The sequence below is a fragment of the Allomuricauda sp. R78024 genome (assembly GCF_044596045.1).
Lineage (GTDB): Bacteria > Bacteroidota > Bacteroidia > Flavobacteriales > Flavobacteriaceae > Flagellimonas.
In genome coordinates, this window is the sequence record NZ_CP138995.1 from 57,672 (window position 1) to 115,342 (window position 57,671).

The window sequence follows — 57,671 nt, forward strand, 5'->3', positions numbered from 1 at the left end:
AAGGAAGGTCAATTAATAAGTGTGATATCCCCTTATCAACCAAATAACTAGCCGCCGCCTCTAACAGGTAAGGTGGGTTTTCATTGGAATACTTCATCGACTTCTTGTTTTCAAGGTTCGGAATGGTTCTAATGATCAATGCCTCCCGTTTTTTATTCCCTAAAGCATATTTTAATTGCTTTTCCGATATCACAAAATCTTCTCCAGATTTTTCTGGGGCAACAGTTATCACTTCAGCTAAAAAAAAGAATTGTTTTAGTTCTTGATTTACGGAGTAAAACGCCTCAGTAATATGACCCAAACATTCTGTATGCGTCACATGAGAATGCGGATTGAACCAAATGTCGTTAAAGTTGGTAGATGCCCCTTCAGAAACTTTCCCTACGAAATCGCCCTCCTTATGCGGTTCAATTTTAGGTGGGTCCAAGTACCACGCATTTACATTTCCACTACCATCTTGAAGCGAAATGGAGATATCCAGTGGATTGGATAAATCTATTTTATAATTCTTGGAATTGTATTTAATGCTAGCAATCATGATTCCAAATTAATCATAAAAAGGTCCGATGCAATTCCATCAACAAGAAACTTTCCTTTTTTGGTTGCCAACAATTTTCCATCATCCACAAAAAGTAGATGCTTCTCCAAGTATTTTTTGGCCTGCTTGTTTAAATAATCAAGATAAGCCTGTCCATAGTTAAGTTCTATTTTTTCCAAGGAAACGCCCCAAATAGTTCTCAACCCGGTCATCACGTACTCATTATATCTATCTGTTTTGGACAAGGTTTCTGTCTCCTTGGGCAGTACCTCTCCTTCTAAAGCTTTTATATATTTTGGGTTGTTCCTAATGTTCCAACTCCTATTTTGCCCATCAAAAGAGTGAGCTGAGGGACCAATACCAATATATTTTTTCCCTTGCCAATACGAAGTATTGTTTTTTGAAAAACACCCTTGTTTTCCAAAGTTGGAAATCTCATAATTCACAAAGTCATTTTTCTCCAAAACATCCACCAATATGTTAAACTGTTCCTGCGCCTGTTCGTCATCCACATTGTCCACGATTCCTTTTTCTATGAACTTTTTAAGTGCCGTTTTTGGCTCAACTGTTAATGCGTAGCTAGAAATATGAGGAAGTTCAAAAGAAAGTGCTCTTTCAATATTAGCTTTCCACCTATTGTTATCCATACCTGGAATTCCGTAAATTAAATCGATTGAAATATTATCAAAGTACTGAGTTGCCATTGACAATGAATTAACTGCTTCATCAGATGAATGCGCACGGTTCATCAACTTTAAATCTTCATCAAAAAAAGATTGGATGCCTATACTAAGACGATTAATAGGGCTATTGGATAGCTCAATGATTTTATCATCCGTTAAATCATCAGGGTTGGCTTCTAAAGTAACTTCTGGGTTTTCAACAACCTTGTAATTTTCTTGGACAGTTTTTACCAAAATTTCTATTTCAGCGGTAGTCAAAACAGATGGTGTTCCACCTCCAAAATATATGGTTTCTACCTTATGATTTTCAAACTCATCTTTTCGGAGTTCAATTTCCTTTTTGATTGCTAGCAACATGACTTCTTTCTTTCCCATTTGAGTAGAAAAATGAAAATCACAATAATGGCAAGCTTGTTTACAAAATGGAATATGGATATAGATTCCGCTCATTTAGATTTCAACTTGCTCGGGTTTTGTTTTACAAAAGCATCCCATCCGGTGTAGTGTTTTCCAACCTCAACTCGACCTTCATTATAAAAATGGCATACTGCGGCAGCGAGCCCATCTGTGCTATCCAAGTTTTTGGGCAGAGTTTTCAGCTTCAACATACTTTGAAGCATTTTTGCCACTTGCTCTTTACTAGCATTTCCATTACCCGTTATGGCCATTTTAATTTTTTTGGGCATGTATTCTGTTATGGGAACTTGCCTAGAGAGTCCAGCAGCCATGGCAACACCTTGGGCCCGACCGAGTTTGAGCATGGATTGAACATTCTTGCCATAAAAAGGAGCTTCAATGGCAATCTCATCTGGGTGAAAGGTATCTATCAACTCAAGGGTACGTTCAAAAATCAATTTAAGCTTGGTATAGGGGTCATCGTATTTTTTTAGCATCAACTCGTTCATTTGAACAAAATGCATCTGCTTATTAATCACCTTGATGATTCCGAAACCCATGACCGATGTGCCTGGGTCAATCCCTAAAATGATTTTTTCTGTTGCCAAGTTTTTAATTGGTGTTTAATACTATGGGAAGTCTAAACTTTAAACCTACTGGAATACCTCTTTTTAAAGCAGGGGCCACCGTTGTTAAATCGTTCAATCGGTCAGATATTTTGGCATTAAAATCTGATATCTCATTTAAGATAGCAGTATTCTCCTCAACATTTAAAACCGATATAAATCCATGCTCATCAATTGAAAAATCTATGTACATAGTATCGTTCAAATCCTTATCCACTTGAAATTGCAATCCTTCCAATGCTTTGGAAAAATGATTAAGCATTACACTCTGAAAACATTCCCGTTGTGCTTGCTTGGTTGCCGTTTCATCACAATCTTCAAAAAGTGGATATTGGTCAACATCGTTCCAATCAATGGACAACAACTCTTCATTGACCATTTTTTGAGTCTTATCTTCCTTGGACATAAAGAGTTCGCAAGAGGCAAGTAAACCTAAACAGGATATCAATAAAAACTTACGCATACAGCCCCTAATATTTGGCTGAAATTACGACTTTTTGACCATATTTCACTAACTACATTTTGTCATAGTACTAGTCCCCCTTGTAACAAATAGCAGCTATATTTGTCTTATAGTCAAAACCAAAAAATGGACATTGCTTTACTTGTTTTAGGGTTTATATTAATGCTAGTAGGTATTTTGGGTAGTTTTCTACCAGTGTTACCCGGTCCACCGGTAAGTTGGCTAGGATTATTGCTGTTGTATTTGACCAAAGCTGTTCCAGGTGATTGGTGGATGCTGGGTATAACGCTCTTTTTTGCGCTACTGATTACGGTAATGGATTATGTGATTCCAGCCATGGGGACTAAAAAATTTGGCGGCAGTAAAGCAGGTATGTTAGGGACCGTAATCGGATTGTTGGTCGCTATATTTTTCCCCATATTAGGCCCGTTCGGAATTATCATTTGGCCTTTTGTAGGTGCTTTGGTTGGCGAACTTATTAATAAAGCAGATCAAAAAACCGCATTGAAAGCTGCTTTTGGTTCCTTCTTAGGCTTTTTGACTGGAACATTTATGAAGTTCTTAATAGGGGTAATCTATTTTGGGATCTTTATTTGGAAAGCCATTGAATACGGCTCGGAACTGTTCACCTTTAGTTAATCAAACCACTCTACTTTTTCTTCAATAGGAGTTCTTGTTGATGGTTCTACCGGATTATCATAATACCCCATATATAGGAATCCAAGACATTTCTCACCTTCATTAAAATTGAAAAACTCATCCATGTATTTTATCAAACCAGGAGAACTCCAATAACATCCAATTCCCATTTCCGTGCTGCAAAGCCACATATTTTGCACTGCCATCGCCGTAGCTGCCAATTCTTCCCACTCGGGTATACATTCATTAGAATCACGTTGCATACAAATGGCAATTACCACTCCTGAACGAACTGGATTATCTTGCAGTTTTTTGATTTTTAATTGTTTGGGTTTGGGGTCCACTTCTTGGTATTTATCCGACAGAAAATTTCCCAAAGCTTCTTTTTTTGCGCCCATCAACACTTTAAATCGCCAAGGTTCGGTCTTTTTATGGGTAGGTGCCCAGTTGGCTGCTTCCAACAACTCCTCAATGGTTTCTTTTGAGATGGGCTTATCATTATATTGAGCGGGAAAAACACTTCGTCTTTTCTTAATTATATCAAATGCCATAGTCTATATTTTAAGCTTTTCAAAGTTACACTTTGGAAAATTTTTATGCTATAGTTTTAAAAGTAAATCAATACAATTTTGTAGTACTGGATTTCGGTTGTCCTCTTTCCAGACCATAGATAAAATAGCCCGTTGTTTAATCTTTTTGAGTTCGATGAATTTTACTTTCATTTGAAAACCGTATTGCAACGCAGTGGGCACTATTGCAATGCCTAATTTATTTTCCACCAATTTAAAAACAGTTTGAGCATGTACCGATTTATGGGAAACATTGGGTGAAAAACCAGCATCTTCGCAAATGCTTAGAACGGTATCATAATATTGAGGGCTATAATCCTGTGAGAATAGGATAAAATCATCCGTAGCGACTTGATTAATGCTTTTAAAATCTTTCTCATTCAATATATGGTCCGCTGGCAAAACCAACGAAAAGGTATCTTCAAAAACAGGTTTCAATTTCAGCCCTTTTGGCACTCTTGATAACCGCACAAACCCTAAATCCAATTTATCCCTTAGAATAGCACTTATCTGAGCTCTGTTTGAAAGTTCTTCAAGGCTGGTATGTATGAAAGGGAACTTTTCCTTTAAATCCAGCAATAAATTTGGTATTACATTCTGCATTGCAGAACCTAAAAACCCAATTCTAATTTCACCTAAATGCCCCTCACCAATAAGTTTTAATTGTTTTTTGGTCTGCTCCAAATGGTTCAGTATAAACTCTACTTCCCCTTTTAAAAATGCTCCAGCTGGTGTTAACCTAACTTTTTTCTTATCTCTAATAAAAAGTTGGGTTTGGAGAATTCCTTCCATCTGCTTGATTTGCGTACTCAGTCCGGGTTGGGATATAAACAGCTTTTCTGCTGCCTTTCTATAGTGCAATTCTTCGGCCACAGCCAAAAAATAAATGAAATGTCGTAATTCTATCTGATAATTCATAGTTATTAAATACTACAAAAATAAGTATTGGCAATTATTAATCATACAGGGTATCTTTATAAATCTCAAATTATACATATGCAACTACCCAAAACATTTCATTTTGGCGAACATCATCTAACTGCAAGTATCGCCATAGGCATCGCAAAGGGTTCGGTCAAAGGAATTATATCAGCAGATTATATCAAGAAAATTGAGGTAAGCAACCTTCGCGTTCAAAACATTGTTGCCAAAGGTGACACTGTTTATGGTATAAATACGGGCTTCGGACCTTTGTGCAATACCAAGATTTCCAAGGAGGATACTAAAATTCTTCAATCCAATATTTTACAAAGTCATAGTGTTGGAGTGGGAAAACCCATATCCAAAGAACTTGCCAAGCTAATGCTTATCTTAAAAATCCATGCCCTTGCCAAAGGATATTCGGGTATCGCAATTGCCACAATTAATCGAATGCTCTGGCATTTGGAGCATGATGCTATTCCTGTGGTTCCGTCACAAGGTTCAGTAGGAGCTTCTGGTGATTTGGCTCCCCTCTCCCATTTATTTCTTCCCTTAATCGGGCTAGGCAAAGTAAATTATAAAGGAGAAACCATTACTACCGATCAGCTATTTAAGAAAACTGGACTTCAGTCTTTGGGACTTGGTCCAAAGGAAGGTTTGGCGCTCATCAACGGCACACAATTCATTGCTACACACGGCATATTGGTCCTACAAAAACTGCAATATTGCCTAAGACATGCCGATATTATTGGAGCTATGATGCTGGAAGGACTTCAAGGCTCTATGAAACCTTTTCATGAAGAACTGCATACACTTCGCCCTTTTAAAGGAAACCAACATGTGGCCGGAAGAATACGAACACTGCTCCAAGGTTCCGAAATTTTGGAAGACCATATCGACTGTGAACGAGTCCAAGATCCGTACTCGCTTCGTTGCATGCCTCAAGTACACGGTGCATCTAGGAATACATGGCTGCACTTAAAAGAACTGTTGGAGGTGGAACTTAATTCTGTTACTGACAATCCGGTAATCATCAATGATGAGTTGACCATAAGTGGAGGTAATTTTCACGGACAGCCCTTGGCCATGGCTTTGGACTACGCCGCACTGGCAGCTTCAGAATTAGGGAGCATTTCGGACCGAAGAATTTATTTGGCACTTGAAGGGAATAGTCCAGGAGTGCCTAAATTGTTGATGGGAGATACTGGAATCAATTCTGGATACATGATTTTACAGTATACAACAGCAGCATTGGCCAGTGAAAATAAAAGTCTTTGTTTTCCGGCGAGCGCGGATAGTATCCCAACCTCTTTAGGACAAGAAGATCATGTAAGTATGGGATCCATAAGTGGGAGAAAAGCGCTCCAAATTATTGAAAATGTTGAAAAGATATTGGCCATTGAGCTATTAACCGCCGCTCAAGCCTTTGAATTCAGAAAACCTTTAAAATCAGGGGTGGTATTGGATGAAATTCATAAATTCATAAGAACCAAAGTTCCCTTTGCAGATAGCGATCGTGTTTTTGCCGATGATATTGAAAAAGGAATAGAGGTCATCCAAAAAGGTGAAATTATTGCACTGGTAGAACAAACCATGGCAGCAAAAAACCTTCAATGGAACGCTCCTTATCTGGAAGAATTTGAAACATACTAACACATGAGCAAACTACTATTAATAGGACCCTTTACGCAATTGCTTCCCATGTCGGGTTTGCCTTTGAAAGGAGCACTGTCCGATGAGCAATTGGTAATCATTGAGCAAGGGGGTATTCTTATTTCCGAAGGAAAAATCAAAGCTGTTGGCAATTTTGAGGATTTAAAGTCCGATGCGGTCGACATCCACCATATTGAAGGACAGCATGTTTGCCTTCCCGGGTTTGTAGATGCCCATACCCATATCTGTTTTGGTGGTTCACGAGCTAGGGATTATGCTTATAGAAATTCTGGAAAGACATATCTGGAAGTTGCCAAAGCCGGAGGCGGTATATGGGACACTGTGACTCAGACTCGCAAAGCTTCGCAGGAGGATTTGATTGAAGGCATTATTTCAAGGAGCAAAACCCATCTGGAAAATGGTACGACAACCATAGAAGTAAAAAGCGGTTATGGGCTTTCCGTTGATGAGGAACTTAAAATGCTCAGAGCCATAAAACAGGCCAATGAAAAAACCAATGCCGACCTTGTAGCAACCTGTTTGGCTGCACATATGAAACCAAAAGATTGGAGTAGTGACAAAAATTATCTGGAGGAAATTGCCTCACAACTATTTCCAATATTAAAATCTGAAGGACTTAGCAATCGGATTGATGCTTTTATTGAAGAAAGTGCATTTTCAGCATTGGAGATAGCTCCCTATTTCAAAAAGGCAAAAGCAAAGGGATTTGATATAACAGTGCATGCCGATCAATTTACTACTGGCGGAAGTGAAGTGGCCATCCATTTTGAGGCTATAAGCGCAGACCACTTGGAAGCCAGTACCGAGAATGAAATTCAATTATTGGCCAACAGCAACGTCATTTCCACGGCATTACCAGGAGCTTCGCTTGGTTTAGGATGCGACTTTACCCCTGCCCGAAAGCTATTAGATGCAGGAGGAGCATTAGCAATTGCCAGTGATCATAATCCTGGTTCGGCACCCATGGGCCATTTGCTCACCCAAGCAAGTATCCTAGGGACCTTTGAAAAACTCTCAAATGCAGAAATATTGGCTGGGATTACATTCAGGGCAAGTGCCGCTTTGAATTTGGCAGACCGGGGCACTTTGGAAGCAAACAAAATTGCAGATTTTGTTGTTTTCCAAACAGAAAACTATCAAGAAATCACCTATCATCAAGGACAGTTAAAGCCCAATATGGTGTGGAAAAAAGGTAGAATAGTCCATCAAACCAAATGAAAACCGGAGCATAAATAATAAAAAATGAACGACTCTTTGATTAGTGATATCGTCAGTATTTTGAAAAACTCATTTGAGAGAGGTGAATCAATTTCCTTACATAAGCTTCTTGGAACGATTGATGCTAAACATCACTTGATTCTCAATTTAGATGAGCTAAACTCAGCAATTAAGTTAGTAGGTGGTTGCCAAGTAATTACAAATGAGGAGAATACTATTTTGAGCTCTGTTGAACTCATCGAAAGAACCGACTACGTTACCAAAGGTGATATAAATAAGGCATTCAAAATTTATGAAAACCTCATTAAACGATCAAAATGAGCACCCCAATGAACAGATTCCAAAAACAAATCCTCCAAGGGATTCCCGAAAATCTTCCTTCAAAAAGAGAGTATCCAAAAATGGGAAATCCAGCTCCCAAGCGAAAAGATATTTTATCAAAAGAAGAGAAAAAACTGGCCGTTCAAAATGCATTACGATACTTTCCAAAGGCTTGGCATGTAGAATTGGCCAAAGAGTTTGCCAACGAACTCAACAGCTATGGTAGAATCTATATGCATCGGTTTAAACCAGAGTATCAGATGTATGCCCGACCCATCTCTGAATACGCGGCCAAAACGAAGCAGGCTGCTGCAATTATGCTGATGATTCAGAACAACCTTGATCCCGCTGTGGCACAACATCCTGAAGAACTTATTACCTATGGTGGTAATGGTGCAGTCTTTCAAAACTGGGCGCAGTATCTGTTGACCATGAAATATCTTGCTGAGATGACCGAGGAACAAACATTGCATATGTACTCCGGACATCCCATGGGATTATTTCCTTCCTCAAAAGAAGCCCCCAGAGTAATCGTCACCAATGGTATGATGATTCCCAATTACTCACAACCAGATGATTGGGAAAAATTCAATGCACTTGGCGTTACTCAATACGGTCAAATGACAGCAGGCTCCTTTATGTACATTGGCCCTCAAGGCATCGTACATGGAACGGCAATTACTGTGATGAACGCTTTCAGAAAAGTATTGGATAAAGACGAATCACCTAATGGAAAGGTGTTTCTAACCGCTGGTTTAGGTGGTATGAGTGGTGCCCAGCCCAAAGCAGGAAACATTGCCGAATGTATTACCGTTTGTGCGGAAGTAAATCCCGAAGCAGCTAAAAAAAGACATCAACAAGGTTGGGTAGATGAATTATTGACGGATATACATGAACTTGTTCAAAGAACAAAAACCGCCATTGCTCAAAATGAAGTGGTCTCTTTAGCTTATATCGGAAACGTGGTAGAAGTTTGGGAACAATTCTACGAGGAAGACGTTTTTGTCCACTTGGGTTCTGATCAAACCTCCTTGCACAATCCATGGGCAGGCGGATATTACCCTATAGGGTTATCCTTTGAAGAATCTAATACCATGATGGCCGAAAATCCCACCGAGTTCAAGAAAAAAGTACAGGAATCGTTACGAAGACAAATTACCGCTATCAACAAGCACACAGCAAAGGGCACCTATTTTTTCGACTATGGCAATGCTTTTTTGCTTGAAGTTTCAAGAGCAAGTGGTGAGGTCATGGCCACAAACGGTATCGATTTTAAATATCCTTCCTATGTACAAGATATTTTGGGTCCCATGTGTTTTGATTATGGCTTTGGGCCATTTAGATGGGTCTGTACTTCTGGAAATCCAGAAGATCTACAAAAAACAGATGCTATCGCTTTGGAAATCATGAAGCAAATCAAGGCTGAAGCCCCTGAAGAAATCCAGCAACAAATGCAGGACAATATTAAATGGATTGAAGAAGCGGAACAGAACAAATTGGTAGTCGGTTCGCAAGCTCGAATTTTATACGCCGATGCCGAAGGCCGAGCCAAGATTGCAGACGCTTTTAATACCGCTATTTCCAAAGGTGATATTTCCGCTCCAGTGGTCTTGGGACGTGATCATCATGATGTAAGTGGTACAGATTCTCCCTTTAGGGAGACCAGTAATATTTACGACGGCAGCAAGTTTACGGCTGATATGGCCATTCACAATGTAATTGGCGATAGCTTTAGAGGCGCTACTTGGGTCTCCATCCATAATGGTGGTGGTGTTGGCTGGGGCGAAGTCATGAACGGAGGTTTTGGGATGGTCTTGGATGGTTCGAAAGAGGCTTCACGTAAATTGAAAAGCATGTTGTTTTATGATGTAAACAATGGTATTTCAAGAAGAAGCTGGGCCAGGAACAAGGAAGCTTTATTTGCCATAAAACGTGAAATGGAACGAACTCCCAATTTAAAAGTAACTTTACCCAATCTGGTGGAATCGGATATATTGGACCATCTTTTTGATGCATAATGAAACACTACACAAACCCAAATACAGCTATTTGGCATGGAAGAGTCAGCAATAAGTACCTGTACCTCCATGAAAAAGTGCGATGCACTCCTTTAAATGAAATTTCTGAACCCGCTAAAAAATCCATAGCATTATTAGGATATGCCTGTGACGAAGGAGTAAAACGAAATCAAGGTAGAATTGGAGCTGCAAAAGGTCCTGAAGTTATTAAAACCAGCCTAGGGAAATTTCCAAATCATCTTGCCAGTACTGTAGTATTGCAAGATACCGGCACTATAACCTGTAAAGATGAAAATATGGAAGCTGCTCAAGAAGCGCTTTCAAAAGCAGTTTCCACACTTCTGAAAAAAAAGCAGTTTCCCATAATTTTGGGTGGCGGTCACGACATGGCCTATGGACATTACCATGGGATTCAAAACTACTTGGATTCAAAAAAAGAAGGGCAGACAATCGGAATAATTAATTTTGATGCGCATTTTGATCTTCGGAAACCTTCGGATAATAACAATTCCGGAACCCCTTTCTATCAAATAGCAACACAATCCAAAAAAGAAAATTGCTCCTTTAATTATTTATGCCTTGGTATTCGGAAAGATGCCAATGACCGGACACTTTTTGAGACTGCCAAAGAATTAGATGTTAAATACGTACTATCCGATACCTTTCAGATGCAATTTCTGGATGAGATCAATACTTGGATCAATGCTTTTATTAAAACTGTGGACAAGGTTTATGTAACCATAGATTTAGACGGTTTTTCTTCCGCTTATGCACCTGGAGTAAGTGCCCCCTCTCCTATGGGATTCACACCACAAATTGTTGTGGAATGCCTTAAAACCATCATTGGTTCGGGAAAATTGATTAGTATGGATGTTGCTGAGATGAATCCTAAATTTGATATTGATGGGCAAACGGCAAAGTTGGCCGCATCATTACTTCATCACATTATACACACCATCTACTAGAACCTTTTCCAACAAAAAAAGCCTTCCATATGGAAAGCCTTTCATTGGTGAGCATCGTTTGATGCTTCAACCTGATTCCAATCTAATCATAGATAGGAATCCAACACAACAAGGCAAAGATATAAATGATTTTTCGATAAATAGCAGATACAAATCAATGTATCTCTTTTAATGGAAAATATCCATTTATTAGGAATATTTCCATAATTTAGCTTCCCCTCTCAACTACAAAATGAAAAAGACTATTCTACATTTAGACTTGGATACTTTTTATGTATCTGTAGAACGTATCATCAATACGGAACTAAAAAATCGCCCTTTATTGGTAGGTGGCACCAGTGACCGTGGTGTAGTGGCAGCATGTAGTTATGAGACCCGTGGATTTGGCGTACATTCAGGTATGCCCATGAAAATGGCAAAGGAATTATGTCCTGAGGCTGTGGTCATTAGAGGTAATGCTGGGACTTACAGCAAATATTCTGATATAGTTACAGAAATCATTAAAGAACATGTTCCTCTTTTTGAAAAATCAAGTATAGATGAATTTTATGCAGATCTTTCTGGCATGGACCGTTTTTTTGGTTCGTATAAGTATGCTTCAGAAATGCGGCAAAAAATCATCAAAGAAACAGGATTACCTATTTCATTTGGGCTTTCAGTAAATAAAGTAGTTTCCAAGGTGGCCACTAATGAGGCAAAACCCAATAACCAACTTAAAATAGACCTTGGTCTTGAGAAACCGTTTCTAGCTCCATTATCTATAAAAAAAATTCCTATGGTAGGTGATAAAACATACCAGACGCTGAGGAATTTGGGTATACGGAAAGTGAAAACCGTACAAGAAATGCCCATGGATATTATGCAAAGAGTCTTGGGGGTTAACGGAAGAGTTATTTGGAAACGAGCCAATGGCATGGACAATACCCCGGTGATTCCTTTTTGCGACCGAAAGTCCATCTCCACGGAACGTACTTTTGATCGTGATACTATCGATGTAATCAAACTAAAAGGTATTTTGATTGCAATGACAGAAAATCTGGCATACCAATTACGCCGAGGAGATAAATTGACTGCATGTATCACTGTAAAAATCAGGTACTCAGATTTTAATACGTATTCCAAGCAATTGCGCATTCCTTATACTAGTGCAGACCATATTCTTATTCCAAAGATTCTGGAATTGTTCAATACACTTTATAGCAAACGAATGTTGGTTCGCCTGGTAGGGATTCGCTTTAGTCATTTGGTATCGGGTAATTACCAAATCAACCTGTTTGAAGATACCGAAGAAGTATTAAATCTATATCAAGCCATGGACTATGTTAGAAAAAAGTTTGGAGACCGAACCGTTTGCAGGGCATCAGCTATGGGAGCAAAGACAATAGGAAGAATGCACAATCCATTTAACGGCCAGCCTCCCGTGGTTTTGGCCCATAGAAAACAATAAAACATGTACCTCAACTGCCATACCTATTTTAGCATGCGCTATGGAACATTTTCCGAGCTGGAGTTATTAGAACTCGCTCAACAAAACCAGATAACTCAATTGGTGTTAACAGATATCAACAACACCTCTGCTTGTCTCAATTTTGTGAGAAAAGCTACAGAATATGGGGTTAGACCCATTTTAGGAATTGATTTTAGAAATGACGTTCGGCCTTGCTTTATAGGAATTGCAAAGAACAATGAAGGCTACTTAGAACTAAACAATTTTTTATCCCAGCATATTCATGAAGAACTTAAAATTCCTCAACGAGCCCCAAGATTCAAGGATGCATTTGTTATCTATCCATTTGAGCAGGCATTATTAAATGACATGCAAGATTTTTTAGAACACGAATTTATAGGAATCTCCATCCATGACTTGAGAAGATTGCCATTCTCTGGATTGATAAAACTTAAAAACAAATTAGTAGTACAACAAGCTGTTACTTTCCGAAATAAAAGTGATTTTAATGCACACCGATTGTTACGTGCCATTGACAACAATGTGCTTCTGAGCAAACTCCCAAAAGAGCAAGAAGCAAATGAGGATGAGAAAATGTTTCCCATACAAAACCTGGCAACTGCTTTTTCAGAATACAGTTTTATTCTGGAGAACACTGAAAAACTTCTCCAGAAATGCAGTATTCATTTCGACTTTTCAAAAGGACGAAAACCCCAAAACCTCCAAAGCTATACAGGTAGTGTGGAAGAAGATGAAAACCTCATTGAAAAACTATGCCATGAAGGACTTCCGTATCGATATAAGGTAATTGAGAATTCTATCAAAAACCGATTGAACAAAGAATTAAAGCTCATTAAGAAAATGGGGTTCGTTTCTTATTTCTTAATCAATTGGGACATTGTTTCCGAGGCGAACCGAAGGGGTTTTTATTATGTGGGACGAGGAAGTGGTGCCAATAGTATTGTAGCCTACCTACTTAGAATCACTGATGTAGACCCTATGGAACTTGACCTTTATTTTGAACGATTTATTAATCTATACAGAGCCAACCCTCCCGATTTTGATATAGATTTTTCTTGGAGAGACAGACCGGCCATGACCCAGTACATTTTTGAGCGTTTTGATCATGTAGCGCTTTTAGGAACTTATGTCACCTTTAAAGAACGAGGGGTAATTAGGGAATTGGGTAAAGTTTTTGGGCTTCCCGCACAAGAAATCGATTTCCTATCCACCGGCAGGTATACTCTTTCACAATTGGATGATATTTCCAGGCTTGTTCTTAAATATGGTGCCTTGTTAAAGGGAAAGCCCAACTATCTAAGCATTCATGCTGGAGGAATATTGATCAGCGAAAAACCATTGCATTGGTTTTCTGCCACTAATTTGCCTCCAAAAGGATTTCCTACTACGCAATATGATATGGTCATCGCAGAAGATGTGGGTCTTTATAAGTTTGATATTTTGGGACAACGCGGATTGGGAAAGATAAAAGAAGCTTTGGAAATTATTTCTTACAATCAGCCAGAAAAGCATAAGGAAATAGACATCCATGACATTAAAGGTTTTAAGACAGATGTTACTATAAATAACCTTATTAAGACAGCGCAATGTATGGGATGTTTTTATGTGGAATCTCCCGCTATGCGAATGCTTTTAAGAAAACTGGAGGTTGATAACTATTTGGGGCTCGTGGCAGCAAGTTCAATCATTAGACCAGGAGTGGCCAAGAGTGGCATGATGCGAGAATATATATTACGCCATCGAAACAAAGGAAGAGCCGAGGAAAAAGCACATCCTGTAATGTTGGACATTATGCCTGACACCTATGGTGTAATGGTCTACCAAGAAGATGTGATTAAAGTAGCCCATCATTTTGCTGATTTGGATTTAGGAGAAGCAGACGTACTCCGTAGAGGAATGAGCGGTAAATTCCGTTCGCGTGAAGAATTTCAAAAAGTCAAGGACAAGTTCATATCAAATTGCAGAAAAAAAGGTTATGATGACACTCTCATTTTTGAAATTTGGAATCAAGTAGCCAGTTTTGCAGGCTATGCCTTTGCCAAGGGGCATTCCGCCTCTTATGCTGTAGAGAGTTACCAAAGCTTGTTCTTAAGAGCATACTTTCCTTTGGAATATATGGTTGCCGTACTCAATAATGGAGGCGGCTTCTACCGCTCCGAATTTTATATTCATGATGCCCGTATGATGGGCGCAACAATCCACTCGCCTTGTATAAATAACAGCGATGTATCCAATCGAATCTATAAGAAACATATTTATCTCGGAATGATGTATCTACGAGATTTAGAAAGTAGGGTAGTAGAACGAATTTTAAAAGAGAGAATTCTACATGGCAACTTTGTTTCTTTAGAAGACTTTCTGGATAGAGTGACTATTTCTGTAGAGCAATTGTCAATCCTTATCCGCATTGACGCCTTTAGGTTTACCAAAATCAACAAACATGAACTGCTTTGGAAAGCACATTTAATGTTATCCAAAAATGATCGTTTGGAGCACCCCAAGCTTTTTCCACCTCGCCATCAAAAATTCCAAATTCCTAAACTGCATACCACAAATCTTGAAACCGCCTTTGAACAACTGGAACTGTTAGGGTTTAGTCTATGCAGTCCTTTTGAGTTATTGGCAGAACCTCTAAAAAATTCCAACGGACAACAGAATTTAAAACGCTACCTAAACAAACATATCGACATCTATGGTTATCTGATAACAGTGAAGAATACCAGCACCCATAATGGCAAGCACATGCATTTCGCGACCATGGTAGACCAACATGGCGAAGTGTTTGACACAGTACTTTTCCCTCCAGTTGCTGCTAAATATCATTTTAGAGGTAAAGGTATCTATAGGTTTTATGGCAAAGTGGTAGAAGAATTTGGTTTTTTGAGCATTGAAGTCATTAAAATGCAAAAGCAAGACTATATATCTGATCCTCGTTATGCGGATATGAAAACAAGTAAGAAATTACTAAAGAGTAAATCTTAAGACTATGCCGTCGCAAGTTCTTGTAACGCATTCACCAAATAATCAATGTCCTTTTTGGTAATATAAATAGCAAAGGAAAGACGTAGCGCATTTAAGCCATGACTTGTCATGGGCCTGCAATCAATACCATAATTCTCCCAAAGCTTTTCTTTGATATCCTTAACGTCCTTTCCATTTACCTCTACCACCTGAATAGCACTAGAAAGGTCATCTAGCGCTGGACTTTTTATGGTAAAATGATCATTCCCCTCAATCTTAGACCGAAAATAGGTCTTAAGTTCATAGCTCCGTCTATGTATTACTTCAGCACCTATCGTATTATGAAAATCAACAGAGGCACCTAGCCCTAAAACTTCTGGCAGATTGCGGGTATTGTAATTCTCCAATCGACGAATACTTTCATCTGTATGTCCACGGGCGACCATTAAAGGTTTTAAATGATGTTGGCTTTCTTTTTTGGCATAAAACACTCCTACACCTTTAGGAGAAAACAACCATTTATGGGAGCTGGCCGAATAAAAATCACAGCCCAATTCATGCAAATCTATTTTAAACATCCCAGCTGATTGCGCACCATCCACAGCTACTAAAATCCCTTTTTCATGAGCTATTTTGGAAATTTCTTGAACTGGTAACAACATACCATTGGTATTCACCATATGGCACATGGAGATTATTTTGGTCTTTGGTGATATTGCCTTTTTATAAACTTCTGTCAATTCTGAAACACTTTTAGGGAGAACCGGCAATTCTGGACGAACCAATCGTATGCCTTTGGTTTCCTGCCAGACTTCCCAAGGAATTGACCCACTTGGATGTTCATGGTCGGCCAAAATAATCTCATCCCCTGGCTGCAGGTCAAAACTCCGTGCTATAAGATTCATTCCTTCAGTGGTATTATGAATCAATGCAATTTCCTCTGCATCCACCGAAAAAAGGTTGGCAATGCTTTCTCGAACTTTTTCTTTTTCCTTTTGCCATCCGCCCCACATATATTTGGAAGGAAACCCATCCAATAAATCCCTAAACCCTAATGTGGCTTGGCGTATAGAAGTTGAAGAAGCACCTAAGGAAGCATTGTTGAAGTAGCGAAGTCCATCCGCCATATTAAATTGGGATTTAACCAACTCCCAATACGCTTCTGATGTATAATCGCCTTCAAAAAGTCCTTCTGCTTTCCAATGATTAGTCAAAGAATTACCAAATACTGGCAACGCAAAGGAACCTATTGCTCCTTGACCAAGACGTTTTAAAAAAGTTCTTCGGGTTTTATAATCCATTCCACTTTGTTTTACAGCAATAAAGTTACCATTGGCATAATCGCACCAATCTAATATAAGGATTTCACCTTGTCCTTTATTCCTAAAATGAAATGAACCTACCTAATCTATTTGAAAGCAGGAAGTCCTGTAATATCCGCACCCGTAATCAATAAGTGGATATCATGTGTTCCCTCATAAGTGATTACACTCTCCAGGTTCATCATATGACGCATGATGCTATACTCACCGGTAATACCCATTCCACCTAAAACTTGTCTTGCTTCTCGTGCAATCTTGATTGCCATATCCACATTGTTACGCTTGGCCATAGATATTTGCGCAGTAGTTGCTCGACCTTCGTTTTTAAGCTGTCCCAATCTGAACGCTAATAATTGAGCCTTGGTGATTTCCGTAATCATCTCGGCCAATTTCTTTTGTTGCAACTGTGTAGCAGCAATGGGTTTTCCAAACTGAATACGCTCTTTGGCATACCTAAGTGCAGTATCATAACAATCCATGGCAGCACCGATTGCTCCCCAAGCAATACCATAACGAGCAGAATCCAAGCAGCCCAATGGAGCGCCCAATCCACTTTTACCTGTCAAAAGATTCTCTTTAGGCACTTTCACATTATCAAAAATGAGCTCACCAGTGGCCGAAGCTCTTAAAGACCATTTATTATGCGTTTCTGGAGTAGAGAAACCTTCCATGCCACGCTCCACAATAAGTCCATGTATTCTTCCTTCTTCATTTTTAGCCCAAACCACGGCAATGTCCGCAAATGGTGAATTGGAAATCCAAAGCTTAGCACCATTTAATAGAAAATGGTCACCCATATCTTTATACTTGGTTTCCATACCACTAGGATTGGAACCATGATTGGGTTCTGTTAGTCCAAAACAACCCATCCATTCCCCTGTTGCTAATTTTGGTAAATATTTTTTTCGTTGTTCTTCTGATCCGTATGCAAAAATTGGGTACATCACCAAAGAAGACTGGACAGAAGCCGTTGAACGAACTCCACTATCCCCCCTTTCAATTTCTTGCATGATCAACCCGTAGCTTATTTGATCCAAGCCTGCCCCACCATATTCTTCAGGAATGTATGGTCCGAAGGCTCCAATCTCTGCCAATCCTCCAATAATTTCTTTGGGAAATTCAGCTTTTTGGGCATATTCTTCTATAATTGGTGAAACATCACGCTTCACCCATTGACGGGCGGCATCACGTACCAATTTATGTTCTTCAGAAAGTAAATCGTCAAGATTGTAGTAATCAGGGGCTTCAAATAAATCTGGCTTCATTCAAGAAAATTTTAATCAAAGGTAATAATGAAATATAACAATTCACATCCAAATTGTTACATTTTTAAATAGAATGCTTTCGTTAAACTAATATAATCCTTTGTGTATTGTTGACGTTCCAATTCAATGGTCAATTCATCTATTTCAGGCTTAGTTTCTAAAAAACAAAATTCCAGCATGCTCCTTATAAAATCTGTATTGGGATTTCCTTTTACTCTGGTTATTCTTTGCAAATGAAGTCCAAACTCTTTCGCTAAACCAACAAATTGGATTTCTTCTTTAAAAGGAATGATTACTGAGAAAAGCCCATTTTCAGAAAGTAGTTTTGATACTCCTTCCAAAAGTTCATTGAAAGGCAAGGAAATATTCTGGCGCGCTTTGTCTCTAGAAGCATCCCCGCTTGTAACTTCTTCTGAATAAAATGGTGGGTTTGAAACTATTAAATCATAACTATCTTCTATCTCATCCATGAATTCATCCAGTCCTGCATGATAGCAAAATAGTCTATCTGCCCAAGGCGATGCTTCAAAATTTTCCACGCACTGTTCATAAGCACTTTCATCCAACTCAATAGCATCAATGGTTTCTGCAGTGGACCGCTGAGCCATTTGCAACGCAATTAAGCCAGTTCCCGCTCCAATATCCAAAATAGAATCAGGTTGGGATTCCAAAGATGCCCAAGCCCCCAGTAATACTCCGTCAGTGCCAATTTTCATCGCACAGCGATCTTGGTGAACCTCAAACTGCTTAAACTTAAATGGGCTACTCATCTATTCTACCAGGCTCTCTAGTTTCGGACCCTTCCAACTCATATAAAGAATCTCCAAGTCTTGATCTCATATTATTGGCCAAATACTTGATTTTAGAAACTACTTCAGGGTTTTCAGATGCAACATTTTTAGTTTCACTAATATCATTTACCACATCGTATAGCTCAATTTCTTCCATGTCAATCATCCTATATTCACCCGGCAATCCATCCTTTCCCGGTTCTTGACCGTCCATAGTACGATAACGATGCGGAAAGTACAGTTTCCATTTTCCATAGCGTACTCCAAACATTTCGTTCACTCGATAATAAAAGAAATAGGCTTCCTGGACAGGTTCTTCACTTTCTCCAGACAAAACACTCCAGGCGTTCTTACCATCTATTATTTTCTGAGGTAATTTAGCCCCAACAAGCTCAGCAATAGTGGGTAGAATATCGATGGCCATTACAGGCACATCAACAACTTTTGCTGGCTTTAATTTTTTTGGATATTTTATAATGAATGGTTCGCGCTGACCACCTTCCCATGCTGTTCCTTTTCCTTCACGAAATGGCTCAGCACTTCCAGCATGATTTCCGTAGGATAACCAGGGACCATTATCCGAAGTAAAAATAACAATAGTGTTTTCTTCAAGGCCATTATCCTTAAGGGTTTTCAAAATCTGCCCTACAGACCAATCAATTTCCATAATCACATCCCCGTACAATCCTCTTTTTGACTTCCCTTTAAACTTATCAGAAACAAACAAGGGAACATGGGGTTGTGGATGCGGCACATATAAGAAGAAAGGATTATCCTTATTTCTTTTGATAAAATCCACACTACGCTCCGTTATTTGAGTGGTCAATTGTGACTGCTCCGTTAAAGTGTCAATTACAGTTTCATTTTCATACAACGGCAGGTCCGGAAAGTTAAAAATTGGCCCTTGTTGTGGGTGATAGGGCCACATATCATTGGAATAGGGAATGCCAAACCATTCATCAAACCCGTGTCTGGTGGGCAAAAACTTTTGATGATGTCCTAGGTGCCACTTTCCATAGATAGCGGTAGCATATCCCTTTTCTTTTAGCATCTCCGCAAGAGTGGTCTCTGTCGCGTTTATTCCATGAGTATTGTCTGGTCCTAAAGCATTATGAATACCTATACGATTTGGGTAACAACCTGTTAATATACCAGCCCTTGAAGCGGAACATACTGCTTGCGCGGAATAGTAACTGGTCAATTTGACGCCTTCAGCAGCCATTTGATCCAAATGGGGAGTTTCTATATCAGGTGAACCAAAAACACCTACATCCTGATATCCTTGATCATCGGTGAAAATTAGCACAACGTTTGGTGGACCTTCAGGTTTTTTGGTTTCCTCCTGTTTATTTCCACAAGAAACAAGACAAAAAACAAAGACAATAAAACAATAGCGAAACATAATTTGAAGATGAAAGATGGGCTTAAATATAGTGTTAAATCACTACATTTTAGTTTTAAGATAGATAGAGATCCACCAGCCCTTCTGGTGTCTTTACATGAATCTGTTTGTTCTGGCGATCCACCTTGGTGATAATATCATCAGTAATGGGAATGAGTAATTCTTTGCCATCTTTCTCCGCTTCAAAAAGCTCTTGTGAAGCACTATCATTTACTGCTTTGATGATTCCAATATTTCCATGGACTTCATCCATCAAGGTAAATCCAATTACTTCGTGAAAATAAAACTTGTCTCCGGATAAAGGTGGAAGCATGTCTAAAGGAAGATACAATTCTGCCCCAATCATTTTATCGGCTGTGGGCTCATCTTTCACCTCTTCAAAATCAATACGGAGCAAAGCTGATTTATGTAACCGACAGCGGTCAATAAAAAATGGAATCAGATTGTTCCCAATTGAAACAAATACTGATTCCATGTTTTCGTAGATATCGGGCTCATCGGTATCTAATTTTACCAATAATTCACCCTTAAAACTATATTTTGAAACGACTTTGCCCAGGTAGAAACAATCTTCCTTACGCATAGTCTGAATGTTTACTCTTCTTCCTTGCTTGCTTCAGCTTCTTCTGCAGGAGCAGCTTCCTCAGCTTTAGCTTCTGGTTCTGCAGCAACTTCTTTAGCCGGTTCTGCTTCTTCCACTTTAGCTTCAGGCTCAGCAGCAACTTCTTCTTGTGCTGGAGCTTCTTCTGCAACTGCCTCAGCTACCTCAACAACAGGAGCACTTTCTTCAACAACTTCTTCTTCTACTTCTGGTAATGCTGCAGCAGCTCTTTTATCACTAACTTCTTTTTCAGCTTCCAATGCTTTGGCCTTAGCGTCAGCTTTTGCTTTATCCAAACCACCAACTTTAGCAGCTACAGCTTTTTCTTTTTCTTCAACCCAAGCTTTGAATTTCTCTTCTGCTTGCTCTTCGGTAAATGCTCCTTTACGCACACCACCTAATAAGTGATGCTTCATCATAACACCTTTATAAGACAGAATTGCTCTAGCCGTATCTGTAGGCTGTGCTCCATTGCTCAACCATTTTACAGATCCATCAACATCTAAATTGATGGTAGCAGGGTTCGTATTAGGATTATAAGTTCCCAATTTTTCCAAATATTTACCGTCTCTTTTTGATCTAGAATCTGCTGCAACCACCCAATAGAATGGTTTACCTTTTTTACCGTGTCTTTGTAGTCTAATCTTTACTGGCATATCACATTAATTTGTAGGGTGCCCGACCCTGATTATTAATTCTTTTTAATCGCTTTCTAGTTAAGCGGGTGCAAATATAATCCAAATCCTTTAACAGTCAATATGTTTTGTGTTTTTTATTGGTTGATAAATCTTCACAACTCTTTTTCCTGTAATCTGTCTTCTTCCTTATTTTTATTCATTGCTTTTAATTTAGTTTTCGACTGCTTCTTCGACAGGCTCAGGATAGCTGGCAAAACGAATAGAATCTTATACTATGTATTTAATCTTTGATACTGAAACCACAGGCTTACCCAAGCGATGGAACGCACCAATTACAGATACTGATAATTGGCCCCGTTGTATCCAGATTGCATGGCAATTGCATGATGAATGGGGTAATTTGGTAGAGCATCAAGATATGTTGATTCAGCCAGATGGATTCAACATCCCCTATGAAGCAGAACAAATTCATGGTATTTCTACAGCTTTGGCTGAACAAGACGGAGTGCCTTTAAGTGAAGCTTTGGGGCTTTTCAATGAAGCACTTTCCAAAACAAAATTTGTAGTTGGTCAAAATGTGGATTTCGATATTAATATCATGGGCTGTGAATTCCATCGTATGGGTGTTGAAAACTCTCTGACCACACTTCCTGTTTTAGATACTTGTACCGAAGCTACAGCGGAGCTCTGCAGAATTCCAGGTGGGCGTGGCGGTAAATTCAAATTACCTACACTTACAGAACTTCATGAATACCTTTTTGGCGAACCTTTTGCAGAAGCGCATAATGCAACTGCAGATGTGGAGGCTACTACAAGGTGTTTTTTAGAACTGGTCCGTAAAAAGCATTTTTCTATACAAGAACTAGATGTACAGCCTGACTATTTTGAACATTTCTCCGAAACCAATCCACAAGTCGTTCCTCTTATTGGACTAAAGCACATCAACCTTAAAAAAGCATCTAAGGCTATAGCGGATGAACTATGGGCCGAAGACACTGGAGAAATTTCAGAAGCTGAGATCAACGAGAATGTTGAAAGTCTAGCGAATGCATCTTTTGCACATCTGCACAATCATTCCCAGTTTTCGGTACTTCAATCCACCATAAATATTAAAGACTTAGTCAAGTCAACAGCACAAAACGGAATGTCAGCAGTTGCCTTGACCGATCATGCAAATATGATGGGCGCCTTTCATTTTGTAAAAGAGGTAAAAGCCCATAACAAGGCTGCAAAAGAAAAGAATGCCGAATTAGTCGAAAACGGTGAAACTCCAATAGAAAAGGAAATCACCCCCATTCTTGGCTGCGAATTTTATGTTTGCGAGGACCACACCAATAAAAACGTAAAAGATTATGGCTATCAAATAGTATTACTGGCCAAAAACAAAAATGGCTACCATAACTTGGCCAAAATGTCTTCCATTGCTTATACAGATGGGTTTTATTACGTGCCAAGAATCGACAAAAAAATAGTTGAACAGTACAAAGAGGATATAATTGTGCTTACTGGCAACCTTTACGGAGAAGTGCCCAACAAAATATTAAATGTTGGCGAAAAGCAAGCCGAAGAAGCATTACTCTGGTGGAAAGAACAGTTTGGAGACGACCTGTATGTGGAAATCATGCGTCACGGTCAAGAAGATGAAGATCGTGTAAACCAAGTTCTGATTCCATTGGCTAAAAAATATCAAGTAAAATTGGTGGCTACCAATAATACTTATTACTGCGACAAAAAAGACGCCGATGCACATGATATTTTACTTTGTGTAAAAGATGGCGAAAAACAGGCTACGCCCATAGGCAGAGGTCGTGGGTATCGTTATGGAATGGCCAATCAGGAATATTATTTTAAGTCTTCAGATGAAATGAAGACCTTATTTAAAGATGTTCCAGAAGCCATCTTGAATGTGCAAGAGATTGTGGATAAAATTGAACCATTTGATTTGGCCCGAGATGTTTTGCTTCCAAAATTTGATATTCCGAACGAATTCAAAGTAGCGACAGACGAAACTGATGGAGGGAAACGAGGAGAAAATGCTTATCTAAAACATATTACCTACCTAGGTGCCGAAAAACGATACGATAAAATCACCGATGAAATCAAAGAGCGAATTGATTTCGAACTAAAAACCATAGAAAATTCTGGATATCCTGGATATTTTTTGATAGTTGAAGATTTTATTAGGGAAGCACGAAATATGGACGTGTCCGTTGGGCCTGGTCGGGGCTCTGCAGCAGGTTCCGTGGTTGCCTATTGTTTATGGATCACCAACATTGACCCATTAAAGTATGATCTTCTTTTTGAGCGTTTCCTAAATCCAGACAGGGTATCCATGCCCGATATTGATATTGATTTTGATGATGAAGGTCGAGGCAGAGTCATGGACTATGTTATCAATAAATACGGTGCCAATCAGGTTGCACAAATTATTACTTACGGCACCATGGCCGCTAAGTCTTCTATTAGAGATACAGCACGGGTTCTGGATTTACCCCTAAACGATGCAGATCGTATTGCAAAGCTTATCCCCAACATGTCCAAATTGAACAAAATTTTTGGGGTTGAAGAATCTGAACTAAAGAAAAAGTTCCGTTCTGACGACTTGGAAAAAGTGCATGAGCTATTAAATATTTCAGAAGGTGATGATTTAGAAGGGCAAACGGTTAAAATGGCTCGCGTCCTGGAGGGTTCACTTCGTAATACTGGCATCCATGCTTGTGGCGTTATTATTACCCCAGATGATATTACCAATTTTGTTCCTGTAGCAACAGCAAAGGATTCAGACTTATATGTAACCCAATTTGATAACTCCGTAGTAGAGAGTGCCGGTCTTCTAAAAATGGATTTTTTGGGATTGAAGACCTTGACACTTATCAAGGATACGGTAAAGATTGTAAAAGCCAGGACTGGAGTAGAATTGGTTCCTGATGATTTCCCTTTGGATGATGAAAAAACATATGAATTGTTCCAACGTGGGGATACGGTGGGGATTTTCCAATATGAATCCCCTGGAATGCAAAAGCACATGAAAAACCTAAAACCTTCGGTTTTTGATGACCTTATTGCCATGAATGCCTTGTACCGACCTGGACCAATGGAATACATTCCTAGTTTTATTGCTCGTAAGCATAGGGATGAAGAGATTACCTATGACCTTCCAGACATGGAGGAATACCTTAAAGAAACTTACGGAATTACGGTTTACCAAGAGCAGGTGATGCTTCTTTCTCAAAAACTTGCCAGCTTCTCCAAAGGTGATGCGGATGTTTTACGAAAAGCAATGGGTAAAAAGATATTTGCCCTACTTCAAAAATTGAAGCCACAGTTTCTGGATGGTGGTGAAAAGAATGGTCACCCAAGGGATGTGCTGGAAAAGATCTGGAAAGACTGGGAAGCCTTCGCATCTTATGCTTTTAATAAAAGTCACTCCACATGCTATGCTTTTATCGCATACCAAACGGCTTACCTAAAAGCTCACTACCCAGCTGAATACATGGCAGCGGTATTATCCAATAACATGAACGATATTAAGCAGGTTACTTTCTTTATGGAAGAATGTAAACGCATGGGATTGGAAGTGCTTGGTCCTGATGTAAACGAATCCTACTACAAATTTGCGGTAAACCAGAGCAATGCGGTTCGTTTTGGAATGGGAGCTATTAAAGGAGTTGGACGTTCAGCTGTAGAGACCATTGTGAAAAACAGGAAAGAAGATGGACCTTACAAATCAGTTTTTGATTTGGCCAAACGTGTCGAGCTTCGTGCCGCCAATAAAAAATCTTTTGAAAATCTTGCTCTAGCTGGGGGATTCGATTCTTTTGGGGATACTCATAGGTCGCAATACTTTCATGATGAAGGAGATGGAATATCTTTTCTAGAAAAAGTAATAAAATCGGCATCAAAATATCAGGAAAATAAAAACTCTTCGCAAATGGATATGTTCGGAGGAATGAGCGAAGCGCAAATTGCAGAACCTATTGTTCCTCCATGTGAAGATTGGGGTACTATGGAAAAACTACGTCGAGAAAAGGAAGTAGTAGGCATTTATATTTCTGGACATCCTTTGGATGATTTCAAAAAAGAGATTACCGCATTTTGCAATAGTAGTGTTTCAGCGTTTTCCAATTTAGACCACTATGTCAATCATGAATTGACAGTAGCAGGAGTAATTACTGATGTGCAGCATCGTATTTCCAAAAACGGAAAGGGCTGGGGCCTTTTCACCCTCGAAGATTATACAGATACCCATGAATTCCGAATTTTTGGGGAAGAATACCTAAAGTTCAGGCATTTTTTAATGATCAATTCCTTTGTTCATGTAAAAACGTATGTCCGTGAAGGGTGGGTAAATAGGGAAACCGGTAAAAAAGGAGACCCTAGATTACAGTTCAATGATTTTAAACAGCTACAGGATGTCATGGACTCCTATGCCAAAAAACTTACCATTAAACTGGATATAGACCGCCTTCAGGAAAACCGAATACAAATCTTAAAGGATACCTTAACATCACATAAAGGAGATCATATCCTCAATTTTGTAGTTTATGAAATGCAAGATGAAATAAAGCTTAATCTTTCTAGTAGAAAACAAAAGGTAAAAATCAACAGTGAACTCCTTTCTGCATTGGAAGAGAATGAGATACATTACAAATTGAACTGATTGCACAATAATTAATGTTGATAGCACGATAATTAAAACGAATATAAAGCCAGTAAGGAAAGTGGTCAATATTTGACTAAATTTGCGAATATTAAAATAAATAAAATGGCACTAGAAATAACAGATGCAACTTTTGATGAAGTAGTACTTAAAAGCGACAAGCCCGTCGTTGTAGATTTTTGGGCAGCATGGTGCGGTCCTTGTAGAATGGTAGGACCTATCATAGATGAGGTAAGTTCTGAATATGAAGGCAAGGCAGTTGTTGGAAAAGTGGATGTAGATGCCAATCAACAGTTTGCAGCTAAATATGGTGTTCGTAACATTCCCACGGTTCTTGTTTTTAAGGATGGAGAGATTGTTAATCGTCAAGTTGGGGTATCTCCCAAGAAAGTATATACAGACGCAATAGAAGCTGCACTGTAAGCTTTATAAATAATTACAAGTTTTAAAAAAGGTTTGGCACATGCCAAACCTTTTTTGTTTTATATTGAGCCATCAATCTTTGTATGGATATTAGGTCAGAACTTCATAAAGCCCAACTCTTTCAAAATCTTGAACTCTTGGCTAACCAAATTGTTGAAGGTTTTATCAGTGGAATCCATAAAAGCCCGTTCCATGGGTTTTCTGCTGAATTTGCTGAACATAAGATTTACAATGCAGGAGAAAGCACCAAACATATTGATTGGAAACTGTTTGCCAAAACTGACAGGTTATATACCAAAAGATATGAGGACGAGACCAATTTAAGGTGCCATATGATTCTGGATAATTCGGCCTCTATGTATTATCCTGAAATAAAACAACCTGATCTTGCCAATCTGAATAAAGTAGGCTTTGGAGTTTTGGCCATAGCTGCACTCATGCAAATTTTGAAAAAACAACGCGATGCCGTTGGGTTGAGTATTTACTCAGATTCATACCATTTTTATGCCTCTGAAAAAAGTAGCGAACGACACTTTCAAATGTTGTACTCCAAGTTAAATGAGATTTCAAACACCACAAGTACCTCTGAAACTACCAAAACGTATACGTATTTACATCAAATTGCAGAGAAGATACATCGTCGCAGTCTTATTTTTCTGTTTTCAGATATGTTCCAAACAGAAACCGAAGAGGCACAACTTTTTGAAGCACTTCGCCATTTAAAATACAATAAACATGCGGTGGTGCTTTTCCATTTATTAGATCACAAGCATGAACTTAATTTTGATTTTGAAAACACTCCCAAACGTTTTGTTGATGTAGAAACAGGAACACATATAGATTTATATGCCGACAACATTAAAAAAGCTTATAACGAAAAAGCAAAGCAATATCAAGAAGACTTAAAATTGAAGTGTGCGCAATACAGAATAAAATATGTGGGCGTAGATATAGGCTCCAATTTTTCACAAGTACTAAATACCTTTATGATAGAGCGACAAACGTTTGTGTAGTTCTTCATTTTATTTTTGAAAATTCTTTTGTTGAATCGAAAACAGGGATGTATATTTGCACTCGCTTCACAAAAAGCAATAGTAACAAGGTTTGAATCTGACTGTCGTCAGAGTCTATTTTAGATAAAATCATTGGTCTGGTAGTTCAGTTGGTTAGAATACCTGCCTGTCACGCAGGGGGTCGCGGGTTCGAGTCCCGTCCAGACCGCAAAAAGCCTTCAACAAATGTTGAAGGCTTTTTTGTTTTCAGAATTCTCATCACAAATCTAATCCCATATTCTCTCAAGGAATTTTATGAAATTGAGGTGCATTATATTTTTGACATCACCATCTGAATAACCTCTTTTGGATAGTAAAACAGGAATTTTCTGCAAATCAGCTATAGTATTAAGGTCATCTGGAGTTTGTTCTTTGCCAAATGCTCCATCAAGATCGGTTCCGATGCCTACATGCAACGAATTCCCGGCCAATTGGCATATGTGATCAATATTATCTACCATTTGGTTCAAAGTAACCCCCATATCTTTTGGGGTAGATTTTCCCCTTATCCAATTTGGAACCATCATCCATGCATCAAGAGCAATGCCTATGACCGCTTTTCTACGAATAAGTTCATTGATTTGCTCATCTGAAAACTGCCTATTGTGGTTCACAAATTTTCGACAATTATTATGGCTTGCCCAAACCGGCCCATTGTAAATCTTCATTGTTTCCCAAAAACTCATATCACATAGGTGGGTAGCATCTAAAATAAGATTGAGTTCTTCAATTTTTTTGAGAAGTTCTTTCCCTTTAGTGCCAATTCCTCCGATGGAGTCAGTGCCATGTGCATATGTCCCTGGCCCATAATGCGCAGGACCAATAGCCCTTAACCCCATTTCATGGGATTTTTCTAGATGGTCTATGGTAACAATTGAATCTGCGCCTTCCAAGCTAAGTATGTATCCAATTGGTTTTTTGGAGTCACTAGCACCACGTTCCCAAAGTGCCATATGCGTTTTTAACTCTTTTATATTGGTAATTTGCACCATCTCACCAATTTCTTCCATAGCCTTGTACCAGGCAAATTGACCCTGGGTTTGTGCCCAAGCTTGGTGCGGTGAGTTCCAACCTGGTAATGGACTTCCTCTTTTTACGTAACGAGCAATTTGTGTTGCTACGCAGAGGCCAACATTACCTTTTCGCATTGCCGGCAAGGAGACCGTGTTTTTTCCTCTATCGGGTTTATCGATCATTCCTGCTTCGCTCTTTCTAATGTCTTCAACAGTCCAGGTCAAATCCCTGTTCCACTCCAAAGCGTTCATGGCCAAATCTAAATGAGCATCGAATACGAACATAGTTGGGTATTTATAGTAAAAATATTAAACAGCCCTTCTTTTGTTGCTTTAATGCAACTGGAACATAGCCTCTACTTCAACGGGAATATTGTCTGGCAACATCATGCCAACTGCACTTCTGACTCCAATGCCGTTTTCTTTTCCGAACACATCAGCCATAAGTTCACTGAACCCATTTACAACATAGGGTTGCCTTCCAAAATTTGGAGTAGAATTAACCATTCCTAAAACTTTGACCACCCGTTTTATTTTATCCAAACTACCAAAATGTGTTTGAATGGTAGATAACATGGTTAGTCCAACTTGGCGAGCTGCCAATTTAGCTTCATCTTCGTTTAGGTCATCTCCAGCGCGACCCACCATTAAAGTACCATCTAGATTAATGGGGCCTTGTCCAGAAATGTATAGAAAGTTGTCCACTACCAACAGTGGCTTATAAACTCCAAGGGGTTTAGGAGCAGGCGGAAATTGAAGTCCTAATTCTTTTATTCTTTCTGAAGGTAAATTATCCATTATTTTAAAAATTAAATAAACATATTCAGTGTTAATACTCCCAATAGCCCAATTACACCAACCAAAGTTTCCATTACCGTCCACGTAGATAGTGTTTCTTTGACCGTTAGGTTGAAATATTCTTTGAACAACCAAAAACCAGTATCGTTCACATGGGATAACATTAGACTTCCCGAGCCAATGGCCAATACCATAAGTTCTGTATTTACACCTGTTCCTGATGCCAATGGAAGTACAATGCCGGCCGCTGTCAATCCAGCAACTGTTGCAGAACCAACACAAACCCGTATGGCTGTTGCAATCAGCCAAGCTAAAATCAAAGGAGATACACTAGATCCTTTTAATAAATCCGCAATGTAATCGCTCACGCCACTATCTACCAGTACTTCTTTAAGAGCACCTGCCCCTGCAATAATCAACAGAATCATAGTGATACTGGATACTGAGCTGGATAGAGAATCCATCACCGCTATCATCTTTTTACCTCTTGCCAAGCCCAATGTATAAATCGCTACCAACACGGAGATTAACATCGCAATGACCGGGTTCCCCAAGAAGACAAGAATAGTCTTAATGATACTTTCTTGCATAAATTGATCTACCGCGATGGAGAGACCAATTAATATTATAGGTAATAAAGCAGTCATTATACTAACCGCTACACTTGGTAAATACTCATCTTTTATGATAACAGGATTGTAAAATTCTTTCAAAGGTTTAGCCTCTATTTTTTTTATTGTTCGAGCAAAAAGAGGGCCTGCTATTACAATTGCGGGAATTGCTATAATAATACCATAAATCATGGTTTTCCCGATACTGGCATTAAACATTGCAGCAATAGCCGATGGAGCTGGATGCGGTGGCAGATATCCATGGGTTACAGACAAAGATGTGAGCATAGGTAACCCAACATATAATAATGGAAGACCTGTTGACATTGCAATGGTAAATACCAAAGGAATCAATATTACAAAGCCAACAGAATAAAACATGGGAATACCAACAATAAATCCAGTTAAGACTACTGCCCATTGTACATATTTAACCCCGAAAGCTTCTACTAATTTTGTGGTAATTTGCTGGGCTGCGCCACTATCCGCCACCAGTTTCCCTAACATAGCCCCTAGACCTAAAATCAACACCAAAAAACCAAGCGTATTCCCAATGCCCGTCTGGATGGATTTAACAAGACCTTCCAAGTCCATATTTTGGGATATTCCTACAAATAAGGATACAATTATAAAGGAAAGAAAAGCGTTGAGTTTAAATTTTGCAATGAGTAGAAATAATAGAAGTATTCCTAATACAACAAAAACAATGGGCATAAATTTTGGTTATTGGTCGATTATAAATGTAATGATTCAGGAGCAAAAAACCACCAATAATCTAACGCGGATTACTATCAAAAAAGGCGAATATTGTGATGTTACCATAAAATATCAGTTTTCAGCGTTTACAAAACATCAACCGATTAATAAAATTAGCTAAAAGTCTATATCATAAGCTTTAAAAAATAAGACCTTATTCCGCCCAAACCGAAAAAAGCGTCTTTAATGGTTTTATCACTTAACCGCGACATACTCCGAAGGAGAACAACCAAAGTACTGCTTAAAACAGGTAGAAAAATAAGCTGGTTGATTAAACCCAACGGTGTATCCTATCTCTGATATGTTTACGCCACCATCCTTTAAAAGTTGAGCTGCAAGTTTAAGACGTTGGGCTCTAATAAATTCTGTGGTGGAAAACCCCGTAAGGGCTTTTAATTTCCTATGTAAATGCATTCGACTTAACCCAATCTGATCCGAAAACACTTTTGCACTAAAATCTGGATCTGTTAATTGGTCATCAAGTATAATTTGAATTCTTTTAAGCAATTGAGCATCTATAGATGTCAGTTCAATTTCGTGGGGCTTAAGAAACACTTGTTGACTGAATTTTTCCTGAATGGCGGTTCTGGAAGCAATCAATTTTTCAATAACTACTCTTAATTTTTCCTCCTTAAAAGGTTTTATCATATAAGCATCAGCCCCAGTTTTAAGTCCAGCTAGTTCATCTTCTTCAGCAGATTTGGCTGTCAGTAGAACAATTGGGATATGAGAGGTTCGCTCATCCGCTTTTAGGCTGTTACTTAAATAAATTCCATCTTCTACAGGCATCATAATATCAGAAACTATTAAATCTGGTATTGTCTCAAATGCCACATCCACTCCTTCTTTTCCATTTTCTGCCTGCAGTACACGATAATCGTTTTTCAATAATGATTGTATAAAAAGTCTGATCTCTTCATTATCATCAACTATTAGTAGCAACGGCAGGGATTCATCATTAGATTGTACTTCTTCCTGCGGTTGGGGAATGATTTCTGTATTGATTTCGGTTCTAGACTTTTCTAAAAGATCACTTGCCGAGGCTAATTCTTCTTTAGTAAATGCATTCTTGGATATGGGTAAAGTCACACTAAACCTTAAAGTTCCCGGACTAGGTTTATCTGCCTTAACTTCTCCATGAGATAAATGGGACAACTCCTTTACCAAAGATAACCCTATGCCGAAACCTTGATTGATCGAGCTATTCTGATAGAAACGATCAAACAACTTAGGTAATTCTTTTTCGGTCAAGTTTTCATTTTCGTTGATAACATTAATCCGCACCTCATCGTTAACAACCTCTGTTTTAAAATCAATGTTACCATTTTTACCGCTGTATTTAAGTGCGTTTGACAGGAGGTTTCCCACGATTTTTTCTACCAAATCTCGATCAAACCAAGCTTCGTCAGGAAGATTAATGTCAGTATTAAAGGTTAGGTTTTTACGAGCAGATTGGTAACTGAAAGGCTCAACAAGATGTTTAAGAAATAAATCCAGATTTCCTTTTGATAATTTTAGTTTTCTACGTCCAGCCTCAATCTTGGACAAATCCAAAAGCTGATCGACCAAACTCAACAATCTATTTGCATTTCGTTGAATTAAACCCAAGTCTGTTTTATCATCAGATGATAATCGTTCTTTTGACAATTGATGTGCTACCGGCCCAGAGATAAGGGTAAGAGGGGTACGAAATTCATGGGAAATATTTGCAAAAAACCTAGATTTGGCAGCCTCCAACTGCCTAAGCTTATCATTTGTACGCTTCTTGTTCCGAAAAAGAATAAATAAAGCAATAACCGCGAGCCCCAATATTAATATGCCCGCAATAAAAAGACTTTTCTCATTTTTAGATTTTTGATTTTCCAATTCCGCTTGTGAAGTAAGCAACTCTATTTCCTGTTCCTTTTTTTCTGTTTGGTATTTCTTCTCTAGTTCTTCAACCACCAAATGATTTTGATACCTTCTGATACTATCCTCTAAAACGGCTCTTTTTTCATAGGCTTCAACGGCTGCCTCAAAATCCTTCATTTTCGTATAAGTAGCTATCAAACCTTTATATGCCGCCAAAACATTAAGTCCCTCTGATTTGTTATTCTCTAAACCACTTCCTATTTCAATTGTTTTATTATAGTGCGATATTGCTTTACGATATTCTTTTCTGGCACTATAAAGGTCGCCCAATGCCGTATTATTGGTAGCCAAAAATGTAATCCGTTGCGCGTCTTCTGAAAGCACATTACTTTTTAAAAGATATTCTTCAGCTTTCTCTATATCTTCCTCCAAATAACAGCTGCCCAGTCTCATGTATATTTCTGCAAGCATGTTGGCATCCTCATATTCCTCATAAAAGTCTTTTGCCCTTAACAAATGTTGTATTGATGTTTTACAATTACCCTGAAGTTCATAATGAATGCCCAAAGCCGCTTCTCCATAATGTACTCCTTCTTCATGTCCTAATTTTTGGTACACCTCAATACTCTTTTTCATGTACCTTACTGCACGTGAGTCTTTAAGTTCTGAATAAATGAGACCAATATTAGAGTATGCCGCAGCCAAGGATTTATCTAAGCTATTTTGGGCAGTGTAGATAGAATCCAATTTTAGGTAATAGGATAGTGCTTCAGGGTATTGTGTGAATTGAAAACTTCTATTTCCAAGTGCTACGTATATAGAGGATAGCAGACGCCAATCGTCTGTCTCCTTAGCACTTGCCAAAGCTTTATTGATGAATTTTAGAGAAAGGGAATCATTTCGCCAAACATCATAAATAATAGATATTTTTTTATAATTATCAGCCATGTAGGCTTTATTTCCCAATTTTTCTGCTATGCTAGCAGCTGCTTTGATGTAAAAAAAAGCACTATCTAAATCTGACTTTGCAAAATAGAACCTTCCGCTTTGGGAATTATAAAAATAGCTCCCCTCTTGATAAGAATTTTTTATGGAAACCTCTCCAATACGCTTGCGATAAAAGTCGGCAGAATCCAAAGAAGTATACAAATACAACTCAAAGAGTTCATTTGTAATCTCAACGGTTTCTGCCGGCCCTATCTTTTGTTTTAGAAGTCTCTTTAACGAATCTATTTGCAGAGTTTCCTGGCTCCAACTCAAGGAATACAACAAGAAGGTAATTAAAAAGCAAAGGTTGGTTTTCATACTGCTTAGTGAGGTTACTCCAAAAAGATACAAAATTTGATTTTTCATCACGTAAATAGAAACATCTTAAAAATCCAATTTGTTTTTATATCCCTCTAAACAGGTATACTGCAAATTTTAACGTTGCCAATATATCAACCTTGTGTTTTATCAAGTATAATGATATCTCCACTTGAGTCTGTTAGTGATAACTCACTTGCAGTAATACTATTAATAGTTGCTGAAATAACATCAGAACCAAACGTAATTTCCAAAGACGAACCACTTAAGGTATAAGTAGCCGTGGCAGTTTCTTCTAACTCACAAGTCCCCAAATTTTCTTCAAAGTTTTCCTGTACTATTGAACCATCATCATTAAATTTAAGGGAGCCATTTTTTTCACAGGCTGAAAAATCATCAGGTGTTTTTGATTCTAGATACCATTTGCCCGAAGTCAGTAAATTTTCTGTTTTCTGCGTTTCCGATAAATCGTCATCATCATTATTATCGCTGCAGGCGAACGACAAAAATAAAAGGCCTAGAATACTAATTGTTTTTATTGTTTTCATAATATATTTCTTAATGGTTATGTTTTGAATTATCTCCTTGCGGTAAAGGTTCTTTTCTTGTCTGTAAACCTGTGCAATGTGGTCTTATCATTCCCTCTTTTATAGTAATTTCCTATGGCTTCTCCTCCTTTACGTGCTTCTATTCGTATGGCGTTGAGATTCCAATTATCCCCTCCAGAACCTCCCCTAAATGTAGTTTGCAGCACTACTTGCGAGATTTCCGATAAATTGAAGATGTTATTATTAAGGGTAACATCTACCGAGTTTAAACTTTTGTCTGGCCATCGCGTTCCTTTATTTACATTGTTCACAACTTGCTTTCTTCCATTCCTATAATGAACCACAATATTCAGATTGTCATTACCCCCTCTTAAATCGTCATCACCTGTTCGTAGCCACAATCTTAGTTTATCGATTTTTTTTCTACTAATAGAGGGACGTTTACCTCCAGTCCCACCAGTTCTAGGGTTCGATGTAGTATGGGCAATTGTTGGAGGATTGGGATTGATAAGTGCTCTAAAAACTTTGTCTTTCCCCGTAAAGCGTTTTAGCGGAGCACCCAATTTTTCATAAATGCGTTTGTTCACATTATGTCCCCTAGCATTGATTTTCAATCCATTTAAATTGAAATTATCATTCCTAGATATGGTATTCAATTGTACTGATTTTATCTTATTTGAAGCAACAGGGGTCTTAAGAGGAATTGTGATATACTGGGAATAATTATCTATCCATTTGTTTCCTTTGTTAACATTATATACTCTTTGGGGAGCTATACCATGATAATTGATAGTAAGGTTCAGGTTGTCATTGCCCCCTCGCAAATCGTCTCTTCCCACGGCAAATTCAAACACAAGCTCATGTATTTTTCTGTCATTTGGATAATCTGTAAGTGAGATTCTTGCTGGAGATTTAGCACGATAGTTTCTATCAACAAAATAAGTTCGCCACCTCTTTTTGGGATTTTCTAGGTAATAAAATGTTTCCTCTTCAAAGTTGGGAACCATGGTTTTTATGCTCCCTTTAAAGTTTGGATCATAAACATAAATTTTCATTTTACGTTTATAACTGCCATTGGCAATATCTTGTGCTGAGCCAAAATCGTAACCAATGGCCAATATCTGATGGTTGCCCGGGTCTGACTCCTTCTCTCCCACACTTTGCATTCCTAAAGGCACAGGAATACCGCGGTCTATATAAGAGCGTAATTCATTAATTCTACTGCCTCTTTTATTCTCAATGCCCCAATTGAAAAACTCACTGTTGCGAGCGCCGTCAGGATTAAAACCAAGTTCGCCCCATTTATCTAGGTTAGAAGTAAGCGATGTCACTTGGCGATCATACAAGTAGCGTTGCAAGGGACTTCCTTCTGTAGGCCTATAAGCAGTTTTAGGGATTGATCTACCCCGAGTATTGTAATAATCCAAAGCTGAGTATACCATACCTCCACATAACCCTCCCGTTCTCCAATCCAGAGCGTCTACAAAAATGTTCTTAAAGGTATTATTGAATTTGAATCCATGTTGTTCAGGTTTAAACGAGGTCATCTTTTTAGTTTGACCTATGCCTTGAAACCCAAACACAATTGATGTAAATATTATAATGAGATTTTTCATCCGATCTATTTTTTTGGTTTTGGTTATTAATCTGGAAGGTTGTAAAATGCTTTTACAGCTTCATAATCGTTGTAGTCCAATGCTGATTTTCCACTTACATTTATATTGCCCGGGATTATGACATAGCGGAGTCGATTATAGATAATGCCCTCAAACTGCCCAAACGTATCCCTGGTTTCAAAATCTCGATCATATCTTCTAATGGTTATCCATACATCGCCGGATGTACCTCTAACATTCATTGATCTTGAAATATTTAAAGCCCCAGTAATTGTACTATATGAATTCCAAGGAACAAGAAATGTAGATCCGTTATTGGTAATCCAATAAAAGAGAATTACACCATCATCATAATTCTGCCCAAATTCAGGATCCGTAACTATCATTCGCTTAGCTCTTGGAGCATCAAATTCATTCCAATCAGGAAAGAACCAATCGGAATAGATTACATTGGCATTGCCATCCTCTCCATCTGCACCTTGTATTCCTTGCTCTCCTTGAACCCCTTGTTCTCCCTGAATTCCTTGAGACCCATTTTCACCTGAAGCACCTTGGGGTCCTTGTGGCCCAACAGCGCCATCCTCTGCGGAGCATCCTCCCAACCCAATCAATAAAGCGAGTAATAACAATTTTGAAATTCCATTCAATTTTTTCATAATTAGTGTTTTAACATTAACAATTATAGATTAATGGGGGAGTTTCCTACTATTTATTGTTCTACTCGGAAATAGAACAATCACAGAACAGGGTAAAAGTAGTCTGAGGTGTTTTGGGTCTTTATTTGATATGTAACATAAGCTTTCGTATATGTAACATGCGTCAATTTTACAGGCGTTGGAAACCAGAATAATTTTGTAAAACGTTTGGCCTACTTAGATTATGGAAGAGTTCTCAAAAGTATTGAGTGCCTTTTTATTTACCGTTGTTATTATTATTTACTATGCATGATTAGCATATTTTTAATAAAAAACTTAGTTTTAGTGCAATTAAAACATAATCCCATGGGTAAATTTGAAATAAAGAAAGACAAATCTGGACAGTTCAGATTTAATTTAAAAGCTAACAACGGCCAAGTTATTTTAAGTAGCGAGGCATATACTACCAAGCCTGCTTGCGAAAACGGTATTGCGTCTGTAAGAACCAATTCTCAAGATGACAACAGGTTCGACAAAAAAACTGCAAAAGACGGTAGTCCTTACTTTAACTTAAAAGCTTCTAACGGACAAGTTATTGGAGCAAGTGAAATGTACTCCAGCGTATCTGCCATGGAGAATGGGGTTGCTTCTGTAAAAAGTAACGCTCCCGATGCTTCGGTTGAGGACAATTCATAAATGTTTTATAACATCTGTTATACCATATCTGATATAAAAAACAAAACGGCCCAATAGGGCCGTTTTCTATTTATAAAATTTACATGTAACCAAGCTAATTAAAGACTAATTCATCCAAGAAAATAAAACTATTGCCTCCAGGTTCAATATGCCAATCAGGATTCTTCAATGGACTTTCAACAAAAAGCTTCACCTTTTTTAGTGAAATAGGATCAAAGGCAATATTGTAAGCCATGCGTTCAATATCAATGCTAGGTTCTGGCTTTGGCAGTTTTATGGTCTTTATTTTTCTAAAATTATTCCCATCTGTTGAACCCCAAACGGTATAGCCTACAGGAAAGAAAATCCAACTAGTTGGTATCGAAAGACTCCCTACGGAGATATTCGATACTGTGGTCTGTTCTTTAAATTCTATGGTTGCAGTCATATGCTGACTTTCATATCCCACCCAATTACCGTCAACAAAATTAGTTGTTCCTCGTTTTAGATCCATAAGTGTTTTACCACCTTGAGCTTTATATTTTGGATGTGGGGTTCCAGCTAATGTGATATTACTGACTTCCACCTGGTTTTTTAAGAAATGTGCCGTACTTACCAAACTAGGCTCCCAATTGTCAGAAGTGGCATATGTTTTTAAAGTAGAAGTTTCTGTAAGATAAAATGGCTCTGAATATTCCTTTGGTATAGTGTCGTTTTTTGAATTTTCTGTTATGTAATACACCTTGGCTCCTTCAAAATATTGCTCAATGGATACTTTTACAGAGTCCTTAAAAATTTCTTGGTCCGCAAGGATGGTGGGCGGAGTCAAGGTACTTGATGCAAAAACACTATCTGCTACCTGACTTTGTACCAAAATTGCTTCATTCTGTTTCTGAAACTCAGAAAGCCCATCTTTGGTCATTTTGGTTTGCCATACATAAAGGCTTTTTAAATTGGGCAAAGCTGTAAATGCGCTAAGAGCTGAATCATCTAGCTCCGAACCATAAAGATTTAGCGATTCTAGAAATTCGAAACCACTGAGCATGGGCACAATTGCATTGGTTATTTCCGTATTCTGCAACTGAAGCTTGGTAAGGTGTTTAAACTGTTTTAGTTGCTTGGCCAATTCATCGGTTAAATTGGTATGCCCTAAATTGATTTCGACAATATTATCCCTATATGGTTTAAGCAGATCAAAGTCCTCCTCGCTAAGATCTTTACGCTTTAAAAAATTAACGGATAATAGGGGAACTTCTTCTGAAGCCAATTGTGCAGAAATATTATTTTGAGATAAGGTGCTGATGAACTCCAAAGGTACAATATCCACTTTTTCGGCAATCAACGCTTTTACAGAAGTATCCTTTTCCAATGAGGCCAATACCGCGTCCAATTTTTCATCAGAATGTAAATTCTTTACCACACAATCAAAACAATTCTCGTTCTTCATCCACCAATTCAATAAAAGCACTTCTTCAGCAGTAAGTTGTACTTTCCCTTTTGGTGGCATATGTTCTTTATCAGCAATAGGAAGATGAAGACGATGCATTAGCAAAGACATCTTTTCTTGTTCTAACGAATCGAGAAGTGATCCTGAATCTCCACCTGCCAATAGTTCCTTTTTTGAGGTAAGCAACAATCCGCCTTTGGCCTTCCCGCTATTATGGCAACTAACGCATTTTTGTTGAAAAATAGGTTGAATAACATCGGAGAAAACAGCTGCTTGTTCTATATCTTCTATTACAGGTTCCTCATAAGCTTCCTCAAATAAAAAGTCTTCGCCATGAGTAAGACTTCCGCCAAAATGCCCTGTCAACGTCAAAAGAATCAACACTAAAACAAAAACTGGAAAATATGATTTTTTAGCTAAGCTACTAACAGATTTTTTGAGGAAAAACAGTAACAAAGCTCCTACAGAAAAAGCTACAGCAATCCACCTGTGTCTAGAAAGTAGCTCTTCATCATATCCTCCATTATCACCCAACAGCCAGCCAGACCCTATAGAAAATAATGCGCTCAAAGCACCAATGCCCAAAGCAAATAGAATGGTCCCATTATCTTTTGGAGCCGGTTTTTTATAGTAATAGAGCTCCATTAAGAATGCCAAGACCAAAATCCCTATGGGCAAATGGACAAATAAGGGATGTAAATTTCCTAACTGCATTATTAGCTTTTATTTATTCAACAATAATCTCATCTACAAATACCCAGGGCAGCGTTCCTTTACCTTGATGCCAATCAGGGATTTCCTTTAAAGATGAAATGGTTATGGTCAATTCGTTATATTTCTCTTTTTGAACAGGAATCTCAATAAAATCCATTGTTTTGCTTTTCGCTTCAGCACTACTCTCCAATTCAATAGCTCCAATGTCTCCCTTTGCAGATTTAATACTGATGGATGCAGGTGAAAAAATCCATGACCCTTGATCTTGTAGCACACTTACAATTACATTTTCCACGAACGTGGGTTCTGGGAAATTAAGGTCAACAACAATTTCATTTTCCTGAAAACCTAACCATTTTCCTCCATTTCTGAAGTTGACGGTTCCTTTAAGGCCATCAATCAAGGAATTTGCCCCGCTTCCCTTATAATTTTCATTCGGTTCTGGGCTAATATTTACTTTAGCCTTTGAAATATCTTTGCTCATTTTTCGGACAACCAACTCTTGTTCATCGCTTGGTTTAAAATCCTCATGAAAAGCCTTTACCTTTAAATGGGTTGTAGCCTTTAATTTTAAAGGCGATTTGTAACGGGGAGAATTTTCTGTGACACCGCTTCTATCCGTTGTATATCGAAGAATTGTATTGTCATAAGCCAAATCTATGTTCATCAATGCTGAGTTTCTAAAAAGTAAAGAATCCACATGCACCATTGGAGGTGCCAACTGAATAGCAGATTCATTTAAAAAAACAGGCTTTTTAGATTGGCAAGATGCTATTGTGCAACTGAAAACGAACATCAAAGTTGTTCCTTTCACAATCTTACTAAAAGTACCAATTGCTCTCGTTAAGTTGAAAACGAAAACCGTCATACTCGATATAGTTTTATAGGATAGGTAGCTGAGGAATTCCATTGGGCAACATAAATGTTTTCATCTTCATCAATACAGACATCATGAGGGTGTCTAAAAATCTTTAAAGCTTGATGCATGGGATTTAGACTATCATTTTCATATTCGGGAATACTTCCTCCAGGAGCAGAAATCAATTTATTGTTTTCATCCAATATTGAAATAAAGCCAGTGTTCTCAGACCCATCTCCAGACCATATGGTAGCCAGATAAATATGCTTATTGTGTATTACCGGCCTGCATATATATGCTCCGGGCAAATCGATTGAATTGAGATAGGTTCCATCCAATGAGAAACGCTTTAATTTGTTCTGTTGGCGTGCGGTGATCAACAAGGTTGGGTTTTTTGCGTCACGATCGTCAATACAAATACCATGTGCATTATTGAAAAGGTGGTCTTCATCACCTCTACCACCGAATATGTTTTTTATGTTTCCTTTGGCATCATAGTGCGTTATGAATTGAGCACCATACCCATCCGTAACATAGATATCCCCATTTTCCGCAATGACAGTTTCAGTTGGAATATATGCTTCCTTTTTTTGATACTTTCCACTTTCTTTTGGGAATGGAAAAACCTGAATTACTTTCCCATCCAATGTCGTTTTAATAACCTCGTGCCTATCATTATCAGAGATGTATAGAAACTCTGTTCCATTTTCATCATGAATGGTTAATCCATGTGCACCAGGATATTCATTTCCCCAGGTATCCAATAATTTTCCAGACTTATCATAGATGAGAACATTATTTTTGGTGTGATTGGTCAACAAGATAATTCTTCCCTTAGCATCTTGCACCATCTCATGACAGTCCTTCACTGGAAAGTTCTTACTATTAAGTTTTCCCCAGTTTAGGTCTATCTTATATTGGTGACTTCCATGACCAATAATTGCTTCTTTTAAAGTGTTTTCCGAAAATGACATAGTCCCTATGGATGCTAAACCTAAAGAGGCCAAGCCTCCTTTTTCAATAAACCCTCTCCTATTCATCATGCTAATATATCCTTTACCAAGTGTCCTTCAACATCAGTAAGTCTAAATCTTCGCCCTTGATATTTATAGGTAAGTCTTTCATGGTCAATCCCTAACAAATGGAGTAATGTTGCCTGAAAATCATGAACATGAACAGGATTATTAACTATATTATAACCAAACTCATCTGTTTCACCATATACAAATCCTGGCTTAATGCCGCCGCCTGCCATCCACATGGTAAAACATCTTGGATGATGATCTCTTCCATAATTGGTATCGGTCAATAGCCCTTGCGAGTAATTGGTCCTTCCAAATTCACCTCCCCATACGACCAATGTGTCTTCTAGCATTCCCCTTTGTTTAAGGTCAGCCACAAGTGCCGCGGAAGCTTGATCTACATCTTTTGCTTGTTTTTCAATAGCAGAAGGCAAATTATCATGCTGATCCCAGCCCATATGGTATAATTGAATAAAACGAACATCTTGCTCCGCTAACCTTCTTGCCAGCAAACAATTGGCGGCATAAGTACCCGGTATTTTAGCATCAGCTCCATACATTTTATAAATGTAATCTGGTTCGTTCTCCGTATTCATTACTTCTGGAACAGACGTTTGCATTCTATAGGCCATTTCATATTGGGCTATCCTACTCTGTATTTCATCATCCCCAAATTCCTGATACTGTTTTTCATTGAGGGCTGCTAAATTATCCAATATAGAGCGTTTGGTTTCTTTGGATATGCCTTTAGGGTCGTTTAAATAAAGAACAGGGTCTTTTGCAGCCCTGAACTGCACCCCTTGATGTAATGAATGAAGAAAACCATTGCCCCACAATCTGGTGTACAATGGCTGCCCATTTGGTCTTCCCGTACCCCTTGATAATAATACTGTGAATGAAGGTAGGTTTTCATTTTCACTTCCTAGTCCGTAGCTTAACCAAGAACCTATACTGGGCCTACCAGGTTGCTGTGAACCAGTTTGAAAAAAAGTAACAGCTGGATCATGGTTAATTGCTTCGGTATACATCGATTTTACAATGCATAGCTCATCAACCATTTTCGCAGTGTAGGGTAATAAATCACTAATCCATGTTCCATTTTTACCATACTGCTGAAAGCCAAAATTTGAACCTACCAAAGGAAACTTGTCTTGCCCTGATGTCATTCCCGTCAAACGTTGTCCATTACGAATCGATTCTGGCAAATCCTCACCTCGTCTTTGGTTAAGCAGTGGTTTGTAATCAAAAAGTTCTAATTGTGAAGGTCCTCCACTTTGAAATAGATATATGACACGTTTTATTTTTGCGGGATGATGAGGGGAATTAAGAATCCCTTTTATTCCCATTGGATTATCCGCTTTTGTAATCAGGCTACCTTCTTTTTGATAAAAATTACAATCAAGAAGAGAACCTAATGCCATTCCACCAACTCCCAAGGCAGACTTTCCAAGGAAAGACCTCCTGTTCATATTGATGGCATTATCCCCTATTATTTTCTTTTCACTCATATTATCCTCTTGAGATGGTTTCGTCTAAATTTAATATTGTATGCGCTGTTAAGGCCAATGCTGCAAGATGGTTTGAAGCGGTGTCCGTATCCATAGAAAATTCCCCTATAGATAAATATTCATCTGTAATAACTTCGCCAGTCTCTATCTTTTCAAGTGCATCCAAATAAAGTTCATACAAGATTTTCAATTCTTCCTCATTTGGTTTTCTAGAAGTAGCATTTTGAAAAACATATTGTATTTGATTCATTGGTTCCTTGCCACTTGTGTCTATGGCTTTATGAGCCAATGCTCTGGCTGCCTCAATAAGCTGTGGGTCATTTAAAAGTACAAGGGCCTGTAAAGGAGTGTTCGTTTCTTGGCGCTGAACGGCACAAAGATCTCTTGAAGAGGCATCAAACGTCATCATACTGGGCGGCGGAACTGTTCGTTTCCAAAAAGTATATAAACTTTTTCTGTACAAATCTTTGCCTTCACTCTGAACATAAGTTGAAGTACTTCCCCCTCCCCCTCCAGTGGTCTCTTCCCAAATACCATCTGGCTGATAAGGTTTTACGCTTGGTCCACCAACCTCCTCATTCAGTAATCCACTAATTTTTAATGCTTGGTCCCTAATCATCTCAGCACTCAATCTTAATCTAGAAGCTCTTGCCAAATAGGTGTTTTCGGGATCTAACTCCTGCATTTCTTCTATAATATGACTGCTCTGCTGATAGGTAGAAGAGAGTACCATATATTTAATAATTTGCTTAACATCCCAACCTTCTTTCATGAACTTAACAGCCAAAAAATCCAATAATTCTGGATGAGATGGCAATGCTCCTTGGTTTCCGAAATCGTACGAACTTTCCACTAAACCTTTTCCAAACATTCTTTGCCAAATACGATTTACAGCAACGCGGGCTGTTAATGGATTTTCTTCATGAAACAACCATTTGGAAAGTCCCAATCTGTTCTTTGGAAATTCTTCGGGAAATGGTAAAATCGCTTCTGGTGTTGAAGGAAAGACTTGTTCTGAAGGTTGATCGTAGACCCCTCTGTTCAAAACAAAAGTTTCTCTCTGACCGGGCATATCTTTCATAACCATTACTTCCACCTTTGCCTCTGGGCTTTTAGTCATGTTCACAAAATTCAATACCCCTTCCATATCCTCTTTTGAAACCGTTATATATGGTTTTGGTATTTCTTGGGCATTTGCCATAAGCCCCTTCTCATCTATGTTATTAAAAAACCCGAAAAGTTGGAAATGTTCTTTTTGGCTCAAAGGATCATATTTATGATCATGGCAGCGAGCACATTCCATCGTCATACCTAAAAAGGCAGTACTAAACGTGTTGGTTCTGTCTTCTACATATTCTATGCGATATTCCTCCGGGATGACCCCACCTTCCGCTGTTATTTTATGGTTTCTGTTAAAGCCCGTAGCCAAAATGGATTCTTTAGTGGCATTGGAAAGCATATCTCCCGCCAACTGATAGGTCACGAATTCGTCATAAGGCATATTCTTTTCAAAAGCATGGATTACCCAATCTCGCCAAGGCCACATAGTACGTTCAAAATCATCTTGATAGCCATGAGTATCTGCATATCTTGCGACATCCATCCAGTCTGCTGCCATATATTCTGCATAAGCTGCAGTATTTAGCAAGGAGTCCACAACTTTCTCATAAGCGTTTTGAGCGTTATCTTTTAAGAAAGCATTGACCTGATCCACACTTGGAGGTAATCCAGCAATACTAAAAAATGCGCGACGGATAAGCTGCTCTTTGGTTGCTTTTTTTGAAGGCATAAATCCTTTGAGATTCAATTTTTCTTGAACAAACTTATCTATCTCGTTTTGACTCCATTCATCATTCTCAATTACTGGTACTGCTGGGCTAACTGGTGGCACAAATGCCCAATGTTTCTTGTATTCTGCACCTTGTTCTACCCATTTTTTAAGTAACTCCTTTTCATAATCAGATAATGAAAGGTTTGACTCCGGTGGAGGCATTTTAAGAGCTGGATCTTCTTGAAAAATCCGTTTTATCAACTCGCTTTTTTCTAAATCTCCAGGAACAATTGCATATCTATCCTTATCCTCACCAATTGCAGCATAAGCATCTTCAGGCTTATTTAAGGAAAGACCTCCCTCAACAGCATTTTTATCTGGCCCATGACATGCAAAGCATCTATCAGAAAGAATTGGTTTTATATGAAATGAGAAATCAATACTATCTGGAATTTGCCCTACGGACTGCTCTTGGGATATGGTTGCATACTCTCCTTTTTTACTCTGACAACTTATTACAAAAAAAGATAGGATAACGAAATATGCAGCTAGGAGCATCTTCTTTCTTAATGTCCTGATGGAAGGCATATAATTATGATTTTGATTGTTGCTTTTGAAGCTAATTAGATAACTGGAAATGCACTTAAAAAATTCGACCAATGGCAAAGCAGAAAGGACTAATGAAGTTGTATTAATATATTCAAATTAGAATTCATTGGATAATTGAAAAACTGCAAAAAACCCAAGTTTATTAGATTAAGAGATTCAATTGAAAAACAAGTTTGACAAAAAACATAAAAAAAGAAAAGCCCGAACCACTCTTACATTAACCTTACCCCTATGTAATTGAATCGTTTAAAATACGACTTTTAGCATCGTTTAAGTAGCTTCTCCCAATGGTATATCTGATACCATCAACTTCGAGACTATTGCCTTCAATAGCCTCAACTTTGTCTATGGCAATAGTGTAAGATCTGTGGATTCTTAAAAATTTATCAGAGGGTAACTCATCCGTAAAACTACCTAAGGTCTTGTGGATGATATATTTTGCCGATGTGGTTTTAATCCGAATGTAGTCTTTAAGACTTTCCACAACAACAATTTCATCCAGAAAAATCTTTTGTAATTTCTTTTTGTCTACTTTGACGAAAATACTTGGCTTTTCGTTTGTTGACTGGCTACCAGTATTGGATGCTCCTTGTTTTAAACTTATAATACGGTTTACAGTTTTCAGAAATCTTGGGAAAGGAATAGGTTTTACGAGATAATCTATAACTTCAAGTTCAAAGCTCTTTAATGCATATTCCTCATGTGCAGTTGTAATAACAATCATTGGAGATACGTGTAACGATTCCAAAAAATTGAGTCCATCTAAAATGGGCATGTTGATATCCAAGAAAATAATGTCAACCTCATTTTCTTGTAGAAACGATGTAGCGTCTATAGCGTTTGAAAAAGTATTGACAAGTTGCAGTTGTTTTATCTGTTCAGCATAATTCTTCAATACATTAATTGCCAATGGCTCATCATCAATAATAATAACTCTTAAGGCCGTCATACTTTTAGTTTTAAGTCTACATGAAACATATTCTCCTTCTCAAAAATAGAAAGGTCATAATCCTTTGGATCATAACCTAATTCCAAACGTTTCTTTACATTGGACAATCCTATGCCCCCACCTCTGGTTGCCACTTTGCTATCCATGTCATTTTTAGGAATTGTGTTGGATACATTAAAATACAAAAAATCATCTGCAACATTAATATCTATGGTAATATGCATGTCGCCAATATTTTTACTTGCCCCATGTTTAAAGCAGTTTTCAATTAGCGGAACAAGTAGCATTGGTGCAATCATCTTATTTTCCAGATCTCCCGAAATTCCAATGTCAATCTGCAATGAGTCATTAAAACGTATTCGTTCTAAGTCTATATAATTTTGAATACAGTCTATTTCACTTTTTAAATCTTGCTTTCTTTTTCTTGTAGCGTAGAGTAAATAACGCATCAGTCCAGAAAGTTTTAAAATGACTTCTGGTGCTTTATCCGACTTTTCAAGCGTAAGCGAATAAATATTGTTTAAGGTATTAAAGAAGAAATGCGGAGAAACTTGTGACCTTAAAAATTTAAGCTCGGTTGTCAACTGTCTTTTTTCAAGATCATGAAACTTACTGTTTTCTCGCAACCAATCCACTGTAATTTTTATGGCAGTAGCAAAAGATACCACGTATAGTTCCCCAAGCATGGTCTGAATGGCATAATTTAAGGTTAAGCCTTCTCCTGCTATTTCGGCCGGTCCTTCTGGCCATACATTTGTGCTCACCAAATAATAAGTAAGGTTGTATTTTACAAGCAACATTATAAATAGAGACAGTAATACAATGGTAGTATAGGTAATGTACTTTCTTCTGTAAACATACTTGGGCATTAAAAAATAAACATTGAAATAAGAAAGCGCTATATGAATTGGGAAACCTATCAAGTTAGTTTTAATGGAATATTCAAAATCATCATGCATACTTCCCCAACGCAATGTATTGAGCCCAAAATAAATTGCCCAAAAAATGATATGGTGCATATAAGTAATGCGATACGGTTGTGGAGATTCAGCTTTTAATAGCTCATCCAATTTATCATTTATGTACATGGATTTCGATGTATTTTGTTTGTACGGTATTTCTGCTGTTTAGCTTTTGGCGCAGGTTGTTGGTCTAATTTTATTCTTCCTCAAAATAAAATTGCAAATATTTAGGAATACAATTGCACAACCAAATACGACCATTGACTTTATCTACACTACTCCCTTATTACCATAAGAAAACCAAATATATTTTGAGGAAAAGTATAAAAAATATCAATATTAATATAATTAGCAGATGAGCAAATTCTCTTTTCCTTTCTTTTTGATAGCACTCCTTATAGGCTCATCATGCAAAGAAGAAAGACAAAATGACACTGCTGAAAATTTTACTGAATTTGTAAATCCTTTTATCGGCACCGGTGCCCATGGCCATACTTTTCCTGGTGCCACCGCCCCTTTTGGAATGGTGCAACCCAGTCCAGATAATGGCACTACAGGTTGGGATTGGTGTTCAGGCTACCATATTACAGACTCTATTATTTCTGGCTTTGGACAATTACACCTTAGTGGTACAGGAATAGGTGATTTGGCAGATTTGTTGTTAATGCCAACAAACAAAACTCTGGACGTATCCTTATTTGGTACCAGAAGAGATAGTTTGCCATATACCTCTCGCTTTTCCCATTCCAGTGAAATTGCTTCTCCAGGATATTATAAGGTTGATTTGGAAAACAATAATATTCAAGTAGAACTTACCGCCAATGAATACGTGTCTTTCCATAAGTATACCTATCAAAACGATAACGTTCCTTCTTTTGTTCTTGACCTAGGCTATGCGGTAAATTGGGATACTCCAACGGAAAGCTCCATTGCATTGGAAAGTGAAACCCAAATTGTGGGATACAGGCACAGCACAGGTTGGGCAAAAAACCAAAAAGTATTCTTTGTAGTAGAAACCTCTGAGCCAATTATAAACGCTCATTTTATGTCCAATAGTGAAACTCCGGATAGTAGAAGTGAAGCAAAAGGAACAAAAACAGGAGGGCAATTCTTTTTTAACAAAGATTCAACAAAGATTGTTGAGATAAAAGTCGCGGTTTCTTCTGTAAGTATTGCAAATGCGAAGGAAAATCTGACCCGTCATGGTAGTACTATTTCTTTTGATGAAGTAAAAAGTCAAACAAATAACAAATGGGAAGAATTATTATCCAAAATTAAGATAGAGACGCCTCAAGATTCTTTAAAGACCATTTTTTATACTGCCTTATATCACACTCAGATAGCTCCGGTACTCTTTAGTGATGTTAATGGTGAATTCCGATTGCAAAATGACAGTATTGATCATACCCAAAATTGGAATGCCTATTCAACCCTCTCATTATGGGACACATTTAGGGCAGAAAATCCATTGCTGAATATTTTGCAACCAGAAAAGGCGAATGATATAGTACAGTCTATGCTTGCCTATTATGATGAGCAGGGTAGATTACCTGTATGGACTTTATATGGAAACGAAACGAACACTATGACTGGAAACCATGGAGTATCAGTTATAGTAGATACGTATCTGAAAGGAATACGAGGGTACGATGTTGATAAAGCATACGAGGCTGTTCGTAACACAATGATGGGAGAGATTCGAGGGCTAGCCCCTTATAAAGAATACGGATATATTCCTTATACAGAGCTGGATGAGTCAGTTACAATAAGTCTTGAATTTGCCTATAATGATTGGTGTGTCGCCCAAATGGCCAAGGATTTAGGAAAAGAGGAGGATTATCAATATTTCAGCAATCGTTCTAATGCATATAAATATCTTTTTGATACAGACACTGGATTTATGAGAGGTAAATCCGTAGATGGGAAAAGTTGGAACGAGCCATTTGATCCTAAATTTTCAAGTCATAGGGAACATACGGATTATACAGAAGGTAATGCTTGGCAGCACAGTTGGTTTGTTTTGCATGATGTTCCCGGTTTTATAGAATTGCATGGGGGGAATCAAGCTTTCACTAAAAAACTGGAACAACTTTTCACAGAGAGTTCAGAGATTTCAGGAGAAAATGTTTCCGCAGATATTTCGGGGTTAATTGGTCAGTATGCGCATGGTAATGAACCAAGCCACCATATTGCCTACATGTTCAATAGTGCAAAAGAGCCTTGGAAAACTCAATATTGGGTAAGACAAATATTAGATACGCAATACACCGCACAACCTGAGGGATTAAGTGGAAATGAAGATTGTGGACAAATGTCGGCATGGTATGTTTTCAGCTCATTAGGGCTTTATCCCATGAATCCGGCCTCTGCACAATACGAGTTTGGCAGCCCTCTTTTTGAAAAGGCTACCATCTCAATATCCGACACAAAGAATTTTATCATTTTAGCAGAGAATACCTCTCCAGTCAACAAATACATTCAAGCGGTTAAACTAAATGGAGAATCGTTGCAACGCACCTACATCACACATACGGAATTAATGGCAGGTGGCACTTTGAAATTTGAAATGGGTCCTGATCCCAATAAAAATTGGGGTATTTAAATATGACCAGTACAATTATATGGATGTAATAGACATTTCGATCATAGTTATCTATGTATTGTTAACCCTTTTTATTGGAATTTGGGTTTCCAAAAAAGCTTCTAATGGCCTTGAATCCTATTTTCTGGGCGGAAACAATATTAAATGGTACTATTTAGGCCTTAGTAACGGATCTGGTATGTTTGATGTCTCCGGAACTGCATGGATGGTTGGCATATTGTTTCTATATGGTGCCAAGAGCTTTATGTTCATGTGGTTGTGGCCCGTATGGAACCAGGTTTTTCTTATGATGTTTTTAGCCGTTTGGATAAGACGCTCCAACATAATGACTGGGTCTGAGTGGATTTTAACACGATTTGGAGATGGAAGATCCGGAAGGGCATCCCATAGTATTGTAGCCATATTTGCGGTTGTTTCGGCTGTTGGATTCATAGCATATTTCTTTGAAGGTACGGGCAAGTTTTTGACCATTATTTTACCATGGGACATTCCTTTGGAATTAGGGGATGTTCTTTTATTGACCTCAGAACAATCCTATGCCTTAATTATTATTTTCCTAACGACCATTTATACGGTTAAAGGAGGTATGTTTTCCGTTGTGGCAACTGAAGTTTTGCAATACATCATTATGGTTATAGCAGGTATACTTGTTGCAGGGTATACATTTTTTGCCATTAGCGATGTAGAAATTAGCATGGTAATTTCTGATGAATGGCGAAGCATTTTCTTTGGTGGCGAATTAGAAACACATTGGAGCAACAAATTCCAGGCATTTAATGATTTAATAGATACTGAAGGATATAAAATGTTTGGAGCTTTTATTGGAATGTCACTTTTCAAAGGCTTCTTTGCAAGTATTGCAGGGCCAGTACCAAGTTATGATTTTCAACGTATCCTATCCACTAGAACAGTTAAAGAAGCTGCTTATATGAGTGGGTTCACCAATTTAGTTTTGTATATCCCCAGATATTTACTGGTTACAGGAATTGTGGTTATTGCCTTAGTAGTTTTGGCTCCAGAAATGAGTGCTAATCCTGGGTTAGTTGGTAGTGATTTAGAAGTTATTTTACCAAAAGTCATCAACCATCACATTCCAGTTGGTGTGAAAGGATTGCTGCTGGCAGGACTTTTGGCTGCTTTTATGTCTACGTTTTCGGCCTTCGTAAATTCTAGTCCAGCTTACATTGTTAATGATATCTACAAAAAGTATTTTAAGCCAAAAGCATCCAATAGACATTACATAAAGGCTAGTTATATTGCTTCATTCTTTGTGGTTGGTTTGGGTGTATGTATGGGCTTTTTCGCAGATTCCATCAATTCACTTACCTTATGGATTAGCAGTGCATTATATGGAGGATACGTCGCATCCAACTTTTTAAAATGGATATGGTGGCGCTTTAATGGCTGGGGTTATTTTTGGGGCATGGTTGCAGGATTGCTAATCGCCAGCATTCAGTTTATCCTTGATCAGAATAAAGAAAATTTTATAGAAGGTACTTTTTGGTATGATTTATCGCACATTCATGTCATCTATCTTTTTCCGTTGATTTTTGGGTTTTCTCTATTAGGATCCTTTTTAGGAACTTACCTATCCAAACCTACAGAAACTGAAGTCTTAAAATCTTTCTACAAAGAAGTAAAGCCGTGGGGTTGGTGGAAACCTATCCATACCCTGTTAAAAAATGAAGACTCCTCTTTTGGGAAGAATAATGATTTTTGGTTTGATATGATGAATTGTGCTATTGGTATTGTTTGGCAGTCCAGCATGATTTTATTACCCATTTATTTTATCATTAGAGATTATCCAAAAGCTATTTTAACATTGGTGGTCTTTTTAATAACTTCCATAATTTTAAAATATACTTGGCTGGATAAGGTGAAAAAAATACCCAATTAAGAATTCGTTTTAGAAATTGTTTAATAATAAATGAACAATCAAATTTTGAAGAAAGTGAACACAATTCCTTGGCAGGACAAACCAGCTAACATATCAGATGTTGTTTGGAGGTATTCCAAAAATCCTATTATCCAAAGAGATGCCATTCCAAGTTCCAATAGTGTGTTCAACAGCGCCGTTGTACCCTTTGAAGATGGTTATGCCGGAGTTTTTAGATGTGACAACAAGGCAGTGCAAATGAACATTTTTGCCGGTTTTAGTGAAGATGGAATCAACTGGGACATTGAACATGAACCTATTGTCTTCGGTGCTGGAAACACCGAAATGATCGACTCCGATTACAAATATGACCCTCGTGTCACTTTCTTGGAAGATAGATATTGGATCACTTGGTGCAACGGATACCACGGCCCAACCATAGGTATTGGATATACTTTCGATTTCAAGGAGTTTTTTCAATCCGAAAATGCTTTTTTACCCTTTAATCGAAATGGAGTGCTCTTCCCTGAAAAAGTCAATGGCAAATATGCCATGTTGAGCAGGCCCAGTGATAACGGTCATACCCCTTTTGGTGATATTTATATCAGTTACAGTCCAGATATGAAATATTGGGGCGAGCATCGTTGTGTAATGAAAGCTTCACCCTTTGAAGACAGTGCATGGCAGTGCGCAAAGATCGGTGCGGGTTCCGTTCCCATTTTGGTAGATGAAGGATGGCTCATGATTTACCATGGTGTAATTAATACTTGTAATGGATTTAGATATTCTATGGGCTCAGCCATTTTAGACAAGAACAATCCAGATCAGGTAAAGTATAGAACACAACCCTATCTGCTGTCTCCCCAAACTTCATACGAATGTATGGGTGATGTACCCAATGTGGTGTTCCCATGCGCCACTTTGCATTCCACTGAAGAAGATAAAATCGCCATCTATTATGGCGCTGCCGATACCGTGGTCGGATTAGCTTTCGGACATATCTCCGAAATTGTAAAATTTACCAAAGAAAACAGTTTATAAAATGTATGATGGATAATGTTGGGAAACATAAAAAATTAATAAGCCTAGTACTTTTTTTGGTTTATGTGGGCTGTATAGTATTGTGCGCCCAAGAAAAGCCGAGAACGTATGTGGCCTATAAGGCTACGGATTCGATATTGATTGATGGAAAAGCGGATGAATCTTCATGGACAAAAGCACCTTGGTCCGATTTGTTTATCGACATCGAAGGAATTAAAAAACCAACGTATGACACAAGAATGAAAATGCTCTGGGATGAAAACAATGTGTACTTTTTCGCTCAATTGGAAGAACCTCATGTGTGGGGCGATATTTCTGAACATGATGCCGTGATTTTTCATAATAATGATTTCGAAATTTTTCTTGACCCAGAAGCAGATGTACATGGTTATTACGAATTGGAGTGGAATGTGCTAAATACGGTTTGGGACCAATATATAACTGCTCCATATAGAGCGGGCAACGAAACCATTAACGGATGGGAAGCCTTAGGGCTTCAATCTGCAATATCCGTGCAAGGCACTTTGAACGACCCTTCTGATATTGATAAAGGTTGGTCCATTGAAATTGCCATCCCATTAAGAGATTTGCGAACGGGATACTATCAGAACAATGTGCCTCAAAATCAATTTTGGAGAATAGGCTTTTCCAGGGTTAATTGGGATTTTGACATTACCAATGGAAAGTATGGACGCAAGAAAGACCCAAAAACTGGCGAATTTTTACATGAAAACAATTGGGTTTGGTCTCCCCAGTACGTAATCAATATGCATGAACCGGAAAAGTGGGGTTATGTCTATTTTTCAGAAAATATAGTTGGAACCAAGTCTGTCAATTTTGAGATTCCCAAGGATGAACATATCAAATGGTATTTGTATGAATTATACCGGGATTTAATTTCTGAAAATAAACAAGAAATAAGATGGGAAAAAACAGAAAATGCCTTCCATGGTCCTTCAAAACAGTTTTTTGGGGAAAACATAGTCCCAGTACTGGAAAGGTATACCAAAGGTTTTATCCTTTCAGCAAAAAGTCCGTTTACCCAAAAACTCTTGACCGTAACCAAAGAGGGCAAGTTTGAAACCTATGAAGGTTAGTTTCTTGAACACTTTCATTTACCAATACGTATTGAAATCAATTTGATAAAACTATAGAAGAACGATTAAAAATGAAGTTGGATTTCGCATATATAGGTTTATTAATTTTGGCTTTTGGCTGTTCTACCCACGCTCCAAAGGAAGCCCCATCCGAAAACCTTACGGACTTTGTTAATCCATTTATTGGAACCGATGGCCCCGGAAACACCTATCCTGGAGCCACTACCCCATTCGGAATGGTACAATTGAGTCCTGATATTGGGATTCCTGGTTGGGACAGAATTGCAGGGTACTATTATCAAGATTCTATTATATCCGGATTTTCCCATACCCATCTTACCGGGACTGGAGCCGGTGACCTCTATGACATTTTGGTCATGCCTACCAACAGCAGGTTCTCTGATAGCATTCCAGAGAACAACTTCAAACCATATTCAAAATTTGATCACCAAAAGGAAGGTGCATCTCCTGGTTATTATTGGGTAGATTTATTGAATTATGGCATCAAAGCGGAAATGACCTCCACAAGTAGAGTTGGAATACACAGATACACATTCCCAGAAGATAAGGACACCCAAATCCATGTCGATTTGGGATACTCCCTCAACTGGGACAAACCAACGGACACTTTCATCAAAGTTGTCAATGATTCCACTTTACAAGGGCATAGAATGTCCACTGGCTGGGCTAGAAATCAAAGATTATTTTTTGAAATGCACTTTTCAAAACCTTTTGATTCATACAAAATTGATGACGGTAACAAGGAGAATAATTCAAAAATAATTTTGAACTATGCGACTAGTGATGGGGAACAAATCGTAGTAAAGACCGGTTTGTCTTCAGTAAGCTCAGAAGCTGCGGGAAAAGCCATTCGAGTTGAAGCCCAGGAAGATTTTGACACTATCAAGACAAAAACACAGGAAATATGGGAAAAAGAACTTCAAAAAATCAGCATTGTATCTGAGGATTCTGATAAAAAATCCATTTTTTATACGATGCTATATCAGTCCATGTTAGCCCCAACTTTATACAGTGATAGCAATGGTGAATACAAGGCTGCCAATGATGCCAATGGAAAGCTAAAGGATGGAACAGATTCAATAGCAAAAGCTGATGGCTTCAATAGATATGACACCTTTTCGTTATGGGATACGTTTAGAGCAGCCCATCCATTGTACACATTGATTCAGCCCGAAAAAGTGCCGGACATGATTAAATCATTGTTGGCCCATTACACTGAAACGGGTGTTCTACCTGTTTGGTCTATGCAGGGGAGTGAAACCAACATGATGATTGGTTACCATGCAGTTCCGGTAATTGTAGATGCCTATTTTAAAGGGTTTCAGTTTGATGTTGACCTGGCCTATAAAGCTTGCAAAGAAAGTGCCATGGTAAATGAACGTCAGATTGATGTGTACAAGGAAAGAGGTTTTATTCCTGTTGATGAGCATCATGAAAATTGGTCCGTTTCCAAAACCATGGAATATGCCTATGATGATTGGTGTATTGCAATGTTTGCAAAAGACTTGGGCAAACAAGAAGATTATGAATACTTTTTGAAGCGTTCAGAAAATTGGAAAAACCTATATAATTCCAAAAGGTCATGGTTGCAACCCAAAGATATAGAGGGAGAATTTATAGAACCTTTTGTACCTAAGGAATACTCTCCCCATTTCTGTGAAAGCAATGCATGGCATTACTATTGGTACGTTCCACAAGACATTGCAGGACTAATTGAAAAAACAGGTGGGGAAGAACGTTTTGAACAGAAACTGGATTCCATGTTCAGTTATGCACCAAGTCCAGAAGATAAATTGCCTGTATTTAGCACAGGAATGATTGGTCAATATGCACACGGTAATGAACCTAGTCATCATGTCGCTTACTTATACAATTATTTAAACCAACCTTCCAAAGCGCAAAAATTGGTTCTGGAGATTTTAGAAAATCAATACAAAAATGAACCTAATGGACACTGCGGTAATGAAGACTGTGGACAAATGTCATCTTGGTATATTCTTAGTTCATTGGGGTTTTATCCTGTAAATCCAGCACAAGGAGTGTATGATTTGGGAGTACCCATGTTTGAAGAAGCAGAGATAAAAGTTGGAGATAATAAAACATTTACCATACAGAAAAAGGGTAATAGCGAAGATATGTTTGTAGAGTCCGTTGTTCTGAATGGAAAAAAATTGGAAAGAAGCTATATCACCCATAAAGAAATTATGAACGGAGGAACTTTGGTATTTACCATGACCAATGATGCGAAATTGGCCGATAAAAATCAACTAAAAACTCCTGAAGTCAACAAAATATACAACTAGTATGAGATTGAGAAAAATTTACCAATTCAAGAAATTGATTTTCATTTTTGCTATAGCCTTAGTTGTAAGCTCTTGTGAACAAAATACAAATAAAGAATCCGCCCTAGACCAATCTGAAAACAGCAAGGAATATTTGCAATATGTGAACCCATTAATGGGAACTGATTCAGATTTCAGCCTGTCCAACGGAAATACATATCCAGCCATTGCAACACCTTGGGGTATGAATTTTTGGACACCCATGACCTCAAAAATGGGAGATGGATGGACCTATAAATATGATGAGAAAACCATTCGTGGAATCAAGCAAACGCATCAACCCAGTCCTTGGATTAATGATTATGCGGCATTCTCTTTAATGGCCGTAACGGGAGATTTAAAATATAAGGAAGATGAGCGAGCATCGCATTTTTCGCATAAAGCCGAGACCGTAAAACCAGATTATTACAGTGTTTACCTGGCAGATTATGATGTGGTTGCCGAAGTGACTCCTACAGAACGCGCAGCACATTTTAGATTTACTTTTCCTGAAACTAATAAGGCCTATATCATGCTTGATGCTTTTTTTAAAGGTTCTATGGTGAAAATTCTGCCGGAACAACGAAAAATTATTGGGTATTGCAGAAACAATAGCGGTGGTGTTCCAGAAAATTTCCACAATTATTTTGTAGCGGAATTTGATAAAGATTTTGAACTCACCAACACTTGGGGTGATGATTGGAAATTAGAAGAAAACACAACCGAAAACAAAGGGGACCATGTTGGAGCCATCATAGGTTTTAAAACAAAAAGAGGTGAAGCAGTACACGTAAAGGTGGCCTCATCCTTTATAAGTCCAGAACAAGCACAATTGAACTTAGATAGAGAAATTGGAGATAAAAGCTTCAAAGAAACCAGAAATGAAGCAACCCAAGCTTGGGAAAAAGAATTGGGAAGAATAGAAGTAAGCACCAAAAATATAGATCACCTGCGCACTTTTTACTCCTGCTTGTATCGTGTGTTGTTGTTCCCAAGAAAGTTCTATGAGTTTGATGCCAATGAGCAAGTGGTGCATTATAGTCCTTACAACGGTCAGGTATTGCCTGGCTATATGTTTACAGACAATGGTTTTTGGGATACCTTCCGCGCAGTGTTTCCATTTTTTAACATGATGTATCCAGAATTGAACAGTAACATTATGGAAGGATTGGCAAATACGTACAAAGAATCTGGATGGCTTCCGGAATGGGCCAGTCCTGGTCACAGGGACTGTATGATCGGTTCCAATTCAGCTCCAATTATTGCTGATGCACATTTGACAGGAGTTACCGGTTTTGATAAAGATTTGCTTTTAGAAGCCGTAATTAAAAATGCAACTATATCTGAAGGAAGACCCGTAAACAGTGTTGGGAGAGCGGGAGTGGATTACTATAATGAATTGGGCTATGTTCCCTATGATGTTGGCATCAATGAAAATGCCGCAAGAACT

The 57,671-nt window shown here is 38.2% G+C and carries 44 protein-coding genes and 1 tRNA gene (2 of these 45 cut by a window edge); 19 read left to right on the plus strand and 26 right to left on the minus strand.

What is annotated here, in order from left to right; translation table 11 throughout:
- The 4 genes in view from SJY44_RS00290 to SJY44_RS00305 are tightly spaced (at most 4 nt apart) and all read right to left on the minus strand, a layout consistent with a single transcriptional unit that may run on beyond the window.
- Positions 1 to 538: the 5' portion of a cyclase family protein gene (locus tag SJY44_RS00290; RefSeq protein ID WP_396590786.1), read on the minus strand. Its footprint begins 212 nt before the window's first position; only the first 538 of its 750 coding nucleotides appear in the window; its start codon is at positions 536 to 538; its stop codon lies off the left edge, out of view.
- On the minus strand, positions 535 to 1,671 hold the full coding sequence (hemW, locus tag SJY44_RS00295; RefSeq protein WP_396590787.1) for a radical SAM family heme chaperone HemW: 1,137 nt from the start codon (positions 1,669 to 1,671) through the stop codon (positions 535 to 537). Before hemW ends, SJY44_RS00290 begins: the two co-directional genes overlap by 4 nt.
- Positions 1,668 to 2,225: a crossover junction endodeoxyribonuclease RuvC gene (gene ruvC, locus SJY44_RS00300; protein ID WP_298929818.1), complete on the minus strand. Its 558-nt coding sequence runs from the start codon at positions 2,223 to 2,225 to the stop codon at positions 1,668 to 1,670. Before ruvC ends, hemW begins: the two co-directional genes overlap by 4 nt.
- Before the next feature lie 4 nt (positions 2,226 to 2,229).
- Entirely contained in the window at positions 2,230 to 2,706 is a 477-nt protein-coding gene (locus SJY44_RS00305; protein WP_298929820.1) for a hypothetical protein, read from the minus strand.
- Between the two features lie 126 nt (positions 2,707 to 2,832).
- On the opposite strand from SJY44_RS00305, the gene SJY44_RS00310 reads away from it, so the two are divergent.
- Positions 2,833 to 3,345, plus strand: coding sequence for a DUF456 domain-containing protein (locus SJY44_RS00310; RefSeq protein ID WP_396590788.1), 513 nt, complete (start codon positions 2,833 to 2,835; stop codon positions 3,343 to 3,345).
- Here SJY44_RS00310 and SJY44_RS00315 read toward each other — a convergent pair.
- Positions 3,342 to 3,896, minus strand: a complete 555-nt coding sequence (locus SJY44_RS00315; protein WP_396590789.1) for a nitroreductase — start codon at positions 3,894 to 3,896, stop codon at positions 3,342 to 3,344. The two genes, SJY44_RS00310 and SJY44_RS00315, sit on opposite strands and share 4 nt — an antisense overlap.
- 48 nt (positions 3,897 to 3,944) lie before the next feature.
- The gene (locus tag SJY44_RS00320; RefSeq protein ID WP_298929833.1) at positions 3,945 to 4,832 is read right to left on the minus strand and encodes a LysR family transcriptional regulator; all 888 of its coding nucleotides are present in this window, start codon (positions 4,830 to 4,832) and stop codon (positions 3,945 to 3,947) included.
- A gap of 78 nt (positions 4,833 to 4,910) precedes the next feature.
- Between SJY44_RS00320 and hutH the strand changes: the two genes are divergently transcribed.
- The 7 genes from hutH (at position 4,911) to SJY44_RS00355 (ending at position 15,481) form a co-directional block, all read left to right on the plus strand.
- Complete coding sequence (hutH, locus tag SJY44_RS00325) at positions 4,911 to 6,488, plus strand: histidine ammonia-lyase (RefSeq protein WP_396590790.1); 1,578 nt, start codon at positions 4,911 to 4,913, stop codon at positions 6,486 to 6,488.
- Positions 6,489 to 6,491: 3 nt separating this feature from the next.
- Positions 6,492 to 7,727, plus strand: coding sequence for an imidazolonepropionase (hutI, locus tag SJY44_RS00330; protein ID WP_396590791.1), 1,236 nt, complete (start codon positions 6,492 to 6,494; stop codon positions 7,725 to 7,727).
- A gap of 24 nt (positions 7,728 to 7,751) precedes the next feature.
- Positions 7,752 to 8,048, plus strand: a complete 297-nt coding sequence (locus SJY44_RS00335; protein WP_396590792.1) for a hypothetical protein — start codon at positions 7,752 to 7,754, stop codon at positions 8,046 to 8,048.
- Between the two features lie 8 nt (positions 8,049 to 8,056).
- Positions 8,057 to 10,066, plus strand: coding sequence for a urocanate hydratase (locus tag SJY44_RS00340; RefSeq protein WP_396590793.1), 2,010 nt, complete (start codon positions 8,057 to 8,059; stop codon positions 10,064 to 10,066).
- Positions 10,066 to 11,031 carry a formimidoylglutamase gene (gene hutG, locus SJY44_RS00345; protein WP_396590794.1) on the plus strand — a complete coding sequence of 322 codons (966 nt, stop codon included), beginning with the start codon at positions 10,066 to 10,068 and terminating at the stop codon, positions 11,029 to 11,031. Before SJY44_RS00340 ends, hutG begins: the two co-directional genes overlap by 1 nt.
- Before the next feature lie 232 nt (positions 11,032 to 11,263).
- Positions 11,264 to 12,478, plus strand: a complete 1,215-nt coding sequence (gene dinB / locus SJY44_RS00350; RefSeq protein WP_396590795.1) for a DNA polymerase IV — start codon at positions 11,264 to 11,266, stop codon at positions 12,476 to 12,478.
- A gap of 3 nt (positions 12,479 to 12,481) precedes the next feature.
- The gene (locus tag SJY44_RS00355) at positions 12,482 to 15,481 is read left to right on the plus strand and encodes a DNA polymerase III subunit alpha (RefSeq protein ID WP_396590796.1); all 3,000 of its coding nucleotides are present in this window, start codon (positions 12,482 to 12,484) and stop codon (positions 15,479 to 15,481) included.
- A gap of 2 nt (positions 15,482 to 15,483) precedes the next feature.
- On the opposite strand, the gene SJY44_RS00360 is transcribed toward SJY44_RS00355, so the two are convergent.
- The 6 genes from SJY44_RS00360 to SJY44_RS00385 all read right to left on the minus strand — a co-directional run bounded on the left by SJY44_RS00360 (position 15,484) and on the right by SJY44_RS00385 (position 21,497).
- A complete protein-coding gene (locus tag SJY44_RS00360; RefSeq protein ID WP_396590797.1) occupies positions 15,484 to 16,761 on the minus strand; it encodes an aminotransferase class V-fold PLP-dependent enzyme in 1,278 nt (425 codons plus the stop codon).
- Between the two features lie 107 nt (positions 16,762 to 16,868).
- Positions 16,869 to 18,047 carry an acyl-CoA dehydrogenase family protein gene (locus SJY44_RS00365; RefSeq protein WP_396590798.1) on the minus strand — a complete coding sequence of 393 codons (1,179 nt, stop codon included), beginning with the start codon at positions 18,045 to 18,047 and terminating at the stop codon, positions 16,869 to 16,871.
- 56 nt (positions 18,048 to 18,103) lie between these two features.
- Entirely contained in the window at positions 18,104 to 18,817 is a 714-nt protein-coding gene (locus SJY44_RS00370; protein WP_396590799.1) for a tRNA1(Val) (adenine(37)-N6)-methyltransferase, read from the minus strand.
- Positions 18,810 to 20,240, minus strand: a complete 1,431-nt coding sequence (locus SJY44_RS00375) for a sulfatase (RefSeq protein WP_396590800.1) — start codon at positions 20,238 to 20,240, stop codon at positions 18,810 to 18,812. Before SJY44_RS00375 ends, SJY44_RS00370 begins: the two co-directional genes overlap by 8 nt.
- Positions 20,241 to 20,295: 55 nt before the next feature.
- A complete protein-coding gene (gene rimM / locus SJY44_RS00380) occupies positions 20,296 to 20,823 on the minus strand; it encodes a ribosome maturation factor RimM (protein ID WP_298929861.1) in 528 nt (175 codons plus the stop codon).
- A gap of 11 nt (positions 20,824 to 20,834) precedes the next feature.
- Positions 20,835 to 21,497, minus strand: a complete 663-nt coding sequence (locus SJY44_RS00385) for a 30S ribosomal protein S16 (protein ID WP_396590801.1) — start codon at positions 21,495 to 21,497, stop codon at positions 20,835 to 20,837.
- A gap of 256 nt (positions 21,498 to 21,753) precedes the next feature.
- Here SJY44_RS00385 and dnaE point away from each other — a divergent pair, with 256 nt between their 5' ends.
- The 4 genes from dnaE (at position 21,754) to SJY44_RS00405 (ending at position 27,783) form a co-directional block, all read left to right on the plus strand.
- On the plus strand, positions 21,754 to 26,139 hold the full coding sequence (dnaE, locus tag SJY44_RS00390; RefSeq protein ID WP_396590802.1) for a DNA polymerase III subunit alpha: 4,386 nt from the start codon (positions 21,754 to 21,756) through the stop codon (positions 26,137 to 26,139).
- Between the two features lie 105 nt (positions 26,140 to 26,244).
- Entirely contained in the window at positions 26,245 to 26,562 is a 318-nt protein-coding gene (gene trxA / locus SJY44_RS00395) for a thioredoxin (RefSeq protein ID WP_109659383.1), read from the plus strand.
- Between the two features lie 83 nt (positions 26,563 to 26,645).
- Positions 26,646 to 27,575, plus strand: coding sequence for a DUF58 domain-containing protein (locus SJY44_RS00400; protein WP_396590803.1), 930 nt, complete (start codon positions 26,646 to 26,648; stop codon positions 27,573 to 27,575).
- 134 nt (positions 27,576 to 27,709) lie between these two features.
- Positions 27,710 to 27,783 (plus strand) — tRNA-Asp (locus SJY44_RS00405).
- A 58-nt stretch (positions 27,784 to 27,841) separates the two neighbouring features.
- Here the strand turns inward: SJY44_RS00405 and SJY44_RS00410 are convergent.
- The 7 genes from SJY44_RS00410 to SJY44_RS00440 form a co-directional block, all read right to left on the minus strand.
- Positions 27,842 to 28,912 carry a dipeptidase gene (locus tag SJY44_RS00410; protein WP_396590804.1) on the minus strand — a complete coding sequence of 357 codons (1,071 nt, stop codon included), beginning with the start codon at positions 28,910 to 28,912 and terminating at the stop codon, positions 27,842 to 27,844.
- A 48-nt stretch (positions 28,913 to 28,960) separates the two neighbouring features.
- On the minus strand, positions 28,961 to 29,425 hold the full coding sequence (locus tag SJY44_RS00415; RefSeq protein ID WP_298929933.1) for a RidA family protein: 465 nt from the start codon (positions 29,423 to 29,425) through the stop codon (positions 28,961 to 28,963).
- Positions 29,426 to 29,436: 11 nt separating this feature from the next.
- Positions 29,437 to 30,750: a gluconate:H+ symporter gene (locus SJY44_RS00420; protein ID WP_396590805.1), complete on the minus strand. Its 1,314-nt coding sequence runs from the start codon at positions 30,748 to 30,750 to the stop codon at positions 29,437 to 29,439.
- Between the two features lie 237 nt (positions 30,751 to 30,987).
- Complete coding sequence (locus SJY44_RS00425) at positions 30,988 to 33,948, minus strand: response regulator (protein ID WP_396590806.1); 2,961 nt, start codon at positions 33,946 to 33,948, stop codon at positions 30,988 to 30,990.
- A gap of 134 nt (positions 33,949 to 34,082) precedes the next feature.
- Positions 34,083 to 34,496 (minus strand): lipocalin family protein, encoded by a 414-nt coding sequence (locus tag SJY44_RS00430; RefSeq protein ID WP_396590807.1) that lies wholly within the window; start codon positions 34,494 to 34,496, stop codon positions 34,083 to 34,085.
- 29 nt (positions 34,497 to 34,525) lie between these two features.
- Complete coding sequence (locus tag SJY44_RS00435) at positions 34,526 to 36,043, minus strand: hypothetical protein (protein WP_396590808.1); 1,518 nt, start codon at positions 36,041 to 36,043, stop codon at positions 34,526 to 34,528.
- Positions 36,044 to 36,138: 95 nt separating this feature from the next.
- On the minus strand, positions 36,139 to 36,768 hold the full coding sequence (locus SJY44_RS00440; protein ID WP_299169021.1) for a hypothetical protein: 630 nt from the start codon (positions 36,766 to 36,768) through the stop codon (positions 36,139 to 36,141).
- Positions 36,769 to 37,113: 345 nt separating this feature from the next.
- Here SJY44_RS00440 and SJY44_RS00445 point away from each other — a divergent pair, with 345 nt between their 5' ends.
- A complete protein-coding gene (locus SJY44_RS00445; protein WP_298929948.1) occupies positions 37,114 to 37,443 on the plus strand; it encodes a YegP family protein in 330 nt (109 codons plus the stop codon).
- Between the two features lie 94 nt (positions 37,444 to 37,537).
- On the opposite strand, the gene SJY44_RS00450 is transcribed toward SJY44_RS00445, so the two are convergent.
- The 7 genes from SJY44_RS00450 to SJY44_RS00480 all read right to left on the minus strand — a co-directional run bounded on the left by SJY44_RS00450 (position 37,538) and on the right by SJY44_RS00480 (position 47,389).
- A complete protein-coding gene (locus SJY44_RS00450) occupies positions 37,538 to 39,583 on the minus strand; it encodes a c-type cytochrome domain-containing protein (protein WP_396590809.1) in 2,046 nt (681 codons plus the stop codon).
- A 13-nt stretch (positions 39,584 to 39,596) separates the two neighbouring features.
- A complete protein-coding gene (locus SJY44_RS00455) occupies positions 39,597 to 40,451 on the minus strand; it encodes a chitobiase/beta-hexosaminidase C-terminal domain-containing protein (protein WP_396590810.1) in 855 nt (284 codons plus the stop codon).
- Positions 40,448 to 41,485, minus strand: coding sequence for a 6-bladed beta-propeller (locus tag SJY44_RS00460; protein WP_396590811.1), 1,038 nt, complete (start codon positions 41,483 to 41,485; stop codon positions 40,448 to 40,450). The genes SJY44_RS00455 and SJY44_RS00460 overlap by 4 nt, the downstream gene beginning before the upstream one ends.
- A complete protein-coding gene (locus tag SJY44_RS00465) occupies positions 41,482 to 42,972 on the minus strand; it encodes a DUF1501 domain-containing protein (RefSeq protein ID WP_396590812.1) in 1,491 nt (496 codons plus the stop codon). Before SJY44_RS00465 ends, SJY44_RS00460 begins: the two co-directional genes overlap by 4 nt.
- A gap of 1 nt (position 42,973) precedes the next feature.
- A complete protein-coding gene (locus SJY44_RS00470) occupies positions 42,974 to 45,331 on the minus strand; it encodes a PSD1 and planctomycete cytochrome C domain-containing protein (protein WP_396590813.1) in 2,358 nt (785 codons plus the stop codon).
- A gap of 250 nt (positions 45,332 to 45,581) precedes the next feature.
- On the minus strand, positions 45,582 to 46,301 hold the full coding sequence (locus tag SJY44_RS00475) for a response regulator transcription factor (protein ID WP_298929963.1): 720 nt from the start codon (positions 46,299 to 46,301) through the stop codon (positions 45,582 to 45,584).
- Entirely contained in the window at positions 46,298 to 47,389 is a 1,092-nt protein-coding gene (locus SJY44_RS00480; protein ID WP_298929967.1) for a histidine kinase, read from the minus strand. Before SJY44_RS00480 ends, SJY44_RS00475 begins: the two co-directional genes overlap by 4 nt.
- A gap of 229 nt (positions 47,390 to 47,618) precedes the next feature.
- Here SJY44_RS00480 and SJY44_RS00485 point away from each other — a divergent pair, with 229 nt between their 5' ends.
- The 6 genes from SJY44_RS00485 to SJY44_RS00510 form a co-directional block, all read left to right on the plus strand.
- Positions 47,619 to 49,865, plus strand: coding sequence for a GH92 family glycosyl hydrolase (locus SJY44_RS00485; RefSeq protein ID WP_396590814.1), 2,247 nt, complete (start codon positions 47,619 to 47,621; stop codon positions 49,863 to 49,865).
- A gap of 19 nt (positions 49,866 to 49,884) precedes the next feature.
- A complete protein-coding gene (locus SJY44_RS00490; RefSeq protein ID WP_396590815.1) occupies positions 49,885 to 51,762 on the plus strand; it encodes a sodium:solute symporter family protein in 1,878 nt (625 codons plus the stop codon).
- A 30-nt stretch (positions 51,763 to 51,792) separates the two neighbouring features.
- Positions 51,793 to 52,782 carry a glycosidase gene (locus SJY44_RS00495; RefSeq protein WP_396590816.1) on the plus strand — a complete coding sequence of 330 codons (990 nt, stop codon included), beginning with the start codon at positions 51,793 to 51,795 and terminating at the stop codon, positions 52,780 to 52,782.
- A 5-nt stretch (positions 52,783 to 52,787) separates the two neighbouring features.
- Positions 52,788 to 53,879, plus strand: coding sequence for a carbohydrate-binding family 9-like protein (locus SJY44_RS00500; protein WP_396590817.1), 1,092 nt, complete (start codon positions 52,788 to 52,790; stop codon positions 53,877 to 53,879).
- 71 nt (positions 53,880 to 53,950) lie between these two features.
- Complete coding sequence (locus SJY44_RS00505; protein ID WP_396590818.1) at positions 53,951 to 56,203, plus strand: GH92 family glycosyl hydrolase; 2,253 nt, start codon at positions 53,951 to 53,953, stop codon at positions 56,201 to 56,203.
- A 1-nt stretch (position 56,204) separates the two neighbouring features.
- Positions 56,205 to 57,671 carry the 5' portion of a GH92 family glycosyl hydrolase gene (locus SJY44_RS00510; RefSeq protein ID WP_396590819.1) on the plus strand. 879 nt of this gene lie beyond the right edge of the window, so 1,467 of the gene's 2,346 nt are visible here — the first part of the coding sequence; the start codon lies at positions 56,205 to 56,207; the stop codon falls past the right edge of the window.

Excerpts from the sequence above, each read along its gene's own strand:
- hemW (WP_396590787.1), bottom strand. The coding sequence starts at position 1,671 with ATGAGCGGAATCTATATCCATATTCCATTTTGTAAACAAGCTTGCCAT.
- SJY44_RS00305 (WP_298929820.1), bottom strand. The coding sequence starts at position 2,706 with ATGCGTAAGTTTTTATTGATATCCTGTTTAGGTTTACTTGCCTCTTGC.
- SJY44_RS00310 (WP_396590788.1), top strand. The coding sequence starts at position 2,833 with ATGGACATTGCTTTACTTGTTTTAGGGTTTATATTAATGCTAGTAGGT.
- SJY44_RS00315 (WP_396590789.1), bottom strand. The coding sequence starts at position 3,896 with ATGGCATTTGATATAATTAAGAAAAGACGAAGTGTTTTTCCCGCTCAA.
- SJY44_RS00320 (WP_298929833.1), bottom strand. The coding sequence starts at position 4,832 with ATGAATTATCAGATAGAATTACGACATTTCATTTATTTTTTGGCTGTG.
- hutH (WP_396590790.1), top strand. The coding sequence starts at position 4,911 with ATGCAACTACCCAAAACATTTCATTTTGGCGAACATCATCTAACTGCA.
- hutI (WP_396590791.1), top strand. The coding sequence starts at position 6,492 with ATGAGCAAACTACTATTAATAGGACCCTTTACGCAATTGCTTCCCATG.
- SJY44_RS00335 (WP_396590792.1), top strand. The coding sequence starts at position 7,752 with ATGAACGACTCTTTGATTAGTGATATCGTCAGTATTTTGAAAAACTCA.
- SJY44_RS00340 (WP_396590793.1), top strand. The coding sequence starts at position 8,057 with ATGAACAGATTCCAAAAACAAATCCTCCAAGGGATTCCCGAAAATCTT.
- hutG (WP_396590794.1), top strand. The coding sequence starts at position 10,066 with ATGAAACACTACACAAACCCAAATACAGCTATTTGGCATGGAAGAGTC.
- dinB (WP_396590795.1), top strand. The coding sequence starts at position 11,264 with ATGAAAAAGACTATTCTACATTTAGACTTGGATACTTTTTATGTATCT.
- SJY44_RS00355 (WP_396590796.1), top strand. The coding sequence starts at position 12,482 with ATGTACCTCAACTGCCATACCTATTTTAGCATGCGCTATGGAACATTT.
- SJY44_RS00360 (WP_396590797.1), bottom strand. The coding sequence starts at position 16,761 with ATGGATTATAAAACCCGAAGAACTTTTTTAAAACGTCTTGGTCAAGGA.
- SJY44_RS00365 (WP_396590798.1), bottom strand. The coding sequence starts at position 18,047 with ATGAAGCCAGATTTATTTGAAGCCCCTGATTACTACAATCTTGACGAT.
- SJY44_RS00370 (WP_396590799.1), bottom strand. The coding sequence starts at position 18,817 with ATGAGTAGCCCATTTAAGTTTAAGCAGTTTGAGGTTCACCAAGATCGC.
- SJY44_RS00375 (WP_396590800.1), bottom strand. The coding sequence starts at position 20,240 with ATGTTTCGCTATTGTTTTATTGTCTTTGTTTTTTGTCTTGTTTCTTGT.
- rimM (WP_298929861.1), bottom strand. The coding sequence starts at position 20,823 with ATGCGTAAGGAAGATTGTTTCTACCTGGGCAAAGTCGTTTCAAAATAT.
- SJY44_RS00385 (WP_396590801.1), bottom strand. The coding sequence starts at position 21,497 with ATGCCAGTAAAGATTAGACTACAAAGACACGGTAAAAAAGGTAAACCA.
- dnaE (WP_396590802.1), top strand. The coding sequence starts at position 21,754 with ATGTATTTAATCTTTGATACTGAAACCACAGGCTTACCCAAGCGATGG.
- trxA (WP_109659383.1), top strand. The coding sequence starts at position 26,245 with ATGGCACTAGAAATAACAGATGCAACTTTTGATGAAGTAGTACTTAAA.
- SJY44_RS00400 (WP_396590803.1), top strand. The coding sequence starts at position 26,646 with ATGGATATTAGGTCAGAACTTCATAAAGCCCAACTCTTTCAAAATCTT.
- SJY44_RS00410 (WP_396590804.1), bottom strand. The coding sequence starts at position 28,912 with ATGTTCGTATTCGATGCTCATTTAGATTTGGCCATGAACGCTTTGGAG.
- SJY44_RS00415 (WP_298929933.1), bottom strand. The coding sequence starts at position 29,425 with ATGGATAATTTACCTTCAGAAAGAATAAAAGAATTAGGACTTCAATTT.
- SJY44_RS00420 (WP_396590805.1), bottom strand. The coding sequence starts at position 30,750 with ATGCCCATTGTTTTTGTTGTATTAGGAATACTTCTATTATTTCTACTC.
- SJY44_RS00425 (WP_396590806.1), bottom strand. The coding sequence starts at position 33,948 with ATGAAAACCAACCTTTGCTTTTTAATTACCTTCTTGTTGTATTCCTTG.
- SJY44_RS00430 (WP_396590807.1), bottom strand. The coding sequence starts at position 34,496 with ATGAAAACAATAAAAACAATTAGTATTCTAGGCCTTTTATTTTTGTCG.
- SJY44_RS00435 (WP_396590808.1), bottom strand. The coding sequence starts at position 36,043 with ATGACCTCGTTTAAACCTGAACAACATGGATTCAAATTCAATAATACC.
- SJY44_RS00440 (WP_299169021.1), bottom strand. The coding sequence starts at position 36,768 with ATGAAAAAATTGAATGGAATTTCAAAATTGTTATTACTCGCTTTATTG.
- SJY44_RS00445 (WP_298929948.1), top strand. The coding sequence starts at position 37,114 with ATGGGTAAATTTGAAATAAAGAAAGACAAATCTGGACAGTTCAGATTT.
- SJY44_RS00450 (WP_396590809.1), bottom strand. The coding sequence starts at position 39,583 with ATGCAGTTAGGAAATTTACATCCCTTATTTGTCCATTTGCCCATAGGG.
- SJY44_RS00455 (WP_396590810.1), bottom strand. The coding sequence starts at position 40,451 with ATGACGGTTTTCGTTTTCAACTTAACGAGAGCAATTGGTACTTTTAGT.
- SJY44_RS00460 (WP_396590811.1), bottom strand. The coding sequence starts at position 41,485 with ATGATGAATAGGAGAGGGTTTATTGAAAAAGGAGGCTTGGCCTCTTTA.
- SJY44_RS00465 (WP_396590812.1), bottom strand. The coding sequence starts at position 42,972 with ATGAGTGAAAAGAAAATAATAGGGGATAATGCCATCAATATGAACAGG.
- SJY44_RS00470 (WP_396590813.1), bottom strand. The coding sequence starts at position 45,331 with ATGCCTTCCATCAGGACATTAAGAAAGAAGATGCTCCTAGCTGCATAT.
- SJY44_RS00475 (WP_298929963.1), bottom strand. The coding sequence starts at position 46,301 with ATGACGGCCTTAAGAGTTATTATTATTGATGATGAGCCATTGGCAATT.
- SJY44_RS00480 (WP_298929967.1), bottom strand. The coding sequence starts at position 47,389 with ATGTACATAAATGATAAATTGGATGAGCTATTAAAAGCTGAATCTCCA.
- SJY44_RS00485 (WP_396590814.1), top strand. The coding sequence starts at position 47,619 with ATGAGCAAATTCTCTTTTCCTTTCTTTTTGATAGCACTCCTTATAGGC.
- SJY44_RS00490 (WP_396590815.1), top strand. The coding sequence starts at position 49,885 with ATGGATGTAATAGACATTTCGATCATAGTTATCTATGTATTGTTAACC.
- SJY44_RS00495 (WP_396590816.1), top strand. The coding sequence starts at position 51,793 with ATGAACAATCAAATTTTGAAGAAAGTGAACACAATTCCTTGGCAGGAC.
- SJY44_RS00500 (WP_396590817.1), top strand. The coding sequence starts at position 52,788 with ATGATGGATAATGTTGGGAAACATAAAAAATTAATAAGCCTAGTACTT.
- SJY44_RS00505 (WP_396590818.1), top strand. The coding sequence starts at position 53,951 with ATGAAGTTGGATTTCGCATATATAGGTTTATTAATTTTGGCTTTTGGC.